Genomic DNA, 57,671 nt, shown 5'->3' with positions numbered 1-57,671 from the left:
AGAAGCAGTCAAAAGAGCAAAGGAAATCGCTCAAAATAAAAATACACATCTTGTAATATATAAAAAAGATGGGACCATTGACGAGAAACATTCTTATGATATAGAAGAGTAACAATATATTACTGCCTATTCAAGCACAAATACAAACAAGCCGAATAAGGTTTCGGCTTGTTTGCATGCTCTTTTACTTTATTTTCTATCCTTAAGAACTTAGGAAAAATGTTATCCTTTTTTTTATCTTGTTTAACACATTGTTAAACCACCGTTAACAGAAAGTGTTTGCCCGGTAATATAATCCGCTTCCTTCGAAGCAAAAAAAGCGACTGCACCAGCAATATCCTCTGGTTGGGCTAATTTTCGGAATGGAATGGCTTTCTCTAGTGCAGCAGCAATCCCTTTATTATAAGATCCTATCTCCTGGAAAAGTGGCGTATCGGCTGGACCTGGCGCAATGCAGTTCACATTAATCTGATATCTAGCCATTTCTCTTGCAATCGTCTTTGTAAATGCAATTACACCACCTTTTGCAGCAGAGTAAACTCCTTCTCCACTTGAACCTACTCTCCCAGAATCTGAAGCAATGTTGACTACCTTTCCTTTCCCATTTTCTATCATTAATGGCAGGATCGTTTTACATGTGTGTACTTGACCCATTAAATTAATGTCTATTACCTTTCTCCAAGTATCGGGTTCACTTTGTAAAAATGGTTCAATTTTATCCCATCCCGCATTATTTACAAGTAAATCAATACGCCCATACTTCTGCTGCACTTCCTTTACTGATCGTTCTACACTTTCTAAACTCGTAACATCACAATGTACAGCAAACCCCTCTCCACCTATTTCTTTCACAAGTTCAATAGTTTCTTTCGCATTATTTATATTGATATCACTGGCAACCACTTGATAATTATTTGCAACGGCTAAACAAATTGCTCTTCCCATCCCCCTACCGCCACCGGTAATATAGGCAATTTTACTCATTATTCAAACACTCCTTTTTACTTAAGTTACATTCAATTCTTTAGTAACGATTCTCTTAATTTAAACTTCTGGATTTTCCCACTTGCTGTTCGTGGAAATTCCTCTAGAAGGACAAAATGTTCGGGCCAATATTGTTTCGCTACCCCTTTTTCCAGTAAAAACTGTTGTAACATCGCTAAAGTAAGCGTAGTAGCCCCTTGTTTCAATTGAATAAATGCGCATGCTTTTTCTTGCAATCGTTCATCTGGCATTGCTACAACCTGCACATCATTGATCAACTCATACTCATATAGGACATTTTCAATATAAGATACGGGGATATTTTCCCCACCTCGAATAATAATATCTTTGTTTCTACCAGTAATTCTTAAATAACCATCCTCATCCAACACGCCTCTATCACCAGTAATAAACCAATCTCGATCGAATTCAGACTGCGTTTTCTCTATTTGTTTATAATAACCGCGAAATAAAGCCGGTCCACGGCAATAAATATTACCTTCTTCTCCTGCCTGGCAAGTCTCCCCTTCTTGATTGACAACCTTTACTTCCATGCCAGTGAAAGCAACACCATCTGTTTCCGTCAATTTTTGAATGGAATCAGTTCTCTTTGTTAAGGTAACTAACCCATTTTCTGTTTGCCCCCAACCGGCCAATATTTTGAATGATACAACCTTTTCTGCTTGTTTGACTAAGTTTCTCGGAATAGGGGCGCCTAAAGCAATAAAATACTTCAAACTACTAATATCTGCTGTGCTTTTTTTAGCCGCTGCGATTGTGTCTTTTAGAAAAGGTGTAGCTCCAGCCGTAAAAGTCACTTTCTCTGTTTCTATAAGCTTTAAGAATGAATCTGGATTCCAAGTATCTTGGTAGACGGCTGTACCACCATATTGTGTTGGTAACCTTACACCGTATGCAAACCCAGTTTGATGGGCAAAGGTTGAAGCCATAAATAACACATCTTCATTGGTTAATTGCAAATGATCAATCCAATAATGGGAAGTAATACATAAAGTATTATGAGTATGCATGACACCTTTAGGAAGACCTGTTGTGCCTGATGTAAAGATGATCTCAGTCACTTCATTAGGATCTATTTCTATGTTTAGCTCATCTCTACGTTTTTGAAGTATGTCTATAGAAGTGACTATTGATGCAAACGATTTCATTTTTTTCGGTATTGGTAACAAATTTCCTACAACAACAACATTCTCAAGTTCCGGCCATTCGTTTAGACATTTTCCTACCATGTCAATATAATCATGGCCTCTAAAACAATCCGGAATAATTAATAATTTAGCCCCTGCCTCTTTAACCATATAAGTAAGTTCTCTTTCTCGGTAAATAGGTACAAGAGGGTTCGTAATCGCCCCAATTTTTGAAGCAGCATAATGCAGAATAACAAACTCATTCCAATTCGGAAGCTGAATAGAAATGACATCGCCTTTTTTTATGCCTAAGTCCAATAAACCTAGTGCGACGCGATCGACCACTGAACCTAACATTTTGTATGTGTATCGACTTTTACTATCGATAATCGCTGTTTTATTTGGTGTACGTGTGATTGCTTCATCTAAGTAATCAATCATCGTTTTATTGAGCCATTGTGAAGAATATGATGTTAATCCATCTAATTGTTCCACAATAAACACTCCTTCATCTTTCATTTAACTTCTAAACGTAGAAAAATCTACTGGCCGTTTTTCTAGGAAAGCATTTTTCCCTTCCGCTGATTCATTAGATTGATAGAATAATGCTAAATTGGCCATTGACAACTGCGTAATCCCTTGGATATTTGCACTATCTGCATTGAAGGACAGTTTCAACATTTTAATTGCTGTTGGACTTTTTTGCAGTATTTTTTGTGCCCAGTCTTCAGCCGCCTGCTGTAATTCTTGTAATGGTACTACTTTATTCACTAGTCCCATTTCCTTACATTCATCAGCGCTATATTGTTCACATAAGTACCAAATTTCTCTCGCTTTCTTCTCACCAACGATTCTTGCTAAATAGGCAGATCCATATCCTGCATCAAAGCTCCCAACCTTTGGCCCTGATTGCCCAAACTTTGCGGTATCAGCGGCAATTGTTAAATCACACACTACATGTAATACGTGGCCCCCACCGATTGCATAGCCATTAACCGCAGCAATAACTGGCTTAGGGATGTTTCTTATCGTTTGATGGAGATTCTCTATTTCAAGGCCAATTCCATTTCCTAGACCACCTTTACCATCATAGCCACTTTCTCCATCTTTTTGTTTTTGATCGCCACCTGTGCAAAATGCTTTTTCTCCTGTACCTGTTAAAATCACCACACCAATTGTGTTATCATCCCAAGCTTCACGAAAACACCAAATTAATTCTTTAATTGTTTGTGCTCGAAAGGCATTATAAACTTCTGGTCGGTTAATAGTTATTTTCGCTACGCCATTTTTCTTTTCTAGTATCGTATCTATTAATTCCATTAGTGATTCTCCTTTTCTTCTGATTTGTATTTATATTTTTTGATAAGATCGGAATTCTTTCCCTATAAGATGTTTGGCGATTACCATTTGGTTTGCTTGGGCTGTTCCATCACCAATCTCTAATCCAATGACATCTCTTAATCTTTGTTCAAATGGCATTTCTTTTGTATAAGCATAGTGCCCATTTAATAGGAGGCATTCATGAATCGCTTCACTACTATATTTAGGTGCAAGCCACTTAACAGATGCTGCTTCCTTCGTATGTTGTAAACCTTCATCACGCAGCCACAGTCCTCGATAAGCTTGCCATTTAACAAGCTCCAGTTGAGTATAATGGTGTACTATCGGAAAAGAGACTGCTTGATTCACAGCTAGTGGTTTGCCGAAAGAATGTCTTGTTTTCACATGTTCTATTGTTTCATCCAAACTTTGTGTGGCTGTCCCTATACATTGAAGTCCTATTAAAAGTCGACTTAAATCAAAGCCATTCATCACTTGAGAGAAGCCTTCATTTAGATTACCAATCAAGTATTGCTCAGGAATCCTCACATCAGTTAAATAAACGGAGCCTCTACCTATTGGGATATTTCCCATATCTTCATAACCTCTGCAATCTACTCCTGGTAGATCACTAGGTACAAGAAAAGCGGATATTCCTCTATTTCCGGCAGTTGGGTCAGTTTTAGCAAAAAGAATAAATGCATCCGCCACTGTTGCCACACTAATCCCGGATTTCTCACCATTTAGAATGAAATGATTCCCTTTTCTAATAGCTGTTGATTGTATTCCACCTGCATCGGTACCTGCTTGTGGCTCAGTAATTGCAATCCCAACAATTGATTTTCCCTGTGCAATTTTCGGTAGCCACTCTGATTTCATAGCATTATTTGCATGAATAGAGAGAATTTCTCCTATTAATGCATTTAACATTACTGAATAAGTTAAATTAAAATCACCTTTGCCTATTTCTTCAGCAGCAATACCTGTCGTGATACAATCTGCAGCACTTCCACCATATTTTTCTGGAATACGCAGACCTGTTACACCTAACTCCCCTAGCTCCTCCCATAAATGTCTCGGCGTCTTTTTTTCTCTGTCCCATTTTGTATATTGAGGTAATAATACCTCTTTAGAATATTGTCTTAAAATTTTTCGAAAGTCCACTTGCTCTTCAGTAAATGAAAATTGTAACATCATCCATCCTCCTCTCAGTTACTAATAAGCAAGAACCATGCCAAATTAATTTATTTGTTTGAAGCTGTTTGTTCGGTTTCATTCTTCTTACCATTGCGAATTTATCTCACTTTTGCGAATTATATTTGCAAAAATGTGTCATCATACAGTAAATGAAGGAGTGTTATCAACAAAAAAACGTAAACAAATTGGCTCCCTGCCAAAATCTGCTTACGTTTTCTACTTACTTAGGTTTTGATTTGATATTTAGCCATTTTTCTATATAAACTGGCCAAATGAATATTTAATTTGACAGCAGCCATCGTTTTATCTCCATCCGATTTTTCTAAAGCCTCAACAATAGCTTTTTTCTCTGTTTCTTTCACGATCTCTTCTAAGGTTTTTGAATTATTATTGCTTGGTAAACACTGGGTTTGACTAGTTTGAGTCGCTATTCTTTTCACCATTGCATTGTCACCTAACTCTTCTCCTAAAGAAAGTGTTACCCCTCTTTCTACCACAGCTTTTAATTCTCTTATATTACCAGGCCATTCATGATCCATTAAGCATTTTAGCAAATGGGGATGAATCTGATTTATGTTTTTATTTAGTTGTTGATTATATTTATCTAAAAAATAGTGAACAAGCGGTAATATATCTTCTTTTCTGTCTCTTAAAGGGGGGATAGGTAGATCAAATACGAATAAACGATAATATAGATCTTGTCTGAATTCCCCTGCCGAGACGAGCTCAAATAAATCTCTATTCGTGGCGGCTATAATCCGAATATCCACCCGCTTTTTTCCTATGGATCCAAGCCTCTCAACTTCTCTCTCTTGCAATACCCTTAATAGCTTTCCTTGAGCCGCTTTAGGCAATTCAGAAATTTCGTCAAGGAACAATGTGCCATTTTGTGCTAGCTCAATTTTTCCTGGTTTGCCTGTTTTTTTCGCTCCACTAAATGCGCCTTCTTCATAACCAAATACTTCAGATTCAAATAATTCTGATGGAATGGCTGCACAATTAACTGCAATAAAAGGACCTCTTCTCCTTGGACTGGCATGATGAATCGCTTGAGCGAATAATTCTTTACCAGTACCACTTTCACCGGTAATTAAAACCGTGGATGAACTAACAGCTATACGAGCAGCTAGTTCTTTCACTTCTAATAACTTTTGACTTTCACCGATAATATGCGCAAATTCATAATTAGCTGTATGATTCTTAGGTGTATATTGCTCTTTTTCTTGTAATAAAGAAAGAAACTGTTTTAAAACAGGGAGAGAAATTTCATCTGCTTTTAAAAAAATAGTTAAACGATAATGCCCATTTTCCTTATTAACTTTGACGATACAGAGAACCGATAAAATCGTTAGACAATGAAGCTTGCCAATCAAATAAGGAAAATTACTAACCTCAATCAACTGATCTTTCAATTCTTGTATTGTAATCGCAAACCGTTGGGTAAATATAGGGTTAGCAGTAACCATTCTTCCGTGCTCAGTTACGATTAATATAGGATTTTGATGAGATTGTTCCATCAATGTTATATCCTTCATCTTATTCAACCTTTAGGCTCGAGTAATTGTACCACGAGCTGACCTCTAATGACTTCATGATGATCTTCGTTTGTACATGATACTTTTATCGTCAACCAATGACGTTCGTTATGACAGTCTAGCAAATCTAACTTAGCTGTGATGGTTTCGTTACGGTAAACAGGGTCATAAAATAACAGTTCTTTTTGAAGGAGCACACATGGACAACCTGGTAATTTCTCACTAACTACTTGATGAATCAGTCCTTCAATTAACAATGCGGGTACGATTGGTTTGTGAAAAGGTTCATCCCATTTCTTTTTGTGTAATTGGTAAACAGGGCTATAATCATTTGTTAGTTGCTGACAGCTCAAAATTTCTTCTTCCGTAAATTTTCTTGCAATGGCTGCACTGTCTCCGATTTTAAAACGAATGGTATCCATATCACTCTTCTCCTTTTTTACACGATGATAGGAAAAAGGGGTCTGCATGAAAGCAGCCCCCCTCCTTATTTCACAGATAAAACCATTTCATATTGTGTGTGTACATCTTTTAAAGCAGCTAATATTGCTTGACCCGCTTTGCCCTTATAATGATCTTTTACTCTCTGTATCAAAGGTTCCAAACCATCATTTAAACTATATCCTCTTAATAACTGGCGAATAAATTCTCTTCCATGCTCTGTTGCTAACGTGCATGATGCATCAATGATTACACCATACTTTTGATCCAATTCTAATGTAATTGTAATAGAATCATATAGGTTCCTTGCCGCCATTCCTTGAGGAAGCTTAGCGTGTCCTGCTAGAAAAAATGTATTCATGATAGTTGCTCTCCTTATCTTTGTTGAATTGCCACCTCTTCTTCTTCAAAGGGCCAAGATGGCAGTGGGTTACGCAATGGCTTATCTTCACGATAGCCTAGTGCATATTCACCTTGCATAACGGTATGAATTTCTCTCGTTCCTTCGTAAATAACCGGAGCTTTTGAATTTCTCAAGTACCTTTCTACGGGGTATTCATCTGAATAACCATAAGCACCATGGACTTGTACCGCATCATTTGCCGCCTCAAACGCAGCATCACACGCAATCCATTTGGCTAATGATGTTTCTTTTGTATTTCTCTTACCAGCATTTTTCAGCGATCCAGCTTTGAAAACAAGTAGGCGTGAAATTTCTAGGTTAGCAGTCATCTTAGCAATCATTTGTTGAACTAGTTGATGCTTTCCTATCTCTTTACCAAATGTTTTCCTTTCATGACAATATTTCACACTCGCTTCTAAACTAGCAGCGATTAAGCCTACTGCACCAGCAGCTACTGTGAATCGACCATTATCTAAAGCTGACATGGCAATTTTGAAGCCTTCCCCTTCCTCACCTAAACGGTTGGCTACTGGTACTTTTACATCAGATAAGAACACTTCACCAGTATTACCCGCTCGTATACCTAACTTTCCTTTAATAGCCTTTGTTTCTACACCTGCAAATGTTCTCTCTACGATAAAAGCTGTGATACCTTTATGAGCTGCATCATGATCTGTTTTAGCAAATACAAGAAAGTGATCAGCAACATCACAAAGTGAAATCCAAGTCTTTGATCCGTTTAAAATATAATAGTCACCATCTTTTTTCGCTGTCGAATTCATTGCTGCTACATCTGATCCAGCATTTGGTTCAGTAAGACCAAAAGCACCTATTTTTACACCTTTTGCTTGAGGAACTAAATATTTTTGCTTTTGTTCTTCAGTTCCCCATTGCAATAAGGTCATACTATTTAACCCTGTATGAACAGATACTGCTGTTCTATATGCTGTGTCTCCTCTTTCTAATTCTTCACATACAATTGCTAGGGTGTTATAATCCATCCCCGCCCCGCCGTATTGCTCAGGAATACATACACCCATTAATTGAAGTTCTGACAGCCTTTCTAAAATACGAGGTTCAAAATGTTGTTTACGATCCCACTCTTGAATATTTGGCATAATTTCATTGTCAACGAACCGTCTCACTAATTTTTTTACACTTTCTCGTTCTTCTGTTAATTCGAAATTCATCATTATAATTCCTCCTATATCACTTGATTTTTTTTCATTTCTTTTATTTCTGCTCTGGTATATCCCACTCTCTGTAATATTTCGGCTGTCTGCTCCCCATAAAGCGGCGGATGATGTCTTACTTTGACCGGAGATTTTGACAGCTTTAATGGAGAACCAGTTAATTTCAAAGACGGTATATGAGGATGATTGCCCTCTATCACCATCTCTCTTGCAAGAACTTGTGGATCATTAAACATTTCGCTAATTGTATGAATTGGACCGTTTGGAATCGCATGTTCATCAAATAAACGCTTCCAATTTTGTTTTGAATTTTTTAATAACTCTCGTTGAAGAATTGGTATTAGCGAACTACGATTTTCAACGCGATTACGATTGGTGGCATACCGATTATCGTCTATCAACTCAGCTAATTCTAAAATATTACAGAAACGGGCAAATTGTTGATCGTTGCCAACCGCAATGACCATTTCTCCATCAGCCACCGTAAATACTTGATAAGGGGCTATATTTGGATGGCGATTACCTAACCGCTTAGGTTCTGTTTGACCGACCAAATAATTACTCGCTACATTAACTAAGGCCGATATTTGACAATCTAATAATGCTATATCAATTTCTTGACCTTCTCCAGTGTGTTGACGGTGTTGTAATGCACTTAATATTCCAATACAAGTATATAAACCTGTGATCACATCAGAAATGGCAACACCAACTTTCATTGGTGAGCCAGCTTCCTCTCCGGTAATATTCATTAAACCACTCATTGCTTGAATGATGTAATCATACCCAGGTAGATCTTTATATGGCCCACTTTGACCAAACCCTGTAATAGAAGCCAAAATAATTTTACTGTTCCATTCATTTAACTGCTCGTATCCAAGTCCCCATTTATCTAATGTACCTGTTTTGAAATTCTGTACTACGATATCAGCATCTTTTACTAATTGACGAAAAATCTCCTTTCCTTCTTCAGCTTTTAAGTTCAATGTCATACTCTCTTTATTTCTGTTTGCACATAAATAATAAGCGCTTTCACCTTCAACAAAAGGAGGTCCCCAGAATCTTGTTTCATCTCCATTCTGATGATGTTCAATTTTGATGACTTCTGCACCTAAATCACCCAGTATCATCGTACAGAATGGTCCTGCTAACACCCGTGATAGGTCGATAATCTTAACCCCTTCTAATGCAAGCCCCATCTTTTATACACTCCATTTCTACAACAATAAAATAGAGTCAGCAAAATAAACTTTCCTCCGAAAAGTTTACTCTACTGACTCCTATTCACGGCTTGTTTTTCGGCAAGAAAAATCAAGTGAATCATTGTCAATGATTTTCATATTCACATTTCAAAAAGGGAAACCATTTTTGCAGTAAGGTAATTACTGTCATTGGTTTATACATTATATAATAATTAAAATTTTTAAAAAATTCAATAGTTTTTGAAAAAATAACGTAAAATAATAAAAAGAGGAGCGCTTATGGCTCCTCTTTTTATTCTCTAATCATATCGTTTGAGTTTGTACTTGATTCAGTGTCAGTAAACAACTTTTTAAAGTCGGCATAATCATAATCTGATCGATTTACAGGAGTGAAATTCTCTGGTTCATAGAATCGAAGTAAATCAGCATTGACGACTTTATCTGAATATGCGAGCTTTTGCTCAACATTTTCATTCATCTCATCGCCTTTAGCAATCACTTCTTCATCTTCTATAAGTTCACCTGTATTTGAATCGTAATATTTTCCACCGATAGCTGTAATTGTTGGACTAACAAAATCTCCATTTCTGAACGGTATTAAATCATCATGTTCTTTTGAGAAAATATCAGTTCCAAAGTGGATATACTCTTTCGAATCGATACCAAGTAAATGTAATAACGTTGGTTTTAAATCAATTTGGCCGGAATATTCATGGTTCGTTCCACCTTCCATACCTGGGACACGAATAAATAACGGCACACGTTGTAAACTTGTATCAAGAAAATCACTATACTCTGTATCTAATACTTGTTCCATTGCTTTCTTATGGCTACTTGAAATGCCATAATGGTCACCATACATAACGATAATTGAATTATCATAGAGTCCTGATTCTTTAAGATAATTAAAGAACTCTTCAAGTGCTTCATCCGCATATCTTGCCGTTTGGAAATAATTATCCACAGATGGATCGCCAGTTGTATGTTTATCAATTGTCGCTTCTTCTTCATCTAATGGATACGGATAGTGATGTGTTACGGTAATAAACTTCGTATAGAAAGGTTGTGGTAATTCATCCAAATAAGCTTCTGATTGCTCAAAGAATGGTTTATCCATTAATCCATAGTCAGTTAAGTTATCTGAATTCATATCAAAATAACTTGAATCATAAAAACGGTCATAACCAAATCCTTTATATATCTCATTCCTATTCCAGAATGTCCCATTATTTCCATGGAATACTGCAGACGTATAGCCTTCTTCTTTTAAAATGGCTGGTGCTGCATGGAATGTATTCATTCCTTTTGTAGTAAAAGCAGAACCTTGCGGTAACCCATATAAGGAGTTTTCAAGCATAAATTCTGCATCAGCTGTTTTTCCTTGAGCTGTTTGATGGAAGAAGTTATCAAAATAAGTTGTGTTTTCTTCTTCAATTAATGAATTGAGAAATGGTGTAACTTCTTCTCCATGCAATTCATAGTTCATTAAGAAGGTTTGAATGGATTCCAAGTGAAGATATATCACATTCATATCCTTCCCAATACCGAATGTTTCTGGATTTGGTTCAGCATAATTTGATTGCGTAAAGTTCACGACTTCGGTTGTATCATTGCTATCTGCCATAACCCTTTGAGCTGATGCTTTCGTACTTTGTACTGCATCATAAATAGTATAATTGTACATACCGAGATATTTAACAATATAGTTTCTATCAAACCCACGTGTTAATAATTGTGGTCGATCTGCTTCAGCCAGTCCTAGGTTTGCACATGAGATTGCTAATCCTAAAGATAATACGGCAACCATGCGTCTCTTACCATAATCTTTCTTCTCGATCTTAACAAATTTAAATGCTAATAGACCAATTAAGAATAGGATGTCTATGAAGAATAAGAAATCATATGGGCGTAGTAGAGTGGTTACACTCTTACTAACATCTGCAAAGTTCTGTGTCATTGTTAATGTTGGTAATGTAATAAAATCCGTAAATGAACGATAATATACCACATTCGCATATAACAAGAATGACATTATGCTGTATATCACTAATGTTGCAATATACTTTCGTCTTCCTTTAAAGAATAAAGCTAAACTAAGAAAAATCAACGATGATCCTAAAGGATTTAAAAATAAGAGAAATTGCTGTATTGGGCTGTCAACCCCGAGATTAAATTGAGTTAATTGTGTTATATACGTTTTCATCCAAAGGAAGAATACAGCTAACATAAAGAAGCCAATATATTTATCGAAGAATAAACTTTGACCTTTTTTAGATAAATTATCCATGATTGCACCTACCTTCTAGCACATTATTATAACATGCTTTTAAAAAAATTCTATAAGCAATTGGTAATAAAAACCCTTTTCTTACCAACTACTTTCCCTGTTTGTATTGAACAGAAGCATATTATGATTATAGTCGATAATTATGAACGTTCTATGACAATGTAAATTTTTCTTTAAAATTAACGCTATCACGAGTTATAAATATACTCTTTTTTGAGCAAATGTCAAGAAATAACCTTAAAAACCTCCATAATCAAGAGCTGCTTAAAATTAAGCAGCCCTTAGATGTATTAGCTAACATTTCAGTATTACTCACATACACATTTTGAATTAGCATATGTCACTCTAATTAGAACTGTTCATAGAAAAATGGACTAGCTCCATTAGTATATGATGGCTAACATGAATTATGCTCGTTTCAACTGTTCCTTCAAAAACGTTGCTAGTTGTAACATACCATATTTACCTGCAATTGCTTCAGCGTCTGCATTATAATTCGTATTTGTATTGATGTCATACGTATAAACGTTACCATCACCATCTTTTATAAATTCGATCCCTGCTACATCAATTCCTGCATATTCAAGAAATTTCTCATATTTATCCATTTGTTCGGTATCCACTTCATCAGTGATTTCGAATTTAGGACGTATCTGTGGCTCTTCTCCCACCGGACAAAAAGCATCGCCAATTTGACAAGCATCTGCCGGACATAATTCAAACCCTTCCGACGTATCAACATTTACAGCATAATAAAACTTCCCGCCAATGAACTCTGCCCTTGTAATTATCTGATCCTCCGATTTTATATATTGCTGAATAAGAGTAATCCCATCAACAGGTTCTTCGAAGGAATTGCTATTAACATATGTTCTTAAAGAATCGATTGTTTGGAATAACTGCACACCTAAACCTTTTCCTGCACGGTTGTGTTTCGTTATAAAAGGAGTGGTTCCTAATCTTTCAGCTGCAGTTATAATATTTTCTTTCCCAACTGCTCCAATTGTTTTTGGTGTTTTAATCCCGCTTTTTTCTAGTAGAGCATATTGTTTCACTTTACTCACTTCTAACGAAAGTGCGTTACTCCCATTTAACACTTGTCTACCGTGACTTTCTAGCCATGCAATCACACTTGCTGCTAATTCTGGAGCGAAACGATGCCCTCTCGTGTGAGATGAAGCACTCATGCGATTATAAAACACACCTTCTGGTGGTGTAGAAGTTAAATCGATTAATCCCTCATGCAAGTGCCATGTTTCATAAGGTACTTGTAATTCATCTAATCTACTTGTCAAATGGTCTGTCCATTCATCATTCTCGTGAATAATATATATTTTCTCCAAAGAAAACACTTCCTTTTAATAAAAACTATTATGTATGGTACCTATTATTTCACGGGTATCAGAAATTCGCAATTATTTCGTATAAAGATACAACTAATCTTCCTTTTAAAAAATCATAAAAAAATGACTGTGAGATGAGGATCTCCAGTCACTTTATTCTATCATCTTGACGATTCTGTTTCATTTAAAGGTTCTGTTTCTAATGCTTCCGTCTGTTCTTCAGGATCTTTTGCAGGTACTGAGCGTTTCATAAAGAAGACGAGAATCAACGCAATAGCCGAGATAAAGGTTGAAACGAAAAAGGCAAAATTAATCCCGTCTAATGTAGATTGCAACCCAATTTGTATCATCGCTTCTTGAGATAATTCTCCTCCACCATTTTCACGTAGAGTAGTTTTTGCTAAATCTTCTCCGACAGCGTTTGCTTTATTAGACATAATTGTAATAAGTAATGCTGTACCAATGGCACCAGATACTTGGTTAAGTGTATTATTCATCGCCGTACCATGGGGATAAAACCGTGGTGGTAATTGATTCAAACCGTTTGTCGATACAGGCATCATGACCATTGACATACCGAACATTCTAATCGTATGTAATACCATAATATGAATTACCCCTGTATCCATACCAAGACGACTAAAAAAGTAAGTCGAGATAGTCATAATGCTTAAGCCGGTTAAAGCTAATATTTTCCCACCGAATTTATCAAATAACTTTCCAGTTAGGGGTGACATTGCTGCCATTATTAATGCACCTGGCAGCATCATTAAACCGGCATCAAAAGGGGAAATACCTCGGATATTCTGTACATAGATAGGAATGAGTAGCATCCCTGAGAACATCGCCATATTCACAACCATTGTAATAATCGTTGAGAGAGTAAACATTGGAAATTGAAAAACACCAAAGTTTAACATTGGTTCTTTTTGCTTGTTTTGTCTAAAAATAAAAATGAATAGAGAAATAGCACCAACAATGATAGTTAAATAAACGTTCGCAGCACTCCATCCATCATTACCTGCTGAGCTGAATCCATATAAAATTCCACCAAACCCAATACTAGACAATAATAATGAAAGAAAATCTAATTTAATTGATTGCTTTTCTTTTTTATCTCTTAACCATATAAAGCCTAATAGTAAAACGATAATTGCAATTGGAGAAATAAAATGAAACAGCATTCGCCAATCATAATTTTCGACTATCCAACCTGACAATGTTGGACCTATCGCTGGGGCTGCCATTAATATTAAACCAAATATCCCCATCGCAGAACCACGCTTTTCAACAGGAAAAGAAACGAGCATCACATTCATTAGAACAGGCATTAATATAGCCGAACCGGATGCCTGCATCATTCTTCCTATAAGTAACATGCTAAAAATATCGGCAAATCCAGCTACAAATGTTCCTAATGTGAACATAAGCATCGCAAATAAAAACAAAATGCGAACACTATATTTACGGATTAAGAACGCCGTTGCAGGGATTAAGACCCCATTTACTAACATATAGCCAGTTGTTAGCCACTGGACAGTAGCTGTATCTACATTCAAATCCTCCATGATTGATGGTAAGGCGATATTTAATAAAGTATTGTTTAAAAACGCAATAAACGCACCCACCATTAGGATTGCTAATAATCCATAGGGTGGTGTACTTGAATTTTGGTGATTTGCGGTCATTGGTTCCCCTCCCTATACACATTGTTCAATTGTTTATACCACTATTTCACGTAGGACTTATCATAACTGATATGATTAGTGAATGCAATCATTATATTTCGCTTTGCGAATTTTTTCTTAGTAGAATTTTATGTTATGATACTAATTATTTAAAACTTAAAAATAAGGTGATATTTTTTGAAGGACAGAAAATTACATGTCATTCATTTAGCTCATGAATTATTTATTGAAAAAGGATTTCAAGCTACTTCTATCCAAGATATATTATCTTATACAGGTATATCTAAAGGTACATTCTACAATTACTTTTCATCAAAATCAGAATTACTGATGGCCATCTTTAAAGATAGTTACAAACTGATGGAAAAGGAGAGAGATGCTTTACTTATCGGAAAAAGCCCACAAAGTATTGATGTTTTCAAGCAGCAAGTTGAACAGCAAGTCATGTTTAATCATAAACACCAGCTTGTCTCCTTATTTGATGAAATGTTCATATCAGATGACTTAGAACTTAAAGCATTTATAAGAAAAGGTCAGCTCCAGACAGTTAAGTGGATTTATTACCGTTTTATTGATCTGTTTGGAGAGAATCGGCGAGCATACCTTCTTGATATGTCTATTATCTTCCTTGGTATTCTTCATCAGTTGAGCAAATATTATACTGAATTATTTCAATCATCGGTCAGTATTACTAAGGTTGTTCAATATAGTGTTGAGAGAATTGTAGAAATGACAAATCAAGTTGCGACAAAAGAAGTTCAACTATTCTCACCTTCTTTAATCGATACAGAGATCAATGATTTATTAGGTACTGAAACACAGGATGAAATTAAGTATTTATGTGAACTTATCTTGGAAACGGAAGTAATAACTAAGGACGAAGAATTATTGATACAGTTTATTCAAGACGAACTCCTTTTAAGAAAAAAACCAAGGAAGTTTCTTATTGATAGTGCCTTAGAGACATTAAAACGGACAGATTCAATTTATAATAAAGGTAGTATTATACGGCTTCAGTCTATTGTTCACAAAACTTCTTCCCAATCATAAAAAAAAGATAGATATTCTAACCATTAGGGTAGAGTATCTATCTTTTTTTAATAAGGTTTATGCTGATAATAATAATTGGGTGACTTACTTACATTTTTATAAGGTTTATGAAAAATGTGAGTAGTAGCTGGTGATAAAGGAGGGATAAGCCAAGTCCAATCTCCAGTGACTTCTCTCTTATGTTTTCTTTCCTTCGTTTCAAATTGTTTGAATTGTTCCGCAGCCGTATGGTGATCTACAATACTAACTCCTGCCCGTCGGAAAGAATGCATGACAGCTAAATTTAATTCGACTAATGCACGATCTTTCCAAAGTGAAGCATTCGAGCGAATATTTAACTCTAACATTTCTGCTATAATAGGTAGCTGATTGTACCTCTCTTCATCTGCTAAATTTCTAGCACCTATTTCTGTCCCCATATACCAACCGTTAAAAGGTGCAGCTTCATAAATAAGACCGCCTATTTCCATTTTCATATCAGCAATGATGGGGATTCCATACCATTTTAACTGTAATTCTTTAAACCAAGTATATTCGGGATGTTCGATTTCTACCTCAACAATTAATTCTGTTGGGATCGTAAACCATTTGGGTTCTTCATTGTTCTTTTGAATAACAAGCGGTAATATATCGAAACGACTATAGGTCGGCTCCCAACCTAGCTCGATGCACTTTTTTGTAAATTCAATAGAAGATGAATCACCTAATATACCATCTTTGGTGTCGTATCCAGCATACCTAATTAATTGGTGATTCCATAGACGAAAGGTTGTATCACTCTCGTTACTTGGAAATACAGTAATAAAAGGTTTAATTTTCCCACTATTCGTCGCTAGTTTTATGTGCTCAAAAAGCGCCTTTGCTACTTCCTCTTCTGTGTTACATAATCTCTTATCGATGACTTGAAGTGTTTCCCAAAAGAAACGCCCTATACAACGATTACTATTACGCCATGCAAGTTTGCTACCATAAGCCAATTCTTCCTGTAATTGCGTATATGTTCCAGTTGATTCTATTTCATCAAATATCATACTTAATCTTCTATCCGCTTGTTCTTTTGATTGCCTTGTTTCTTCGTAAAACTGATAAATAAATTCCTGAGCTTTTTGAAATAGTTCTTTAGACAAGATAGACTGAATCCTCCTGAATGTAGATTCGATAATACTATCTTACCATATCCCTATTGTATATTAGAAAAATCATGGCTTTTCTGTCATTGTTTCTTTCCCGTACATGTTGCCCTTTTCAATATTTAACAACTTCGCCAAATACGGATTGACAAATAAATGGTTTGGATCAAGTTTTGCTCTCCATGTGAGGAATTCTCTTAGGTGGCTGTATTTACTAGTCAACTCTGAAAGCTTTGCTTGATGAATCTTCCCCCAATGAGGACGCCCATTATACTTATTCATAATTGCTTCCATATCGTTAAAATAGGTTTCATATGGCATACCTTTAAACATATGAAAAGCAATATAAGCTGAATCTCTCCCAAAAGATGGACTTAACCAAATATTGTCTCTTTTCACGACGCGACATTCGATAGGAAAATGGACCTTATATTGCTGCTCTTCTATCTTTTTCCTTATTTCATCGAGACAAGCAACCATATGCTCTAATGGAATCGCATACTCCATTTCAACGAACTTTACTTTTCGTGGAGTAGCAAATAAATCATAACTTGGCGCATATTGCTCACTATTACTAATGGCTTTTGCGCTTATACGACTAACTGATTTCGATAGATTTGGCCACTTGCGACATAAGACAGATAGAAAACCAAATATATAATTTTCCATTATCATACTTTCCATCTTACGCCATTTTCTTGTCCTCGGCTTCTTGTCTGTTATATTCATTGTTTTTATTTGCACATGGTTAGAAAAGGGAAATAAGAAGCATTCAAAATGGCGATTGTTATGGATATATAAACTAATATGAGGCTTTAAATCACTATAAAGTATTTTCCTACTTTTATAAACATAGGTCGGCGCTTGAATGACTTTTAATTTCACCTTTACAACGATGCCCAACAACCCTAACGAAACGAGCGAGGCATCGTACAATTGTGAGTTTACTTGACGAGAGATTAGCAGTTCCTCTCCTCCTGCTGTAATCAGGACTAATTCTTCAACTTGTGTAGAAATATTGCCGAATTTCATACCTGTCCCGTGTGTACCAGTTGATATTGCGCCGGCAATACTTTGCGTGTTTATATCACCGAGGTTTTCTTGCGCCCAACCTTTCTCACCTAAGTATTTGCCGATTTCATATAATTTGGTACCACCATATACCTCTACTAAACCTTGGTCCTCATCAAAAGAAATCATACCTGATAAACGGTTTAATGAAACGAACCACTCTTCGGTTTGAATTAGATTTGTGAAAGAATGTCCAGATCCTATCACTCTAATCTTCTTCTCTTCCTTTCTTGCATTATTTACAACTTTTATGACATCCTCTATGCTTTGTGGAAAAAATAGTTGCTCAGCATTAAATTGTACATTTTCTGCCCAGTTACGGATAGATGCGAGCGAAGTTTTTCTCATAGGAAACACATCCCTTCTCCTCTATACGTTTTTACAGTTGATGTGGATTGATTTTCCGAGTAGCAATGAATCTCTGTGAACCTTTCACATACCTCCCCAGCTTTCGCAGCTCTAAAAACAACGGCACTTCCTATGGATAAACGTTCTTTTGAATAAGACAATGGTGTTTGCACCTCGCCAGCACCTTCCATAGATAAAAGTCTCATGCCATGTGGATATACGGGATGTGGCATCTTCGTTTGATCAGTAACACCGGAAGCAATGTAACCTCCTCCGAGACATGTATATATATTCGCTTTCGCTTGACGAACAATAGGTATGGCAAAGAAGAGAGCAGGTTCGTATTTTATCTCTTGATAATAATCAAAAAGAAGTGGTGAATAAAAGCCTGACCCGACAGTAATTTCCGACACTTGTTCGTCTGTCGCCGTATAATGGATACTACCAGTCCCGCCACCATTCACTAAAGCAGGTGTATAACCTTTTTGTTGTAAAGCTGTAATGATTTCTTCCCTCTTCCGTTTTACTTCTCGCTTTGCTTTTTGTTTCATTAAACGAATAATGGTATTTTTCCCATATGAATGCGGGACGTTATCACCAACGCCAGCAATTTGTGCTTCATATCCCATGAGTCCCTTCCAGTGAAGCACATCACTAGCATGAATAGCTTCTACTATAGCTAGGACCTCAGAGGAGCTTCTTAAAGAAGATCGGCGAACACCAAAATGAAATCCAAAAATATTTGTACTCATATCTATATCTATACAAACTGAAAACTGGCCATTTACAGACTTTGCTAGTTTTATTAAATAATCAACATGCGCTAAAGAATCGACCATGACAGTTATTTCTCTCGGGTGCTCTCGAGCAATTAGCATTAGAGAATTTTCATCCATACTTGGGTATCCAAGCAAAATGTCATTAAAACCATATTTCACTAATACTAAGCTCTCATCAGCAGAATAAGTCATAATACCTTGATAGCATTCATTTGAAGCCAAAATACGCTTGATTACTTCAATGGAACGAATAGACTTTGTTGCTACTCTTATTTTTTTGCCTTTTGCATGCATTGCGATGACCTGGCAGTTTCGATCAAGAGCATCTAAATCTAATAAAAGTGCAGGCTTCAATACATTTTCTATTTTTTCCATATCCATTAAATTCTCACCACCACCATTATTTCGCAAAATATAAGAAGAGCGACTTTCTAGTGGAAAGCCGCTCCTGCTCGTTGTATTAAAAATATTATTTAACACCTGTATTCGCTTTAACAGTTACTTCATTATATTTCTTCTCATCTCGTTTATTTGACACAACTGCACCAATATAAGCTGCTAGAAATCCTGCTGGAACTGATATGATTGCTGGGTTGGTTAATGGGAATATTGGATCACCAACAAGGATTGCTGTTCCTTCAGGGCTCAATACACTTGGACTAATAGCTACTAGAACAAGTGCAGTAACGAGACCGGTAACCATTCCTGAAATGGCACCCGCTGTGTTGAACTTCTTCCAGTAAATTGTATAAATGATAACTGGAAGGTTCGCACTTGCTGCCACACAGAAAGCTAAAGAAACTAAGAAGGCAACATTTAACGTTTGCGCAAATAGGGCAAGAATAATCGAAAGTACAGAAACACCAATGGAGGCATATCTTGCAGCCAGCATTTGCTCTCTCTCAGTTGCTTTACCTTTTTTAATAATTTGCCCATAAATATCATGTGCAAAGGCTGAAGCTCCTGAAAGCACAAGCCCAGCAACGACGGCTAGAATGGTTGCAAAAGCAACGGCAGAAACGAATGACATTAGGAAGTCTCCACCAAGTGCTTCAGCTAATAGAGGTGCTGCCATATTACCAGCTGCATTGGCTGCAACGATATCTTGTGAGCCTACAAACGCTGCAGCTCCAAATCCTAGGAAGATCGTTAAGATATAGAATATTCCTACAATCCAAGTAGCTGTGACAACAGAACTTCTTGCTGTTTTAGCATCTTTTACTGTGAAAAATCTCATCAAAATATGAGGCAGTCCAGCAGTACCTAATACAAGAGCGACCATCATTGACAATGTGTCAACACCGTTCGTATATTTCACACCTGGGTTTAAATACGATTCACCGTGGGATGTTACCGTTTTCATTTGCTCAAACATACCAATAATATTAAAGTTAAACTCTTTTAATACAAGGAATGAAATAATAACTGTTCCTATCATTAATAGTGCTGCTTTAATAATTTGAACCCAACTAGTTGCCGTCATTCCGCCAAATAAAACATAAGTTGTCATCATTACACCTACGATTACAACAGCAATCCAGTAATCAATACCCAACAATAATTGTATAAGTGCACCAGCTCCAACTAATTGAGCAATCATATAGAAAATTACAATCGTTATCGTACTAATTGCCGCTACTCCTCGAACTTTCTTTTCACTAAACCTGGCACTAATCATATCAGCAATTGTATATTTACCCAAATTTCTTAGTGGTTCAGCAACAATATATAATACGACTAAATAGGCTACTAAGTATCCAATAGAATAGAAGAAACCATCAAACCCGAATAATGCAATCGCGCCCGCAATACCTAAAAAGGAAGCGGCTGATAAATAATCACCAGCAATCGCTAAGCCATTCTGCCAACCGGTTAATCCCCCTCCAGCTGTATAAAACTCACTTGCTGTATTCGTGCGTTTTGCTGCCCAATAAGTGACCACCAATGTCATCGCTACGATTAATACGAATAAAGTTAAGCCAATCCCACTCATAATTAACGTTCTCCTTGTGTTTTATGACTTTCAATGATTTGTTCTGCATCTTTATCAAATTTTGCAGCTTTTTTAACGTAAATCATGCATAAAACCCAAGTCATCACAAATTGTGCAAACGCATACATCCAAGTCCAAGTAATAGAACCAATTGCCGGTTGATTAAGCACATTCGTAAATGAAGTCAGTATCGGTAGCATAAAATAAAAGAGCATGAAAAAAATAATCATTGGTACTAAAAAGGCTTTCTTAGCACTTAATAATCTTTTAAAAGCTGAACTACTTGCCACAACCTCATAATCTACATTCTCTTCCATTTGGTCATGCGCTTTCGCTAAGTTATCCAATGGATCCCCTCCCATTTTCTGAAATATATGTATATTCTAAAAAATATAATAAATATATGCAATAGTATTTGTACTAAAAGAAAAGATTTATTTTTAGACAAGTTTCGACAATAACAAGAAATTTTAATATAATAGAAAGTAAATTATTTACTATAGTTTGCGAGGGAAATCATGAAGAAAGTACGTCTATTAAAAGACTATCAAAATTTTCAAAAAGGTACTCCTTTTCTCGTCATTACTGAATCTGAATTTATTGGTGTAAAAGAATATGTATTGAGAACATATGATTTACATCATCGATTACTCATCACCGACAAGGAATACGCCACACTGTTTTCACAAATTGGGAAAAACGAACCTCTTCTGTGACGCTTGCTTGTCTGATTGATTAAGAAGCCTTATAATAATGAGAGAATAAGAACGGTAAGGGTGAAAAGAACATGCTCGATGGTTGGTTTATGTGGTTTATACTTTTTTGGGTTGTCATATTAGTAATCCTTATGTCCATTGGTGGTTTCTTTATGTTCCGAAAGTTTTTAAAACGGCTGCCTAAAGCTGACGGTAAATCTGATATGGATTGGGAAGAATATTATGTAAGACAAACACAGCATTTATGGGGACAACAAGAAAAAGAGTTATTGAATGATCTCGTTAGTCCAGTACCAGAACTCTTTCGTGATGTCGCCCGACAAAAGATAGCTGGAAAAATTGGAGAATTAGCTGTAAAGGAAAAAGCAACAAAGATAACAGAAGAAATTCTCATCCGCGGCTACATAATTGCTACTCCAAAAAAAGATCATAAATTTCTAAGAAAAAAATTGGTACAAAAAGAAATCAACATGACACCATATGAACATCTTTTTTAAAACGAAGCAAAAAATTGCACAATAATAAAGAAGCACCTTTAAAAGTTGGACACTCTTAAAGGTGCTTCTTTTCATTATTAAGTAGTTGGCCTCGATCTTACTTGTTTAACATTTACCGCCTTGTCCATTTTGCGAAATTGAACGAACATCGCCATACGCCATGGAACAATCATCGCAAATGCTAATAAGTAAAACATTCCTGCAAGTGCACCTACATCTATAGTCGAACTTAGCATCAGTTTGGCAACGAGGCGAATAATGAGTAAACCTATTAAGATAAATATAAACGCTTTCGATTTCTTTAAATAGATTTCGTCTTCCTTCTTCTCAAATTTAGTCGTTTTGATTAATATTAAGGAAAACAACGCCCCTACTATAGCAGCTTCCAATAATTCAATTGGCGTAACGCGAAAATAGGGAAAAATAAACATTAATGCCCCCGTACTCATAAACACGGGAGGTAAAATTATCTTCTTGATCGTGACTGGATGATTAGCTGCCTTCATTCGGATGAACATAGCTAATACTGCCATAGAAACAGCTCCAATTGATGTCAACAACACCATGTCCATAAAAAACATCCTTTTACAATAAAATCAATGACACTTATTATTATAGCTAATTCCTATTCAATAGTAAATTATATGTATGATATTAAGATAACACTCGTGATACTGCATCTATTACTCTAACTTCATCAAATGGTTTGATGATAAAATCTTTTGCCCCAGCTTCGATCGCTTCTACTACCATTTTTTGTTGACCCATGGCCGAACACATAACAATTCTAGCTGTTGGGTATTCAGCTCTAATTTTTCTCATTGCTTCTAATCCACTCATCTCTGGCATTGTAATATCCATTGTCACAAGATCTGGTGTTAACTCCTCATATAAAGCAATGGCTTGTTTACCATTCTCCGCTTCGCCCACAATATCATGATTGGCTTTTTTTAATATATTTGTTAAAGTCAGCCTCATAAATTTCGCATCATCTACTACTAGTATCTTTGCCACCTATTATTCCTCCTCCAAACACATCCGCTACAACATCTCATATTACCGAACTACTTTGATTTCAAAGTAATATCCTCATTACAATATATCTAATTTTTCTAATAATTTCAATTTAAACCCAACGACAATTTTCGCAAGGATCAAAAAGCGAGTTATCCTCACTTTTTAATCCAATTATCACTGTTAAAAACCAGTAAAACCACCTGTCAACATAGTGAGGAGGGAGATTATATCAGTCATCCAATCAAAAAACAAGACGACACCCATTACTATCATTAAAATCCCACCAATTCTCATAATCTTTACATTATGTTTTTTAATCCATTTCATTTTACCGATAAAGAAAGACAATATTAAAAATGGCACAGCAAAGCCAATAATATAGGCAATCATATAAAATAAACCAGATCCGGGATTTGTCGCTGAAAGTAAAATAACTGAAGCTAAAATAGGTCCAGAGCAAGGTGTCCAACCAGCAGCAAAGGCTAAACCTATTAAAACTGAACCGAAGTAACCAGTCGGTCGATTTTTAAAATCAAATCTCCTTTCTTTCATTAAGAATGCTGGTTTAAGTAAACCTAAGATCACTAGACCAAATATAACGATAAAAATGGCTCCAATCTGACGGATGAGATCAGCATATTCATAAAAAAAGTTACCTATATAAGAAGAACCAAAGCCGATGGCAATAAACACTATTGAAAATCCTAATAAAAAGCAGAGCGTATGTATCAAACTACGTTTTTGTAGCAGTGCATTCTCCGTTTTTAATTCACCTACGCTCATTCCAGTGATATACGATAAAAATGCCGGATATAATGGTAAGCAGCATGGCGAGATGAAACTCAAAAAACCTGCACCAAGAGCAATAATAAAATTCACATCAGTCATACCAACACCTCCATACCTTCCCCTTTTTCCTTCCCCATTCTATCAAAACATTATGAGAAAAGAAATTAATCTTTTTGAATAATTTGTGTCTAACATTTAACACACATGGTAAACACGAGTTTTATTTCGACATTGTGTCAATTTCGTTGAATCATTTAGTGATATGTATAATGAATGTAAAAAGTTTTACATAAGTTTCTTTTGAATTAATTACCATAATTCGCTATAATTAATAAAAGTATATTTGGGACAAAATAGAAACTACTTCATGGTTAGACAAAATCGCAGAGGAGTTTTAGGTGCGTGAACAAACAAGACTTACTATTATTAATTGAACAAAAAAGACGAGAACTGATTCAAACTGCTATGAGAAACGGCCTCAACTCTACTTCTGCCATAAAATATAGTCAGGAGTTAGATTCTCTATTAAATGAATATAATCGTCTTTACGAGAGCAGACTCACATTAAATAGACAAGCATAAAAGGCTAACACTTGGATTTATCAAGTAACTTGATATCAAAGAATTCAACAATATGATACCGACTAAAGAAATAGACCAAAGCTAAAGTTTAGCTTTGGTCTATTTCTTAGTTGCAATGAAGAACCGAAAAATAAAGTTTGCTCTGTTTCTATCTATATGCAATTGAACCTAGTAACTTTATCTAACTATAGTTCGTAAGTTATTTTCCAGGTTGTTGCTTATTCATCGCATTCATCATTTGGTTAATTTTCTTCTGAGACGGCTTCATTCCCATTTGCATCATCATCATTTTAAGCATTTGTTCATTAATTGGTGGATTTTTCTTTAGGTAGCTCATCATATATTTACGAGCGATGAAAAATCCTAGTGCTACACCAGCAAGTAATGCTAATATACCAACTAGAATATATGTCCACATACTACTTCCTCCTTCATGTTGTCTATCATACAGTGTACTAGACCAAAGGTTATTATACAATATTTGCTGATGATTTTCTCTAATTTAGACAAACTTTCTTTCTTTTATTGGCTTTAACCAGCCAAATCGATTATGAAAAAGGTCGATTGCTAAATAAGAACTTTCTTCTTTTCGTAGGACTTCAAAGAACACCGTCTCTGCATCATAGTTTCCTTGAGCCTCTAAACTAAGAAAACGATCATAGATCATCAACTTAGCTTGACTATTTTTCTCTTTAATATAAAACGCATTGCTCTTATAAGAAACTTTTTTCTCTGCATATAATTCTCTATATAGATCATTATTTACTTTATCTTTTGGAATATTCTTGGTGATAAAGGCAATTTGTTTTCCCAAAATAAATTGGATCGTTCCAGTCGCTTGTTCATATTCCTTGAACAGCTGATAAAACATTTGCTCTCTACCAAAATAATGAGACGCAAAAGGTTCATCTATTAAATATAGCTGATACGTTCTCATAGAATTACTCCTTTTTTAGACAAGTCTTTTTCTTATTATAAAATTTTATTTCAGTATTTTCTGTCTCTTTTTGTTATAAATTTCTACTTTTTTTGTCGAAAAAAAACGAAGAGGGAAATTCCCTCTTCGCTCATGCTTATAAACTTTTTAATTTGCTTACGATATTCTCTACAGTAAACCCATACTCTTTTATTAGAATATCTCCTGGTGCAGAAGCACCGAATTGATCAATTCCTAAAACGTCGCCTTCTAGACCGACGTATTTATGCCAGCCAAATGATGCTGCCATTTCTATGGCTAAACGTTTGGTTACATTTTTAGGTAATACAGATTCTTTATATTCATTTGATTGAGCATCAAATCGTTTCCAATCCGGCATACTGATTACTGCCACATCAAAGCCCTCTTCTTTTAAAGCAGCTTTAGCCTTTACCGCTAATTCTACCTCTGACCCTGTCGCTAAAAGAAGCGCATCTGGTTGCTCTTTTTCTGCTTTTGCAATCACATAAGCACCTTTTTGAACTCCTTCAGGGGCTAACTCTGCTGAGTTTGGTAGGGTAGCAATATTTTGCCTAGTTAACACAAGTGCTGTTGGTTGATCTTTTGACTCAATCGCTAGCTTCCAAGCAGCTGAAGTCTCATTTCCATCAGCTGGGCGAATTACTGCTAAATTTGGCATGGCACGAAGTGCTGCCAATTGTTCAACTGGTTCATGTGTAGGCCCATCTTCACCTACAGCAATACTATCATGTGTAAGAACATAAGTAACAGGTAGCTTCATTAATGCGGCAAGTCGAATAGCTGGTCTTAAGTAGTCAGAGAATACAAAGAATGTCCCTCCAAAAACATTTAGGCCACCGTGTAAAGCCATACCATTTAAAGCGGCACCCATAGCAAATTCTCGTACGCCAAACCAAATATTTTTACCAGCATAATTAGTTGCTGAGAAGTCTTCTGCATCTTTAATCATCGTCTTATTCGAACCTGCTAAGTCAGCTGAACCACCAAAGAAAGATGGTAAGTTCTTCGCAATACTATTCAGAGCTTCCCCTGAAGACGCTCTAGTGGCTAAGCTTTTGCCTTCTTCATATACGGGAATATCTTTATCCCAACCATTTGGTAATTCACCTTTGATTGCACCTTCTAGCTGTTCTGCTAATTCCGGATGATTTTTTTTGTAAGCAGCAAAAAGATCTTTCCATTCACTATCTGCTTTTTCACCGTTAATAGCTACATTTTGTTTGAAGTGTGCATATACTTCTTCAGGTACATGAAAATCTTCTTCAAATGTCCACTCATAAGCATCTTTTGTTAATTTTAATTCAGCTGATCCTAGTGGCGATCCATGAGAAGCAGATGAGCCTGCCTTATTCGGGGATCCGTAACCAATTACTGTTTTAACTTCTATTAACGTCGGTTGTATAGTATTTTGACGAGCGCTGTCAATTGCCTGGGCAATTTCATCGAGATTATTTCCATCTTCTACTCGAAGATAATGCCAGCCATAACTTTTAAAACGATCGGCTACACTTTCAGAAAATGATTGATCTAAATCTCCGTCTAATGAGATGTCATTAGAATCATACATTACGATCAGCTTTCCTAATTGAAGGTGACCAGCAAGAGAAGCTGCTTCTGCAGACACTCCCTCCATTAAGTCTCCATCTCCGCATATACTATATGTATAGTGGTCTACTACATTGTAGCCATCTTTATTATATTCAGCTGATAGGTGGCTTTCTGCCATTGCCATCCCTACTGCCATGGCAATTCCTTGTCCTAATGGACCTGTTGTCGCATCTACACCTGGTGTATGGCCATATTCAGGATGTCCTGGTGTTTTACTACCCCACTGACGAAATTCTTTAATATCATCTAAAGAAAGACCATATCCCGATAAATGAAGGAGACTATACAAAAGCATAGACCCATGACCTGCAGATAACACAAAGCGATCACGATTAAACCAATCAGGATTTTTGGGATTATGATTCATAAACTTTGTCCATAAGGTATACGCCATTGGCGCAGCTCCCATTGGCATTCCTGGATGACCAGAGTTTGCCTTCTCGACTGCATCGATAGACAATGTTCTTATGGCACTAATTGATAAAGCATCTGTTTTGTTGAACATGAACGACATCCTTTCAATATATATCCTACAAATTAAATATAATAGACTTTCACCTTCAGTTACAACCAGAAAGGTAAAAAATTATATAATTATCATATAAACAATAACAAAGGAAACTGTTCGTGACAGTTTCCTTTTAAAAATTTATAAACACAATCTTAGTGAAGTGGTTTATTTTGTTCACGTTTTAACTTATCTGGTGTAACATCATTACCTTCAGGGTCAATAACAGTAACACCTTTTAATGTATTTAACATAGAAGCTCTAAACTTCTCTAAATATTCTTTTCTTAATTTAGATTGTTCCTTTGCCTCTGATTCTGATAAACCTTCTGTTTTCGCTTTCTTAGCAAGCGAATTAATTCTCGCCAATTTTTCTTTTGAAATCATTGTGTTACACTCCTTCCCATCCAAAAAGTCTTCATTCCATATGGAGAAGATACTTAATAGCCATATTACTAAATATGAATGGATTTTACAAGAAAGCAGTTTTACACTCATGCTTTTCACTATCATTTCAGAGGACAATAAGTTGGTATCGTATTGCTTTATTATTAGGTATGGCAATGTAGCAGTGTTCTCAACTTAAAAATGTGAGAATTATTTAATGTAGGGTGCGTATGTAAATAAGGGGAATAAGGGAATAATACTTTCACTAACGTTAAATGAAAAAACATGGATGAATCCTCGGCAAACAAATAACCATTCACAATTCACATGTCTGAACTCATGGACGATTGAAGGATCTTTCAGTATGCTTTTATCTTGGAATCAGTACCAGAATTTCTTAGTCTTTAAGTTAAATTACAACTAATCAACTTAACTTATTAGGCCTATATCAAGATGATTCATTATCCACCTGCTCTATATCAGCTATATATTCATTATATCTACGGTTTACTGTCGCTTTAGATATTTTATAACCAAAGCCTCTTAACGTTGCAGCAATTTCTGCAAAAGTAAGGTTATTTTGTCTCAATTTTACTATTTCTTCTATTGGTACCTCTATTCGTTCTCTTCCGTTTATATTTCCTTGGTTTTTTAAATTCTTTTCAGGTCGAAAGCCTTTTTGAACAGCTTTTTGCATCCCTCTTTTTATTTTTACATTATGTATTTTTCTTTGATACTCTTCAACCATGCTAACAATTTGTAATACCATAGAATCAGAATCTGAAAGTTGCAATTCTCCATTATGGGCAATAGTATAAATTTTCCCATTTTCCTTCAGTATACAATGTAAGATGGCAATTTTAGCATTTCCTCTTCCAATCCTGGTTTCATCTTGAATAAGAACAGCCTCTGCTTGATTTTGTTTAAGTAACTCCAATAATTGCAACAAACCAATTCTTTCTAAATCATAACCACTTGCTTTCTCACGTATGACTTCAACCACATTCATATCTTTCATTCTTGCTAAATGTAAAAGTTCTTCCTCTTGTCTAGCAAGAGACGTTTCCTGGGTATCTTTCGTCGTACTCACTCTGCAATATATAATTACATTCATTCTCTTTCATTCCTTTAGTCTTCTAATATCACACTAGCTAAATTTGTTTCAGATATTATTTCACCATCTGTAATGGGAAGATACACCTTATCACCAGGATGTATTTTACCTAAATGTATATGATTAAATTCTTCTACCCAAGCAACAAAGTCTTTAGAAGACATATTATGGGCATCTTTAAATTCCTCCGCCATTTTCCATAAAGAATCTCCTTGTTTTACTTCAACTTTTACATATTCCACCTGATTTGCATTACCAGTGTTCAAAAATAATAAGAAAGCCATACCGAAACTAAAAGCGATAAGAATAATAGCATAACTATAAGAATTCCACAATTGTTTTATCATTAATTGCCACCCCTGAATAGAATATATGTTCGATTTGATAATTTTAGTATAATGCGAACGTTTGTTTCTGTCAATAAGAAAATTCGAACTTATGTTTGTATCTATTTACTACTGATGGTATAATAATCTTAATGAAATTGACGAAGGTGCGTGATAGCGTGAAATTATCTAAGAGGCAGCAAGATATATTGAATTTTATAAAAGATGAAGTAAAACAAAAAGGTTATCCACCTTCCGTTAGGGAAATAGGTGAAGCTGTTGGACTTGCTTCAAGTTCAACCGTACATGGCCATCTAGCCAGACTAGAGAGTAAAGGACTTATTCGTCGAGATCCGACAAAACCCCGTGCCATTGAAGTATTAAATTTAGAAGAAAGCAACCCAATTCCTAAAATGCAAACGGTGAACGTTCCTATTATCGGTAAGGTTACTGCTGGTCACCCCATTACTGCGATTGAGAATGTTGAGGAATATTTTCCTTTACCTGAAAGAATGGCTCCGAGTGATGAAAATATCTTCATGCTTGAAATTATGGGAGAAAGTATGATTGAAGCTGGCATATTAGATGGTGATTATGTCATAGTCAAGCAGCAACAAACAGCAAATAATGGAGAAATCGTGGTTGCTATGACAGAAGATGATGAGGCCACCGTTAAGCGATTCTTTAAAGAGAAGAACTTTATCCGCTTGCAACCAGAAAACCCTACCATGGAGCCGATTATCCTGCACAATGTATCTATTTTAGGCAAAGTAATTGGTGTTTATCGCCAAATACATTAAAAAAGAGTGTCATTATTGACACTCCTTTTTAATAGTTGCAATTATCTTTATATGTTACTCATACAATTATAAAATTTGAAAAATTCAGTAAAATAGAATCATTACATGGAGACAAAAATATATTATAATGAAATTTACACCAAGAATCAACCTAAGGTCGCAAAAAAATCTCGGCTTTAGGAGTGTGAAGGAAAAATGTTAATGAACATTCTCTTCGCTGCGTTGATTGGTGGAATTGTCGGTGTTGCAGGACATTTGCAGAGATTAGGCAAACTAGTCAAGCCACGGATGACAAAAAAATTCATTTATTTAGGGTTCTTAGAAGACATCTTACTAGGAGGACTGGCGGCCGTATTTGTCATTGTGACAACAACACCGGATTCCCCCACTGCTGTTTTCATCATCTCTCTCGTATCTGGTATGGGAGGTGAGGGTATCTTAAAATTATTAGATACCCTAAAAGTAAAAGATCAAGAATAAAATTTTATTCCGTTCTTATGAACGGTTTTTTGTTGTTTATAACAAGAACAAATTATATCTAGCCAACTTCTACTTTTTACCTTTTATTCAAGCGCTAGAAATACCCGCTTAAACAGTCTGTTTCACCTTAATGAAAGGGATATAACACATTACCGTTTCGTTTAACTTTGAGTAGCTTCTTAAATTGTCATATGTATGTCTTACACAGCACATAGAACCACTCTTCTGAAGTACGGTTCATCAATTCAATACGAAATAATGTTTTTAAACATGATGTTTTATGGGTAAATAAAAAATAAAGCATTTTTCATGAAAAACAGATGGCTAAATGGATTAAATGCTAATTATTCAATTGATTGGTAACTATAACCACTTACTTCTTAATACTTACACCTTAAATTCGGTTCATAAATGAATCATTTGCACCCTTGATTTTACATACCCCATAATCCACAAGTATAGAATCGCTTAAAATACTATTTCTTATTGATTTCGATTATCCGCATCAATACTTATAAATTTTCTTCCTAATATTAATAAATCTGTAGACAAACTCATATAAGGAGTTTGTCTACAGTCTGAAGCTGCCGCTAAAACTGCATTTGAAGATGCCTTTTAGTATCAGCAATAGTTATTTTCCCATATATTAGCTTCCATTAAAACAAAGTAAAAGCACTTTCAACTTACGGGTTTCCTAAGTTCCTTATACTTCAACTGCAACGATATCATCACAACAGATCGTAGTAATTCGTACACGAGCTTTCTTGTCACAACAACAATGATCGTGACGATCATCGTGACGATCACAGTCTGCTTTAGCTAGGAAGACTAAATTACCGCGAATATCGATAAACTCCCCGAACACATGGCCGCCACCTTTAAGAAATACTCTCACATCCTCACCACGGGAAATGTTCTTAAAGAACTCATCACAGCCACAATCCTTATTGTCATCTTTGCTGTAATTACCACAACCATGATTGTTGTTGTCATATCCATATGAGTCTGAATATCTTGGTCTTCTTCCAAAAAAACAATTATTATATCCCATATCTCTTCCTCCTTTCTATCATTATGTTAATACTATATGTCGAGGGTCTTGGAGGTGTACGGGCTATATCCCCCTGTTAAAAGACCATTTTATTTTCTCTGTGAACCTTCTTTTTGTTTGTCAAACCTAACTATAAAATAAAGAAGCAGCCGTTATGGCTGCTTTGGACTCGATTTTTGGTATCTATTAAATAGATACCAAGTTGAATGTTAATACTAAACAGTTATAGCCCTTGCATCCGCTAAGACACAATAAAGAAACTCCTAACTATCGTGTTTCAACTGCAACGATATTATCGCAACAGATCGTAGTGATTCTTACACGATTTTTCTTGTCGCAACAATCGTCGTGACGATCATCGTGACGATCACAGTTAGCTTTTGCTAAGAAAACTAAATTACCGCGAACATCAACGAATTCTCCTGTCACATGGTCGCCGCCTTTAAGAAATACTCTCACATCCTCACCACGGGAGATATTCTTAAAGAACTCATCACAGCCACAATCCTTGTTGTCGTTTTTACTGTAATTACCACAACCGTGATTGTTGTTGTCATATGAGTCTGAATATCTTGAGCCTCTTCCATAGAAATTATTATTACATCCCATTTTACTTCCTCCTTTCTATGATTATGTTAATACTATATGTGGATGGTCTTAAGGTTGTACGGGCTATATCCCCCTGTTGAAAGACCATTTTATTTTCTCTGTGGACCATCTTTTTGTTTTTCAAACCTATAAAAAAGCAGCCATTATGGCTGCTTTTAACTGAGACCCTTTTTAGTTTCTATTAATTAGTTGAATGATGATACAAAGCAGTTATAACCCTTGCATTAACTTCTTTTAGACTCATAAAAAGGACTCTTACTATCGAGTTTCAACTGCAATGATATCATCACAACAGATCGTAGTAATTCTTACACGATCTTTTTTGTCGCAACAATCTTTGTGACGATCATCATGACGATCATCGTGACGATTACAGTTAGCTTTTGCTAGGAAAACTAAATTTCCACGAACATCGATAAACTCTCCGAACACATGGCCGCCACCTTTAAGGAATACTTTCACATCCTCACCACGGGAAATGTTCCTAAAGAATTCATCACATCCACAATCGTTATGATCATATCCGTATGAGTCTGAATAGTTTTGATTATTATATCCCATATTCTCATCCTCCTTTCTCTGATTATGTTAATACTATATGTGGAAGATGAAGAGTTGTACGGGCTATATTACCTTGTTAAAAGACCATTTTATATTTTATATGACATCTTCTTAAGTTTTATAAAAAATCAGATGTTAAGGCTACTTCTATAAATTAAATGTAAAGAGGTTCATAATAAACGCCTCAAGGATGATCCTCACCGCTTTACTTTCTTCTATTTTTAAATACAAAAAGACTGTAGGTACCTCGATTACACCGAGTTTACCTACAGTCTGAAAAAACCACTTTGGTATTATCTATTAATACATTTGTAAATATTGCTCGCGTTCCCAAGGGTGAACTTGCGTTCTAAACATATCCCACTCAATTTCTTTTGCTTCGATAAAGTGTTCAAGAATATGTTCACCAAGTGCAGCTACCATTACTTCATCTTGTTTAAGAAGTTCTAGCGCGCTATAAAGTGTAGCTGGAAGATCTTTAATACCTTCAGCTTCACGTTCCTCTTTGCTCATAACATAGATATTACGATCTACTGGAGCTGGTGGTGTTAGGTTGTTTTTCACACCATCTAATCCAGCTTTAAGAAGAACAGCCATTGCAAGGTATGGATTGGCAGCTGGGTCAACACTACGTACTTCTACACGTGTACTGACACCACGTGATGCTGGGATACGAATAAGTGGTGAACGGTTTCTTGCAGACCAAGCAACATAACAAGGAGCTTCATATCCAGGCACTAAACGTTTGAAAGAGTTTACTGTTGGATTTGTTACAGCTGTGAAACTTGGTGCATGGTTAATGATACCTGCAATAAAATTACGTGCTGTATCACTAAGTTCTAAATCACCTTTTGTATCATAGAATGCATTTACACCATTTTTAAATAATGAAACGTTACAGTGCATACCTGATCCGTTCACACCGAATAATGGTTTTGGCATAAATGTTGCGTGTAAACCGTGTTTACGTGCAATTGTTTTAACCACTAATTTAAATGTTTGGATATTATCACATGCTGTAAGTGCATCAGCATATTTAAAATCGATTTCATGTTGCCCTGGAGCCACTTCATGGTGAGAAGCTTCAATTTCAAAGCCCATTTCTTCAAGCTCAAGAACGATATCACGACGGCAATTTTCACCTAAGTCAGTCGGAGCTAAATCAAAATAACCACCATTATCATTAAGTTCTAAAGTTGGTTCACCTTGTTGATCTAACTTAAATAAGAAGAATTCCGGTTCAGGTCCAAGATTGAAGTCTGTAAAACCGAGGTCTTCCATTTCTTTAAGGATTCTTTTTAAGTTATTACGAGGGTCTCCCGCGAATGGCGTACCATCTGCATTATAAATATCGCAGATTAAACGAGCTACTTTTCCTTTTTCCGCCGTCCAAGGGAATACAACCCATGTGTCTAGGTCTGGGAATAAATACATATCTGATTCTTCAATGCGAACGAAACCTTCAATTGAGGAACCATCAAACATCATTTTATTGTCCAAAGCTTTTTCAAGCTGACTAATTGGAATTTCTACGTTTTTAATTGTTCCTAGAATGTCAGTAAATTGCAATCTAATAAATTTAACATTTTCTTCTTCAGCAATACGTCTGATATCTTCTTTAGTGAATTTTGCCACCTTGTGTTTCCTCCTTTAAAGTCAAGAAAAGATTTTTTATTTTAATGGAAAAAGCGTGATAAATCACCTTGCCTTAAAGACGATCGAGTAAACCTACCTGCTTGCATAAATTCTTTACGCAAAAGCTTTCTCAATTCGTCATCTGACAAATCGTGTCTCACTTTTTCTTCTTGCTTCTTAAATGCTTGTTCATCCATCTCTTGTTGTTGTTTCACTGTGAATAGTTGCTTTATTCCCGCCATATTGACACCTTGATCAATTAAATCTTTGATCTCTAGCAATTTATCAATATCATTCAATGAATATAGCCTTCTATTCGTATCCGTTCTAGCTGGAGTAATCAATTGGTGTTCTTCATAATAGCGAATCTGTCTTGCTGTTAGCTCAGTCAGCTGCATCACAATGCCAATTGGAAAGAGCGGCATGGAACGACGTATTTCACTTCCAGTCAACCATCTCTCCTCCTTCATTCTTTTACTTTTAATTTCTTTGTATCTTATATCCTATTATATGTCGTGTTAGATAATCTGTCAACAAAATGTTATGTTTTATCACATGGAAATCATGAAATTTTCAAACTTTTTTCCTAATACTGAAAGGAGGCAGCGTATATCCGTCTCCTTTCTCTATATTTATTGATACTTTTGAATGAGGTCTTTCTCTAATAATTGGTCTAAGGCCGTACAAATGGCGATTTTTACATGTGAATAGGTTAATCCACCTTGAACATATGCTTCATACGGGGGCCGAATAGGACCGTCTGCTGTAAGCTCAATACTTGCTCCTTGTATAAAAGTACCCGCAGCCATAATGACATCATCCTCATATCCTGGCATATATGCTGGATAAGCAGTAACGTGAGAGTTGATTGGGGATGCATATTGAATCGCTTGACAAAAGGCAACCATCATTTTAGCTTCACCAAATTGTACTGATTGTATTAGGTCTGTTCTCTCTGCATCCCATCTTGGATTAGTTTTCATCCCAAAGTATTCGAGGATTGCTGCTGTAAAAACCGCTCCCTTCAAAGCCTGTCCCACTACATGAGGGGCTAAGAAAAAGCCCTGATACATCTCCTGTAAACTATATAGTGATGCTCCAGCTTCCGCTCCAATGCCAGGGGAAGTTAATCGATAAGCGCAGGCTTCTACAAGGGCTTTTTTTCCAACAATGTAACCACCCGTTTTCGCCAATCCACCGCCAGGGTTCTTAATAAGGGAACCGGCCATTAAATCGGCACCAACATGACAAGGTTCCATCTCTTCAACAAATTCACCGTAACAATTATCTACGAAGATAACGACTTCAGGGTTGATGGACTTAACAAAATGAATCATTTCTTTTATTTCATTTATTGTAAATGATGGTCTTTCCGCATAACCTTTTGAACGTTGTATACCAACCATCTTTGTTGAAGATGTCATTCTTTCTTTGATTACCTCAAAATCAACAGTACCATTCGCTTGCAATTCAACCGCATCATACCCAATACGAAATTCTTTTAGAGACCCTACCCCTTTACCTCTTATACCGACGATTTCTTCTAACGTATCGTAAGGTTTACCCGTAATATATAAAAGGTCATCCCCCGGTCGTAAAATACCAAATAGCGCAGTGGATATAGCATGAGTACCAGAAATGATTTGTGGTCTAACCAATGCGGCTTCGCCACCAAAGACATCTGCATAGATTAATTCTAAAGTATCTCTACCCGCATCGTCATAACCATATCCCGTCGAGGGTATAAAGTGGCTATCACTTACACGGTGTTTTTGAAAACTCTGCAGAACCCGAAATTGATTCTCATCTATTCTTTCCTCTATTTTATGTGTCACACAAGAAATTTTTTTTTCTACTTCTTGAACAATCTCAGAAAGAGATTCTCCATTTATTAAGCTTTGGAACATGATCTACACCTTTACTTTCTATACTCTATAATGATTTAGCATTTGTGTGATTGGATGATCTTTGAAGTAAAAACCTTTAGCCAAATACATTTGTTTTTCTTCTATAAACTCACTACTCCGCACAATAGTCACCGTATTTAGGAGCGATAATAACTTTCCTTCTGAAGCAGGGATTGCAGCAGTATACGAGTCCATTAATTGGGTGATCGCTCGTTCAATTGCTTCTTTTAGCAAATAGAGATCACGATCATTTAATGCACTCATTTGTAACGTGTCCCTACCTTTTGTTGGAATGAACCTTTCATGTGCTTCATCTTTTTTATTATAAACAATCAATTGTGGAATCTCTTCCTGCTCTAAGTCATCAATTAATTGTTGTACGGTTTGTTCATGTTGGGTGTAGTCCGGATTAGACATATCAACTACATGTAAAATGAGATCCGCTTCGTTTACTTCTTCTAAAGTAGATCTAAAAGCTGCAATTAACGTAGTCGGTAAGTCTTGTATAAATCCAACTGTATCGGTTAAAAGGGCTGTATATCCACTTGGTAAAGACATTTTTCTTGTCATTGGATCAAGTGTGGCAAATAATTGATTTTCTTCATAGGAATCAGCTTCGGTTAGACGGTTAAACAGTGTCGATTTACCCGCATTCGTATAACCTACTAAGGCTATTTGCAGTACTTGATTCTTCTTTCTTCTTTCGCGATAACGCTTCCTATGATGAACAACTGCCCTTAATTGCTTATCAATATCATCAATTTTCCTTCGGATGTGACGGCGATCTGATTCAAGCTTTGTCTCACCTGGACCTCTTGTCCCAATTCCCCCGCCTAGTCGTGAAAGTGCTGTTCCTTGTCCCAATAATCTCGGTAGTAAATATTTTAATTGAGCTAGTTCAACTTGCAGTTTCCCTTCTTTTGAACGAGCTCTGCCCGCAAAAATATCAAGAATCAACTGGGTTCGATCAATAATTCTTGCCGAAATGACTTCGGATAAGTTACGAACTTGACTAGGAGATAGTTCATCATTAAAAATAATCACATCTGCTTCGGTCTCTTCTTGTAGGCGTGATATTTCTTCAACTTTCCCTCTTCCTATATATGTAGATGGATGAATTCTCTCTCTTTTTTGTACAACACTTGTAATCACTTCACCTTTAGCTGTTTTTGTTAGTGACACAAGCTCATCCATTGAATAACTATATTGCAAATCGTCTTCAGTCGTTTGACAGCCGACAAGTATCGCTTTTTCTTTAAAAGACTGTTGTTCCATTAAAGCCCTACTTTCTTTTTAACATATCATTATCATATCAAATTCTTTTGTAATTCACTAATTATTCTTTACGTTAAAGGGAGAAAATTTCCGGTTATCCAAAATGTCCCTGCTAAGTTATCAATAAATATTGTTTACCACAAAAATTTATTTATTGAAAATCATTGATTTCATGCTTTTTCATGTTAAAATCTATATGTTTGTGTTTTTGCAGGATTTTAAGAACGTGTGGTGATATGTGATGTTAACTTGGGATTTTTTAAGTATGATTGGTACAATTGCTTTTGCCATTAGCGGTGCTATCGTAGCAATGGAAGAAGATTATGATATATTAGGCATTTATATTTTAGGTATTGTCACTGCCTTTGGTGGGGGAGCCATCCGTAATTTATTAATTGGGGTACCCGTTTCAACATTGTGGGAACAGGGAACTTTTTTTCAAATCGCCCTCTTGTCTATTACATTGATTATTATTTTTCCCCATCACTTATTGAAGCATTGGCATAAATGGGGGAACTTCACTGATGCCATCGGATTATCAGCATTTGCTATACAAGGTGCACTTTATGCTGCTGATATGAATCATCCATTAAGCGCAATTATCGTTGCCGCAGTATTAACCGGTAGTGGTGGTGGAATGATTCGTGATTTATTAGCACAAAGAAAACCTTTGGTATTACGATCAGAAATCTATGCGGTTTGGGCGATTATTACTGGGCTATTAATCGGATTAAATATTTTCACATCAGCAGTAGAACTCATTATATTATTCATAACAATTACCGCCCTTAGAGTATTATCTTACACTTATAAATGGAAACTTCCTACAAAACAATTCAAGTTAAATTAAAGATAAAATAGTAAAAAAACAGAGCCACGTTTCAGCCCACGATAAGAGGTAGGAGACCGGCTCTGCTTTTTTCAATTTGCATCTCTATTAATAACAAAAAACAAACTCCTAAATTAATCGGAGCTAAAACAAAGTCAATCATCTTCTTCAAAAACTAAGTCGTTGCTTCTAATAGTCATTAATTCATGGCGGTCATAATGACTTTGCATTAAAAGCCTCATGGATTGTGCACGTATTGCCTTTTCGATAATATTTCTTATATATCTTCCATTAGAAAATGTTTGTGGATTTAAGACTGTTTTAACCCAAAGTAAGTGATCTTTTAATTTCCTTTCACTTTCTCTACTAAGTACGTACTCTTTTTGTTTCAGCATTCTTTGCCCGATTTCCATTAGTTGTTCAATTGAATAATCTGGAAAATCAATAACAAGCGGAAATCTAGAATGTAAACCCGGATTCAAAGATAAAAAATAGTCCATTTCTTTTGAATATCCGGCTAAAATCAGTATAAAATCATGCTGTTTATCTTCCATATGTTTCACTAATGTATCGATTGCCTCTTTACCAAAATCCTTTTCCCCTCCTCTACCGAGGGAATAAGCTTCATCGATAAAAAGTATGCCTCCGATTGCTTTCTTAATTAAATCTCTCGTTTTTTGAGCTGTATGGCCAATATATTCTCCTACTAAGTCAGCCCTTTCAGCTTCGATCAAATGTCCCTTTGTCAAAACATCCATTTTTTGAAATAGCTTACTTATTAACCTTGCTACCGTTGTTTTCCCTGTACCAGGGTTTCCCTTGAACATCATATGAAGGGACTGCTTTCCCGCTTTCAGTCCTGCTTCTTCTCGCTTTTTGTTCACATAGATCCAGGCATAAATTTCTTTAATCATTCTCTTCATTTCTTCCATGCCAACTAAGGCAGCTAATTCTTCTTCAATTTCTCTAAGAGCAAGATGCTCTGATTGTAAGGTTTTTTGTACAACATTCGGTTCGGGTATTTCCTTTGTTAAGGCTTTTCTTTTTTGAGAATTTAGTACAATACTGATTTGTCCATTATTTTTCAAACGAATCGGCTGATCCAATAGCTTTCACCTCACATTCTCTTGCACCAGTATACGCTAAGATTGCCTTAATTGTGACAAAAGCCTAGTCGTTATCTCAAGTCGTTATTTAGCCTATTCTATTATTAGAAGTTAGAGTCTTCTTGTTCATATATATTCAATTTGGAGGAAAATCATTAAAGTTTTTTTAGTGAAAACAAAATTGTTAATGATTTACAAATTATAGAAATAACTGAATATTCTTCCAACAAGATTCCCAAAGCATAAGAAAAAGCCCGCATTATTTGCGGACTCGACAAGGCAACTTTATTATTTTTGTTCCATATCTAGCGATACATTTCGTTGAGGAGCAAATGTTGAAATCGCGTGCTTATAAACAAGTTGTTGTTTTCCTTCTGATTCAAATAGGACAGTAAAATTATCAAATCCCTTTACTTGCCCCCTAATTTGGAAACCGTTTAATAAGAAAACTGTCACATTGGCATTATCTTTTCGCAATTGATTTAGAAATTGATCTTGGATATTGATTGATGTTTTCATTACAAATCCTCCTCTTTTATCTCTATTATTATGTATTCGATTTAATTTTCAGCTTTCCTTCAATCGTTACATAAATTTCATTTATTTTTTTATGAAAACCCTTTGAATCGAGAGCTTCACTCATATCTATCCAACTAACATCCAGTTTATTACGAAACCAGGTTAGCTGTCTTTTGGCATATCTTCGTGAGTTTTGCTTTAGCTGATCAACAGCCTCGTCTAAAGTAATCAAACCATCAAAATAAGGGTAGAATTCCTTATATCCTATCGCTTGCATGGACTGACAGTTTTGCAATTCTTTATCACAAAACCCTCTCACCTCTTCCAATAGGCCATTATCCATCATCATATCTATTCTCTGATTAATCCGTTTATACAAAAGATCTCTATCCATTGTTAAACCGATTACAGCGGCATTATATATCGATTCAAGTTCCTGTTTACTTTGCCACTCTGTCATCGTTTTTCCTGTACAATGGTATACTTCGAGAGCCCGAATCACTCTTCGAATATTATTCGGATGTATTTTTCCCGCAGATACCGGATCGACCACCTGTAATTCCTTATGAATACAAACATTCCCTTCAACCTTCGCCCTTTTCTCTAAGCGATATCGAAAATCATCATCTGAAGGGGCATTTGAAAATTGATAGTCAAATAGAACGGATTGTATATATAGTCCTGTGCCCCCTACAATAATGGGTAACTTCCCTTTACTACTAATTTCACTTATCTTTTCTCTGACAATTGTTTGAAATTCAGCTGTCGAAAAACTTTCATCTGGCTCTTTAATATCAATTAAATGATGGCTGATACCTTCTGTCTCTTCTTTCGTTATTTTAGCTGTACCAATGTCCATACCTTTGTAAACTTGCATGGAATCACCACTAATAATTTCACCATTATATTTTTTTGCCAGTTCAATACTTGTTTTTGTTTTCCCTACAGCAGTAGGTCCTATAAGAATAATAATTTTTTCTTTTTGATTTGTCATTCACTCACACTGCCTTTTAGTCTTTCAATTTCTACCTTATCGTACCATAAGCATAGGAAGGAAAAAAGACAATCAATACTCAAACATTATTCACCCTTTTTCTACAAATTAAACCTTTTTTATTGCGGATTCGATTCTTTTTTACAGTGGAGATTACATTTTTATAACGTTTTATTTACATTCAGGCTTCTATAGTCGTTTCATGTTACCTTATAAAAAGCGGAGTTTAAGATAAGATGTCTTATGAATATGGTCTTATGAAAAAGGATTGAGACGAAGCAGAATTATAGGAAATTAGGTGATTGATAATGATAGGAAATGCTGAAATTGGAATCGATTTAGGAACAGCTAATATACTTGTTTATAGTAAGGCAAAAGGAATCGCTCTCAATGAGCCTTCTGTTGTTGCGATTGATACAGAAACAAAAAAAGTGCTTGCAGTTGGCTCTGAAGCAAAAGAAATGATTGGAAAAACACCGGGACGAATTGTCGCCATACGACCATTAAAAGATGGGGTAATTGCCGATTTCGATACAACGACGGAAATGTTACGTCATATTATGAAAAAGGCTGCAAAAGCTGGTGGCTTCTCAATTAGAAAGCCGAGTGTCGTTGTTTGTACACCTTCCGGGTCGACAAGTGTTGAAAGAAGAGCGATTCAAGACGCCGTACGAAACGCCGGTGCAAAAAAAGTTTTCGTTATTGAGGAACCTGTTGCAGCAGCAATTGGCGCGGGTATGCCAGTCGATGAGCCAGTCGCAAATGTAGTAGTTGACATAGGTGGCGGTTCAACTGAAGTGGCGATTATTTCCTTCGGTGGTGTAGTTGCTTGCCACTCCGTCCGTATTGGCGGAGACCGTTTAGACGATGATATTATTCAGTATGTGCGTAAAGAATATAACGTACTTATTGGTGAAAGAACAGCAGAGAATATTAAAATTGAAATTGGCCATGCGCTGATTAACCATGATGAATTAAAAATGGAGATACGTGGGAGAGATTTAGTTACTGGTTTACCAAAAACCATTGAGCTTTCTTCATTTGAAATTAGAGATGCGATGAAAGAAGCGTTACTCAGTATTTTAGAAGCACTAAGAGCAACTTTAGAAGATAGCCCTGCTGAATTAAGCGGTGATATCGTTGACCGTGGAGTCATTTTAACTGGCGGTGGAGCTTTACTTAACGGTATGCAAGAATGGATCAGCCAAGAGATTGATGTGCCTGTTCATCTTGCTCCAAATCCGTTAGAATCCGTTGCTATTGGAACAGGAAAATCATTAAAATACATGGATAAATTACAAACAGCCAATGCGAAATAATTAAAAAAGAGAGAACCGCGTATCACTATTTTTGCGGTTCTCTCTTTTTATGTGAACATAAGCGTTTTAGCGCGGTTTTCCTGTATCTTTCTTAAAACAAAGGCCTCTTTAAAGCTGGTCTTATATAATACGCTTAAACATTTTTTCCATTTCATATATAGAATAATGAATGATAATTGGGCGACCATGAGGACAAGTAAAAGGATCATTTGTTTGTCTTAACTCATCAAGTAATGCTTGAATCTCATCGTTACGTAAATGGCGATTTGCTTTAATGGAACCTTTACAACTCATCATGATAGCCGCTTCTTCTCTCAGTTTTTTTATATCCACTCGCTTCATATTCAGCAATTGTTCTATCATATCCACGATCGTTTCTTGTTCCTCTCCTTTAGGAAACCATTGTGGATGCGCACGAACGATATAACTGTTGTGGCCAAACTCCTCTAAGAAAACCCCCACTTTTTCAAGTTCGTCTTTATATTCTTCAATCTTTATCACATCGTCATTCGCATATTCAAAGGTCATTGGTATCAAAAGCTCCTGTAATTCACTTTCTACTTTCCCAACCTTTTCCTTAAAAAACTCATATTTGATTCTTTCCTGAGCCGCATGCTGATCAATGATATACAAACCATTATCATTTTGTGCAAAAATATACGTACCATGCATTTGACCTATCGGATACATCGCTGGGACTCTAGAAGGAAGCACGAATTCCTCTTCTTCTGCAAGCGTTATATTTTCTTCTTCTTGTAAGTCCACTTCTTTAGATGGAGCATAGACTTCTATTGCAGGAGCCGTTTCAAAGATCGTATTTTTTACCTGTTCGTTTGGTGTTACTGAATCTTCTTGGATGAATTGTACTTCTGTTGCTTTCCTTTCTTGCTCGATCTCTTTAAATGGTTTTCTTTCAGGTAAATGATCGAGGTGAAGGAATGTTTGTTCTTCTTTTGGCTTAATTATTTTCTTTTCGGTAAAGCCACTTGGAATTAATTCTTCTTTTTTAAAGACTTGTTTAATGGTGGCCGTTACTAATTCGTTTAATTCATGCTCTTTACTTAACCGAACTTCCATTTTAGAAGGATGAACGTTTACATCTACTAATAATGGGTCCATTTCAATGTTTAATAAAACAATGGGATACCGTCCTATCGGCAATAATGTATGATAACCTTCCTGAATCGCTTTCACTAGAGGGTAGTTTTTAATAAACCGACCATTGATCATCGTTGAAATATAATTTCTCGATGCTCTCGTTATTTCTGGTAACGCTACATAACCAGAAACCTTGAAGTCAAGGGACTGAGCTTGAATTGGTATCATTTTTTTGACAATATTTAAACCATAGATCGCCGCTAAAACTTGACGAACATCACCATTGCCTGTTGTTTTTAACAATTGTTTATCATTATGGAGTAACCTAAATGAGATCTCCGGGTGTGATAAAGATAAGCGATTCATGACATCTGTAATATTACCTAATTCAGTATGAATCGTTTTCATATATTTAAGTCTAGCCGGCGTATTGTAAAACAAATCTGACACGGTAATATCTGTACCTTTACGACTAGCTGCCTTTTCCATCGTTATAACTTTGCCGCCTTCAAGCACCACTCTCGTACCTATATCACTATGGCAAGTCTTTAATTCGACTTTGGAAACGGAAGCAATAGAGGGCAGCGCTTCCCCTCTAAATCCTAATGTGCGAATCCTAAATAGGTCGCTCTCGTCTTGGATTTTACTTGTCGCATGTCGATGGAACGCATGGAGAACGTCATCTTCTGCTATTCCTTCTCCATTATCGATGATACGGATACTTGAAAGGCCAGCTTCTTCTACTTCCACTTCAATGACAGAACTGCCAGCATCAATTGCATTTTCTACTAATTCTTTTACAACAGATGCTGGACGCTCAACGACTTCTCCTGCTGCGATTTTATTTGATAGATAATCATCTAAGAGCTTGATTTTACCCATTAGGATTCACCCTTTCAATCTTTATTTTAATTTTTTTTGTATCTCATATAAGGTATTTAATGCTGTCATCGGTGTCATTTCTAGAATGTCTAGTTTCTTTAGCTGATCAAGCAACTTTCTTTCCTTTGTTGCAATATTTGCTCCTCTTTTCGCTTGCGTTTCTTCTTCAAAGAATGACAATTGGCCAACCGCTTCTTCATGTACGTCTATTTTTGTGGCTGTTGCATTTATTTTTGATGAATCCTTTGCTTCTAGTCGCGTAAGGATTTCGTTTGCTCTTTGAATCAATGTCTCCGGTAGCTCTGCAAGTTGGGCAACATGTATACCATAACTTTTATCTGCTGAGCCTTCTTTAATCTTATGGAGAAACACGACCTTCCCGTTCTGTTCAACTGCACTTACATGCACATTTTCTAGACGGGGCAATTCCTCTGCCAAAACAGTAAGCTCATGATAATGCGTTGAGAACAATGTTTTCGCCCCAATATGGTGGTGAATATATTCAATAATCGCCTGAGCAAGGGCCATTCCATCATAGGTCGACGTTCCCCTACCAATTTCGTCAAATAGGATAAGACTATTTTCTGTTGCATGAACAATGGCATTCCTTGCTTCTAACATCTCGACCATAAATGTGCTTTGTCCCGATATTAAATCATCTGCCGCACCTATTCTAGTAAACACTTGGTCAAAAACAGGTAACACCGCTTGTTTGGCAGGAACAAAACAACCAACTTGTGCCAAAATCGAGGTTAAAGCAATTTGTCGCATATATGTACTTTTACCTGACATATTAGGTCCAGTAATAAGTAACAACTCTCTTTCCTCATCCATATAACAGTCATTTGCTACATATTCTTGCGCGTTCATCACTTTTTCAACTACCGGATGTCTCCCGTCCTCAATGACGATTTTCCGTTCACTAGAAAAGCTCGGTTTATGGTATTGCCGCTGTTCGCTAACTACAGAGAAACATTGCAATACATCCAATTCACTTATAAGCTTGGCAAGATTCTGGATGCGTGGAATATGCTCTTTCACCTGTTCCCTTACCGCTAAGAATAATGTGTATTCTAGGTCAACTGATTTTTCTTCCGCTTGTAGAATTAATGCCTCTTTTTCTTTTAGCTCTGGAGTAATAAACCTTTCAGCATTTGTTAAGGTTTGCTTTCGTTCATATAAACCTTCTTCTAACAGATGAAGATTAGACTTTGTCACTTCAATATAATATCCGAAGACACGATTGTATCCAATTTTTAATGACTTAATCCCTGTCTTCTCTCTCTCTCTCTTCTCAAGCTGAGCGATCCAATTTTTACCGTTTTTCGTTGCGTCACGATATTGATCGAGTTCTTCATTAAAACCATCAGCAATAATATTCCCTTCCTTGATGGTTAACGGGGGATTATCGGTAATGGCTCTTTCTAACAAGTCGGTTACATCCTCACAAGGATCAAGTTCATTTGCCAACTGTTTGGCTACGTTATTCGTTAACTGATTCACTACATGACCTATTTTGGGTACTTGCTGTAATGATTTTTGCAATTGATATAAGTCACGAGCATTGACATTACCGAATGCGACTCTACCTGCAAGTCGCTCTAAGTCATATACCTCTTTTAAAGTATCTCTTAGCTCTTCTCGTTCGAAATAATGATTCATGAAAGTTTCCACCATTGATTGTCGTTCTATAATGGCATCCTTATTAATTAACGGACGATCTATCCATTGTTTTAACATTCTCGAACCCATCGCTGTTTTCGTTTCATCCAGCAGCCAAAGAAGTGAACCTTTCTTTCCATTTGAACGCATCGTTTCAGTTAGTTCTAGGTTTTTCTTCGAGAAATAATCAATTTTCATAAATTGGTTCACTTCATACACTTCAGCAAGTTGCAAATGGTCAAGGCTACGTTTTTGTGTTTTGTATAAATAATTATATAATCTCATTACTGTTTCACGCAGACGATCATTTGCTAACTTTGCTACACTTTCCTGAAACACTTCCCGAGTTTGGATATCGTCTTCAATAGAAATGGTCAGTACCATTCTCTCTTTCATCTTTTTGAGCCATTTATCTGAGAACTGCGAAGAGACGACAATTTCTTTCGCATTAGAAACTGAAAGCTCATTCAAAATGGAAGTAAAACCATCAGTTATAATGGTCGCTTTTGTTTCTCCTGTTGATAAATCACTATATGCAAAACCATAAGTATCATCTTCAAATGCGCTTACTGTAGCAATATAGTTATTTTCCTTTTCATTTAACCCCTTACCTTCCATCCGAGTCCCAGGTGTAATTAATTGAACAACTTCCCTTTTGACCACACCTTTAGCCTGTTTCGGATCTTCGGTTTGTTCACATATGGCTACTTTGTAGCCTTTTTCAATTAAGCGTTCGATATAATTCGGGGCTGAATGATAAGGTACCCCGCACATCGGTATGCGGTCTTCAGCTCCTCCGTCTCTACTTGTTAATGTAATTTCTAACTCTCTTGATGCTGAAATCGCATCTTCAAAAAACATCTCATAAAAATCGCCTAAACGAAAAAATAAAAAGGCATCTTGATAATCTGCCTTTACCCTTAAATATTGTTGTATCATCGGCGTATATGTTGCTGCCATAATTTCCTCCACATAATTCATAATCTATTATTTTCTTATCTCATTATATCATACTTGAAAGTCAACAAACGATTAGAAATGCTTCATACTCTTACCCGCCTTAACTCTTCAACACTTTGAAAAAAGAAAAAAACTAGGAAGTAAAACCTCCTAGTTAGTTTTTATTCCTCTTCAGTTCCAATGATGAAGTCTGGGTTTAAGTCTTCAAATTCCTCATCTTCTGCTTCTAATCCCCAATCTTCATCTTCGCAGTCACCAGCATCAGCAACTGCTACACAAATCTTTGTTTCTCCAATGACTTCAACAATAAACTCTCTCTCTACATGTACAATAATTTTATTGCCATTTTTAGAGATTGTTGCTTCAATACAGTTTGGTTGTTGAACGACCCGTGCAACAACTTCAATATCGTCAAGGATTTCTTCATCACGATACTTCACTTTGATTACATCTTTGTATTCCACGCACTCTGTAACTACTTCAGTTTGCGTGTTATCTTTATAAGAATACCAGATATTGATATCAAAGCTTCCGCTAACCTCTACAGTATTTCCCACCTTTTTCGCTTTGTACTTATGGTTAATGATCCAAGCACCAAGAATACTAGATGGGTGGTGTTGAGGACAAACCGTGTGATTGGACTGGATAAACTTACGTCCTTTCGCAACGACTGCCTTCGTTATTATCTCTCTATAGTCTCCCATTGCGAGCGAACCCTCCTCATTCATTTTCAATTCATCCTATGCGGGATATTAGACTAGTGTGCGACATATTTTCTTGTGGGCAATTAGCCAAATCCATTAGCATGCTTTATCATATGCCACATACGGGCGAGTGTTACGGACTGAGGTGGGCAAGGGCCCAATCTAGGAAAGATTTTTCATCAACTTCTTATAACATTTTCTCTCACTTTTGGTGCAACTGCCTGTATTGATTGTCACGTAGCTATTAAATTAATTATAAGAGGATGGAAGTGGTGTTATTGGGAGAGTTGTCTAACAAAGGATTTATTGGTCAGTTAAATAGAACGTTGAAAACACATCTTTACTTGTTGAAAATTTGAATTCTCAAATTTCACCTTACTTATGGTTTGTTCTCAATTATATTGTTTTCTTATAGTCCACTTTTTCATTTCTCACAAAACGGCGTATAATTAGTGATATAAATTTACTCCAAATAAGATTCATATATAAGTGAGAATAGCCGTTTAAATAAGCGCAGATCGGCAGCGCTGGGTATTATTACTGGTCTTTAGGCCATTTTTTAACTATATCTTTATCACTTTTCAGTTTTTCATCAACAAAGGTACTGCAGCTACAATCGATTCAATCATTGCCCAAAACAACAACGATGCAGATGTATAATCAAATTAATAGTAAAAGTATTGTTTTTAGAAAGGACGATTATGGATTGGAGGAAATTGGTGTAAATTGGTGTAAATACAGTTGCATTGAATGTGATGGATTTATTTTAACAAGCAAAAAAAGACCATATTTTCATCTCACACAACGAAGGAAAAGATGGTAAAACCATATTTTTACCCTATTTTGATAATCATTCCACACTACAATTTGTCTATCCATATCTATTCAATAATAAGAAGTTTGAAATCTAAGTAATCAATAAGAAACATTTCCTTCCTTAAAAGAACATTAAACTTATAAAAACGAGTTTCTAAAAGCTGCTGATATCAATAGTAAAAAATCAAAAGGGTGATCACATCGACTTGTGATCACCCTTCCATTTCATTCTTAATGTTGACAGCCTGAATTTTTCAATTGTGAACCGGTTTGACCAGATAGTAAATCGCCACCAGTTGACGAAATAATCTCATCCGTTACTCTGTTAGAAATGGCTGAAGAGACAATTTGTAATAAATCATTTACATCCACTTGAGATTGTTTAAACTCTTGAACAACAGGAATTGCATCTAGCTCTTCTTCAAGAGAATCAATTTTTGCTTCTGTTTTTCTTAAAGCTTCCTCTTTCCCATAATGTTGTAAATTAACCGCTTGTTTTTGTAGACCTTTAATTTGCGTAATAATCTTTGAAACTTTTTCATTCTCATTAATTTGTGCTTCCGCACGTTTAAAGAAATCTACTTCTTCCGTTTCAGCAATCATTACAGCTAGTTCCCTTGCACGTTTTACAATATCATCTTTAGAATACTTCGCCATCTTAGCTCACCTCAAGATTTTCTTTTTCTTCAATCATCTCACCATTAAGTGACCAAGTTTTAGCATCCGTCACTTTCACCTTGACGATTTTTCCTATTGCTGTCTTCGGTCCTTTAAAGTTTACCAACTTGTTCTTTCTTGTATAGCCTGCCAATGTATCAGGGTTATTTTTGCTTTCCCCTTCTACTAACACTTCAACTATTTCATCTTTGTATTTCTTCATAGATTCAGCAGATATTTCATTTACTAGCGCGTTTAATCTTTGTAAGCGTTCCTTCTTCACTTCCATTGGTACATTATCCTTCATTTTCGCAGCAGGTGTACCTTCACGAGGAGAATAGATAAAAGTATACGCCGCTTCAAAACCTACTTCACGATAGAGCGACATCGTTTCCTCGAACTGTTCTTCAGTTTCATTCGGATAACCAACAATAATATCCGTAGTAAAAGTTGCTCCTGGTATGTTTTCTTTTATTTTGCGTACTAACTCTAGGAACTGTTCTCTCGTGTACTTTCTAGCCATAATTTTCAATACATCATTAGAACCTGATTGCACAGGTAAATGAATATGTTCTACAAGATTGCCGCCTTTTGCCAGCACTTCAATGAGATGGTCATCAAAGTCACGTGGATGACTAGTGGTAAAACGGACCCTAGGAATATCAATTTTATGAATTTCATCCATTAAATCCCCAAGACCATACTTCATGTCTTTAAAGTCTTTACCGTAAGCATTCACATTTTGTCCTAATAAAGTAATTTCTTGATAGCCTTTTGCCGCTAGTTGACGAACTTCTTGAATGATATCTTCTGGTCTGCGACTTCTCTCTTTTCCTCTTGTATAAGGAACGATGCAATACGTACAGAATTTATCACAGCCATACATAATATTTACCCAAGCCTTGATATTACCTCTTCTCACTTTAGGTAAATTTTCAATCACATCGCCTTCTTTAGACCAAACTTCAAGTACCATTTCCTTAGACATATAAGCTTCTTGTAAAATATTTGGCAAGCGGTGAATATTATGTGTTCCAAACACCATATCTACTTGGTTATATGTTTTAAGAATTTTATTAACAACAGATTCTTCTTGAGACATACACCCACAAACACCGATAAGTAAATCAGGATTTTGTTGTTTTAAATGTTTCAAATGTCCGAGTTCCCCAAACACCTTATTTTCCGCATTTTCACGGATTGCACAAGTGTTTAGAAGAATCACATTGGCATCATCTACGGATTCAGTTGGTTCATAGCCTAAATTCATAAAAATCCCTGCCATTACTTCCGTGTCATGCTCATTCATTTGACATCCATATGTACGGATATAGAACTTACGACCTTCCCCTAAGCCGGCAAATTCACTTGGTATTTCAAAATCCTTATGGTATTCGACATCTTCTTTTCCACGTTTCTTCGCATCCTTTAAAGATGGAGCTGTATACACATGTTCAAAATACTTACTGTAATCCTTTTCGGATTTTTTGTCCGCAGGATTTGCGACCTTTACTTGTTGACTTTCTAATCTTTGTTTTTCATTCATTTACGACATGCCCCTTTCTATGATACTGTAGGCGATTTCTATCCATTATTTCTATACACATTACTATAGTATAAAGCGTATTTCTATTGAACACAATAGCAATGCACCTGATCTATTCTTTTTCGTAGGCAAGTATTAAAAATAGGCTTACATTCTATGAAGAATAAAAAAGACCTAAGAAAATCAACAATGGATTCTCTTAAGTCTTTTATTTAATTTACATAAATTCTTCTACTAATTTATCAAAGTAGGCTTGATCTAAGTTTAAATCAGCCTTTGCTAACGGTGTCTCTGAATAACCATGTAGCATTTCCTGATAAGACTTACGCTCAGTGTCTTGATAAATAAGTCCAGTTACTAATCCTTCGTGTTTCATTAAGGTTTGCATTGCTTGTTCTCTATTAGAAGAATCGTATCCTTCAATATCTTTTAATTTAGTTAAATTCGCTTTAAACCAATCATACGTATTGATTTTGTTATAAGTGACACATGGACTAAACACATTAATAAGTGAAAATCCATCATGTTGAATTCCTTGTTCAATGAGAGCAGTTAAATCTTTCAAGTCGGTTGAAAAACTTTGTGCAACAAAAGTAGCTCCTGCCGTTAAAGCCATTTCCATTGGTGAAATCGCTTGTTCAATGGAACCTTCAGGTGTTGATTTTGTTTTAAAGCCGGTAGATGAACGCGGAGATGTTTGCCCCTTTGTTAAGCCATAAATTTGGTTATCCATTACGATATACGTAACATTTATATTACGGCGAATAGCATGAATCGTATGCCCCATACCGATAGCAAAGCCATCCCCGTCACCACCAGAAGCAATAACAGTTAAGTCCTTATTCGCCATTTTAACACCTTGAGCAATCGGTAATGAACGTCCATGGATTCCGTGAAATCCATATGAATTAATATAGCCAGAAATTCGTCCAGAACAGCCAATTCCAGATACTACAGCTAACTCTTCAGGTTCTAAACCAACATTAGCTGATGCGCGTTGAATAGCAGCTTGAACAGAGAAGTCACCACAGCCTGGGCACCAATTCGGTTTTACATTATTTCGAAAGTCTTTAAACGTAGCCATTTAGAACAACTCCTTGCACTTTGTATGGATTTCGTGCGGCAAGAAAGGATTCCCGTCGTACTTATTATATTTAATGATTTTATTCGCATGTCCAACATTCATTTTGATAATATTTGCTAACTGTCCAGTGGCATTATTCTCAACTACCACAACCTTTTTAGCAGATGCGACTAACGGCATTAACTCATCAGTTGGGAATGGATGAATCAAACGAATATGTGCGTGATTGACCTTCAAACCGTCTGCTTCTAATCTAGTAATCGCTTCTTCAATTGCACCTCTTGTTGAAATGAAACCAACTAATAACAAGTCTGCTTCTTCATGAGGGGCATTTTTATATACTGGTGTATTAAATTTCACATTTTCAATTTTACGGAACCGTTTATCCATTTGTTGAATACGATTTGCTGCTGATTCCGATGGTTTTCCAGATTGATCATGCTCTACACCTGTAACATGGTGGATCCCATATTTCATTCCTGGGATTACCCTTGGCGAAACGCCATCCTCTGTCACTTCATAACGTTTAAAATATTCTTTGCTATCTATTTCAGGTAGATCGCCTTGTAGCTTCCCACGGCGAATTTCTACTTCATTAAAATTCAATGGTTCCACTGTTTGTTTACCTAATGATAATTGTAGATCTGATAAAACAATAACAGGACATTGATATTCTTCAGCTAGATTAAATGCTTCAGCAGTATCATAAAACGCTTCCTGTACTGTACTTGGTGCAAGAACAATTTTTGGAATTTCTCCATGTGTTCCATAAATCATAGCCATTAAATCTGACTGTTCTTGTTTTGTTGGTAGACCTGTTGACGGACCACCACGCTGAGTATCAACAATAACTAATGGTGTCTCTGTAATACCCGCTAGACCAATCGATTCCATTTTCAAAGATAATCCTGGACCGGCTGAGGCTGTGAAAGCACGTACTCCTGCATAGTTGGCACCAATCGCCATAGTTGCAGCAGCAATTTCATCCTCCGTCTGAATAACAGTACCACCAAGTTCAGGTAATTTTTTTATTAAATACTCCATAATTTCCGAGGCTGGTGTAATTGGATAAGCAGCCATAAATCGACTTCCTGCAGCTAATGCGCCCAGAGCAATGGCATCATTTCCGATCATGAACATTCTTTTCTTACCATCCGCTTCATCCAACTGCATCAAGCCATCTGTTTTACCTAATTGTTCAACTGTTGTATCATAGCCAGCTTTTATCGCTTCCATATTTTTATCTACAACGGCTTGTCCTTTGCGAGCAAAAATCTCTTCTACTACTTCTTTGAAAACTTCCACATCCAAATTTAAAACGGCGCAAGTTGAGCCTACAGCGACCATATTTTTCATCAGCGATGTACCCAAATCAGTCGCCATTTGTGTAAATGGAACAGATAGAAGTATCGCGTTTGTATCTTCTGGTTTCACTGGATTAAATTTTGCATCTGCTAAGATGATCCCACCATCATGTAACTCTTTATAATTGACATCTATCGTTTCTTGGTCAAACGCCACAAGAACGTCTAAATCATCCGCAACAGACCGAGTTTGAGAGGTACTCACACGAATTTTATTATTCGTATGCCCCCCTTTGATACGAGAAGAAAAATGACGGTATCCGTATAAATAATAGCCAAGGCGATTCAATGCAATAGAAAATATTTCACCAGTACTTTCAATTCCTTCGCCTTGTTGTCCGCCAACCTTCCACGAAAGTTGTTTCACCATGTCCTACACCCCTTTTATTACATGAGAAATATGTAAATAACTTGTATAATCTCTTTTTATACATCCATTTCACCATTTAACGTACTAAACGCTTTCAATTCTAGACCTAACAATGTAAAAATGCAAGCCTTTAAGATTAAATAATTGATAGATTTGTTTATTTTTTTAGATAGTTTAGAAAAATTCATCTATTTATCTACTACATAACACATTTTTAAAATTATAATAGGTAATCTTTTCTACGACATCGTGTGGAAAATGCTGTAATAATGCGTCAATCAAATATTGATATTCTCCCGCATGCTCAAGTCCTCTTAGTGGTGGTTCAGTGCCATCAAAGTCTGAACCAAGGCCAATATGGTTTTCTCCACCAAGGGAGCAGATATGATCAATATGTTTTAATACATCATTGATTGACGCTTTATGTGGCTCATTTAAGAATTCTCTAACAAAAGTCAATCCAATCAAACCATCTTTCTTAATAAGAGCTCGAATTTGATCATCGGTTAAATTCCTTGGATGTGAACAATAATGAAGACAATTAGAATGTGAAGCAAACGGTCTCTTTGCTATATCCATTACATCCCAGAACCCTTTTTCTGCTATATGAGACACGTCACATAATATATTGCGTTCATTTAATATATCTATAACCTTTTTGCCAAATCGTGATAGTCCTCCTGCATTCTCCTCTAATACACCATCAGCAACAAAGTTTCCGTAATTCCAAGTTAAGCCGACCGATTTTACACCTAACCTTAACAGCGTTTTTAATTTCACTTCATCATTGTAGATTGCATCACAGCCTTCTAGAGTTAAAACCGCCCCTATTTCATTTTCCTGTAATCCTTGAAGATCTTCACTCGAATGGATTACCTTCACTTGAGGATGAGGTTTAACTATTTTCTCATAAAAAATATCAACCATTTGTAGTGCTGCGTTAAACTTTAATTCTGGATGAATTTTCTCTGGTACATAAATAGCAAACAATTGGACTTTCACATCGCCGGCTAATAATCGATTAAGATTAGCCTGAAGCTGCTGCGAATACTGAAACTCAATGGAAGGGTCCAAAAACATTTTTGCTAATACATCACAATGACCATCAACTATCTTCACTTTCTCACTCCCTTATTCTTTAAATATACAAAATATTTCATTCATTCTCTATTGTTTTTTCGTCCTACAAAGAGAAAAAACCCATTTGATAATCAAATGAGCTTTTACTTTTTCTGATGGGACAATGACAGCCATTATCTAGGTTCTACGATCAGCTTTATAGCTGTTCTCTCTTCCCCATCTATCAAAATATCTGTAAACGCAGGAATACATACTAAGTCTACACCGCTAGGCGCTACAAATCCTCTTGCGATTGCTACTGCTTTAACCGCTTGATTCAATGCACCCGCACCAATTGCCTGGATTTCTGCTGCTCCTCTTTCACGTAGAACACCAGCAAGCGCACCAGCTACAGAATTAGGATTAGATTTTGCTGAAACTTTTAATATTTCCATTCCTAGCTCCTCCTCATTTTTCCCCCTCCTGAATGCTCTTTTTTTAAAGAGTTCATCAGGTTTCAATAAATGTTTCCACTGCTACTATATTCATAATGAAAAAGACATATTCCAGCTTGACCAGAAAAATTAGAAAATGAGGAGGTTTTTTTTAGCTATAAAATGGGTGATCATCATTAATTAAAACGCTTTCTATCTTCTTCGCTTTTCCTGTTTTCATATCAATGTCAATGGTTACGGCACTCAATATTCCTCTGCCACTTTTCGGTACTTCAAAACGAACCGGCATATTCGTAATAAACCGCTTTAATACAGCTTCTCTTTCCATCCCAAGAATACCATCGTATGGTCCAGTCATACCTACGTCACTCATGAATGCTGTCCCATTTGGCAGAATGCGTTGATCTGCTGTTTGCACATGTGTATGAGTGCCAATGACTGCTGACACTTTACCATCTAAATACCAGCCCATCGCTTGTTTCTCACTTGTTGTTTCACCATGAAAATCGACGAAAATAACCGGAGTTCTTTGCTTTGCCTCTTCAATAAGTTGCTCTGCCTTCTCAAAAGGGCAATCACTTGGTTGCATAAATGTTCGACCTTGTAGATTGATAACAGCTATTTCTTCACTATTATATTTTAAATAAACTAAACCCTTCCCTGGATTATTATCAGGGAAATTAGCAGGCCTAACTAAATACTTTGCTTCCTCAATAAAATCAAATATTTCCTTATTATCCCATGTGTGATTACCTAATGTCACCGCTTGTGCCCCAGCAGATAAAAATTCCCTGTATATTTTTTCGGTAATTCCTCTACCACCAGCAGCGTTCTCCCCATTAATAATGGTTATTTGCGGTCGATACTTTTCCTTTAACTTCGGTAAATACTCTTCTACCATTTCACGGCCTAATGATCCAACAACGTCCCCTACAAATAAAATTCTCATAAAATTCCCCTTCTAAAAATACTTGTATTCATACATACGCCAATCAAGCTCTAAGCTAGATTGTTAGCTCTTTAAGATTTTTTACCCTTCAAAAAAGGAAGCGATGCCTAAAAGGCATCGCTCTTATTTCGCATATTCTACGGCTCTTGTTTCCCTAATAACCGTTACTTTTATATGACCTGGATAATCGAGTTCTTCTTCGATTTTCTTCCTTATATCTCTTGCAAGACGGTGTGCTTCCAAATCATCAATTTGCTCCGGTTTAACCATAATGCGAATTTCACGACCCGCTTGAATAGCAAATGATTTTTCAACACCATCATATGACTCTGAGATTTCTTCGAGCTTTTCTAAACGTCGAATATAATTCTCAAGCGTTTCTCTTCTTGCCCCCGGTCTTGCAGCAGAAAGTGCATCAGCTGCAGCTACTAAAACAGCGATAATGGATGTTGGTTCCGTGTCACCATGATGGGAAGCGATACTATTAATGACAACTGGGTGTTCTTTATATTTCGTCGCTAGTTCAACCCCAATTTCAACATGGCTTCCTTCTACTTCATGGTCAATCGCTTTCCCAACATCATGTAATAATCCTGCTCGGCGAGCTAATGTCTCATCTTGACCTAATTCCGCAGCAAGCATACCGGACAACTGCGCTACTTCCATCGAGTGTTTCAATACATTTTGACCGTAGCTTGTACGGAATTTTAGGCGACCTAATATTTTGATCAAGTCAGGATGTAAACCATGGACACCAACTTCGAATGTCGTTTGCTCTCCAATCTCTCGAATATGCTCATCCACTTCTCGTCGGGCCTTGTCCACCATTTCCTCGATTCGAGCTGGATGAATTCTTCCATCCTGTACAAGTTTATCAAGTGCAAGACGAGCAGTTTCTCGTCGGATAGGATCAAATCCTGAAAGAATAACGGCTTCTGGTGTATCATCGATAATCAAATCAATACCTGTCAACGTTTCAAGTGTACGGATATTACGCCCTTCACGACCGATAATACGACCTTTCATTTCGTCGTTTGGCAAGTTAACAACTGAGACCGTTGTTTCAGCTACATGGTCCGCAGCACATCTTTGAATCGCTAATGATAAGATTTCTTTCGCACGCTTATCCGCTTCTTCCTTCGCCCTTGATTCACTCTCTTTTACCATGATGGCAATATCATGTGCAACCTCTTGTTCAGTACGATCTAAAATGATGGATTTAGCTTCCTCACGAGTTAACCCGGAGATTCTTTCCAGTTCAGTTTGCTGAGACTGTACCATTTTGTCCACTTTGCTTTCCATCTCTTCAATATGCTGTTGTCTTTTGCCAAGAGAGTCGTCTCTTTTTTCCAAAACCGCTTCACGCT

The 57,671-nt window shown here is 36.2% G+C and carries 56 protein-coding genes (2 of these 56 running past the window's edge); 9 read left to right on the top strand and 47 right to left on the bottom strand.

Features of this window, described 5'->3' with window-relative positions:
• Positions 1-112: the final stretch of a DUF2188 domain-containing protein gene (locus LG276_RS10865; RefSeq protein WP_224936276.1), read on the top strand. 347 nt of this gene lie to the left of the window's left edge; the window shows 112 of its 459 coding nt (coding positions 348-459); its start codon lies beyond the left edge, outside the window; it ends in the stop codon at positions 110-112.
• A 131-nt stretch (positions 113-243) separates the two neighbouring features.
• Here LG276_RS10865 and LG276_RS10860 read toward each other — a convergent pair whose 3' ends face one another.
• The 12 genes from LG276_RS10860 to LG276_RS10805 all read right to left on the bottom strand — a co-directional run bounded on the left by LG276_RS10860 (position 244) and on the right by LG276_RS10805 (position 14,741).
• The gene (locus tag LG276_RS10860; protein WP_224936275.1) at positions 244-984 is read right to left on the bottom strand and encodes an SDR family NAD(P)-dependent oxidoreductase; all 741 of its coding nucleotides are present in this window, start codon (positions 982-984) and stop codon (positions 244-246) included.
• Positions 985-1,016: 32 nt separating this feature from the next.
• Positions 1,017-2,627 carry an AMP-binding protein gene (locus tag LG276_RS10855; protein ID WP_251161498.1) on the bottom strand — a complete coding sequence of 537 codons (1,611 nt, stop codon included), beginning with the start codon at positions 2,625-2,627 and terminating at the stop codon, positions 1,017-1,019.
• 24 nt (positions 2,628-2,651) lie between these two features.
• A complete protein-coding gene (menB, locus tag LG276_RS10850) occupies positions 2,652-3,452 on the bottom strand; it encodes a 1,4-dihydroxy-2-naphthoyl-CoA synthase (RefSeq protein WP_224936273.1) in 801 nt (266 codons plus the stop codon).
• 30 nt (positions 3,453-3,482) lie between these two features.
• Positions 3,483-4,646 carry an acyl-CoA dehydrogenase family protein gene (locus LG276_RS10845; protein WP_251161497.1) on the bottom strand — a complete coding sequence of 388 codons (1,164 nt, stop codon included), beginning with the start codon at positions 4,644-4,646 and terminating at the stop codon, positions 3,483-3,485.
• A 227-nt stretch (positions 4,647-4,873) separates the two neighbouring features.
• Positions 4,874-6,184: a sigma-54-dependent Fis family transcriptional regulator gene (locus LG276_RS10840; protein ID WP_224936271.1), complete on the bottom strand. Its 1,311-nt coding sequence runs from the start codon at positions 6,182-6,184 to the stop codon at positions 4,874-4,876.
• Positions 6,185-6,189: 5 nt separating this feature from the next.
• On the bottom strand, positions 6,190-6,654 hold the full coding sequence (locus LG276_RS10835) for a hypothetical protein (RefSeq protein ID WP_224936270.1): 465 nt from the start codon (positions 6,652-6,654) through the stop codon (positions 6,190-6,192).
• Between the two features lie 17 nt (positions 6,655-6,671).
• Entirely contained in the window at positions 6,672-6,986 is a 315-nt protein-coding gene (locus LG276_RS10830; protein WP_224936269.1) for a DUF3870 domain-containing protein, read from the bottom strand.
• A 14-nt stretch (positions 6,987-7,000) separates the two neighbouring features.
• Positions 7,001-8,218 carry an acyl-CoA dehydrogenase family protein gene (locus tag LG276_RS10825; protein ID WP_251162006.1) on the bottom strand — a complete coding sequence of 406 codons (1,218 nt, stop codon included), beginning with the start codon at positions 8,216-8,218 and terminating at the stop codon, positions 7,001-7,003.
• 14 nt (positions 8,219-8,232) lie between these two features.
• Positions 8,233-9,420 (bottom strand): CaiB/BaiF CoA-transferase family protein, encoded by a 1,188-nt coding sequence (locus tag LG276_RS10820; RefSeq protein ID WP_251161496.1) that lies wholly within the window; start codon positions 9,418-9,420, stop codon positions 8,233-8,235.
• A 295-nt stretch (positions 9,421-9,715) separates the two neighbouring features.
• Positions 9,716-11,710 (bottom strand): LTA synthase family protein, encoded by a 1,995-nt coding sequence (locus tag LG276_RS10815; protein WP_224936267.1) that lies wholly within the window; start codon positions 11,708-11,710, stop codon positions 9,716-9,718.
• A gap of 407 nt (positions 11,711-12,117) precedes the next feature.
• Positions 12,118-13,053: a RimK family alpha-L-glutamate ligase gene (locus LG276_RS10810; RefSeq protein WP_251161495.1), complete on the bottom strand. Its 936-nt coding sequence runs from the start codon at positions 13,051-13,053 to the stop codon at positions 12,118-12,120.
• Positions 13,054-13,214: 161 nt separating this feature from the next.
• Positions 13,215-14,741 (bottom strand): MDR family MFS transporter, encoded by a 1,527-nt coding sequence (locus LG276_RS10805; protein ID WP_251161494.1) that lies wholly within the window; start codon positions 14,739-14,741, stop codon positions 13,215-13,217.
• Between the two features lie 177 nt (positions 14,742-14,918).
• On the opposite strand from LG276_RS10805, the gene LG276_RS10800 reads away from it, so the two are divergent.
• The gene (locus LG276_RS10800) at positions 14,919-15,791 is read left to right on the top strand and encodes a TetR/AcrR family transcriptional regulator (protein WP_251161493.1); all 873 of its coding nucleotides are present in this window, start codon (positions 14,919-14,921) and stop codon (positions 15,789-15,791) included.
• 47 nt (positions 15,792-15,838) lie between these two features.
• On the opposite strand, the gene LG276_RS10795 is transcribed toward LG276_RS10800, so the two are convergent.
• The 5 genes from LG276_RS10795 to LG276_RS10775 all read right to left on the bottom strand — a co-directional run bounded on the left by LG276_RS10795 (position 15,839) and on the right by LG276_RS10775 (position 21,459).
• A complete protein-coding gene (locus LG276_RS10795; RefSeq protein WP_281202429.1) occupies positions 15,839-16,918 on the bottom strand; it encodes a nitric oxide synthase oxygenase in 1,080 nt (359 codons plus the stop codon).
• 72 nt (positions 16,919-16,990) lie between these two features.
• A complete protein-coding gene (locus tag LG276_RS10790) occupies positions 16,991-18,340 on the bottom strand; it encodes a D-arabinono-1,4-lactone oxidase (RefSeq protein WP_251161492.1) in 1,350 nt (449 codons plus the stop codon).
• Complete coding sequence (locus tag LG276_RS10785) at positions 18,337-19,599, bottom strand: alanine racemase (protein WP_251161491.1); 1,263 nt, start codon at positions 19,597-19,599, stop codon at positions 18,337-18,339. The genes LG276_RS10790 and LG276_RS10785 overlap by 4 nt, the downstream gene beginning before the upstream one ends.
• The gene (locus LG276_RS10780) at positions 19,589-21,112 is read right to left on the bottom strand and encodes a cation acetate symporter (protein ID WP_224936261.1); all 1,524 of its coding nucleotides are present in this window, start codon (positions 21,110-21,112) and stop codon (positions 19,589-19,591) included. The genes LG276_RS10785 and LG276_RS10780 overlap by 11 nt, the downstream gene beginning before the upstream one ends.
• Positions 21,113-21,114: 2 nt before the next feature.
• Positions 21,115-21,459: a DUF485 domain-containing protein gene (locus tag LG276_RS10775; protein ID WP_306469979.1), complete on the bottom strand. Its 345-nt coding sequence runs from the start codon at positions 21,457-21,459 to the stop codon at positions 21,115-21,117.
• 171 nt (positions 21,460-21,630) lie between these two features.
• Here LG276_RS10775 and LG276_RS10770 point away from each other — a divergent pair, with 171 nt between their 5' ends.
• Both LG276_RS10770 and LG276_RS10765 read left to right on the top strand, forming a co-directional pair.
• Positions 21,631-21,828 (top strand): hypothetical protein, encoded by a 198-nt coding sequence (locus LG276_RS10770; protein ID WP_224936259.1) that lies wholly within the window; start codon positions 21,631-21,633, stop codon positions 21,826-21,828.
• Positions 21,829-21,899: 71 nt separating this feature from the next.
• Positions 21,900-22,325: a DUF2621 domain-containing protein gene (locus LG276_RS10765; RefSeq protein ID WP_224936258.1), complete on the top strand. Its 426-nt coding sequence runs from the start codon at positions 21,900-21,902 to the stop codon at positions 22,323-22,325.
• A 77-nt stretch (positions 22,326-22,402) separates the two neighbouring features.
• Here the strand turns inward: LG276_RS10765 and LG276_RS10760 are convergent, their stop codons facing one another.
• From LG276_RS10760 to LG276_RS10750, 3 genes are all read right to left on the bottom strand, one after another.
• On the bottom strand, positions 22,403-22,897 hold the full coding sequence (locus LG276_RS10760; protein WP_224936257.1) for a CcdC family protein: 495 nt from the start codon (positions 22,895-22,897) through the stop codon (positions 22,403-22,405).
• 82 nt (positions 22,898-22,979) lie between these two features.
• On the bottom strand, positions 22,980-23,339 hold the full coding sequence (locus LG276_RS10755) for a response regulator (protein ID WP_095369427.1): 360 nt from the start codon (positions 23,337-23,339) through the stop codon (positions 22,980-22,982).
• A 183-nt stretch (positions 23,340-23,522) separates the two neighbouring features.
• Positions 23,523-24,230 (bottom strand): cytochrome c biogenesis CcdA family protein, encoded by a 708-nt coding sequence (locus tag LG276_RS10750; protein WP_095369428.1) that lies wholly within the window; start codon positions 24,228-24,230, stop codon positions 23,523-23,525.
• A 303-nt stretch (positions 24,231-24,533) separates the two neighbouring features.
• Here LG276_RS10750 and LG276_RS10745 point away from each other — a divergent pair, with 303 nt between their 5' ends.
• Positions 24,534-24,713: an aspartyl-phosphate phosphatase Spo0E family protein gene (locus LG276_RS10745; protein ID WP_224936256.1), complete on the top strand. Its 180-nt coding sequence runs from the start codon at positions 24,534-24,536 to the stop codon at positions 24,711-24,713.
• A 199-nt stretch (positions 24,714-24,912) separates the two neighbouring features.
• On the opposite strand, the gene LG276_RS10740 is transcribed toward LG276_RS10745, so the two are convergent.
• The 6 genes from LG276_RS10740 to LG276_RS10715 form a co-directional block, all read right to left on the bottom strand.
• Positions 24,913-25,131, bottom strand: coding sequence for a YneF family protein (locus tag LG276_RS10740; RefSeq protein WP_095369430.1), 219 nt, complete (start codon positions 25,129-25,131; stop codon positions 24,913-24,915).
• Between the two features lie 84 nt (positions 25,132-25,215).
• Positions 25,216-25,650: a sporulation inhibitor of replication protein SirA gene (gene sirA / locus LG276_RS10735; protein ID WP_095369431.1), complete on the bottom strand. Its 435-nt coding sequence runs from the start codon at positions 25,648-25,650 to the stop codon at positions 25,216-25,218.
• A gap of 136 nt (positions 25,651-25,786) precedes the next feature.
• Positions 25,787-27,784, bottom strand: coding sequence for a transketolase (tkt, locus tag LG276_RS10730; RefSeq protein ID WP_251161490.1), 1,998 nt, complete (start codon positions 27,782-27,784; stop codon positions 25,787-25,789).
• 158 nt (positions 27,785-27,942) lie between these two features.
• Positions 27,943-28,173, bottom strand: a complete 231-nt coding sequence (locus tag LG276_RS10725) for a DUF896 domain-containing protein (protein WP_224936230.1) — start codon at positions 28,171-28,173, stop codon at positions 27,943-27,945.
• 448 nt (positions 28,174-28,621) lie between these two features.
• The gene (locus tag LG276_RS10720; RefSeq protein ID WP_251161489.1) at positions 28,622-29,287 is read right to left on the bottom strand and encodes a recombinase family protein; all 666 of its coding nucleotides are present in this window, start codon (positions 29,285-29,287) and stop codon (positions 28,622-28,624) included.
• A gap of 14 nt (positions 29,288-29,301) precedes the next feature.
• Positions 29,302-29,634, bottom strand: coding sequence for a LysM peptidoglycan-binding domain-containing protein (locus tag LG276_RS10715; RefSeq protein WP_224936228.1), 333 nt, complete (start codon positions 29,632-29,634; stop codon positions 29,302-29,304).
• A gap of 131 nt (positions 29,635-29,765) precedes the next feature.
• Between LG276_RS10715 and lexA the strand changes: the two genes are divergently transcribed.
• Together lexA and LG276_RS10705 are read left to right on the top strand one after the other, a co-directional pair.
• Positions 29,766-30,413, top strand: coding sequence for a transcriptional repressor LexA (gene lexA / locus LG276_RS10710; RefSeq protein ID WP_251166477.1), 648 nt, complete (start codon positions 29,766-29,768; stop codon positions 30,411-30,413).
• A gap of 195 nt (positions 30,414-30,608) precedes the next feature.
• Entirely contained in the window at positions 30,609-30,893 is a 285-nt protein-coding gene (locus LG276_RS10705; protein ID WP_224936226.1) for a DUF4257 domain-containing protein, read from the top strand.
• A gap of 703 nt (positions 30,894-31,596) precedes the next feature.
• Here the strand turns inward: LG276_RS10705 and LG276_RS10700 are convergent.
• From LG276_RS10700 to hflX, 7 genes are all read right to left on the bottom strand, one after another.
• Positions 31,597-31,944 (bottom strand): hypothetical protein, encoded by a 348-nt coding sequence (locus tag LG276_RS10700; protein WP_224936225.1) that lies wholly within the window; start codon positions 31,942-31,944, stop codon positions 31,597-31,599.
• Between the two features lie 267 nt (positions 31,945-32,211).
• Positions 32,212-32,553, bottom strand: a complete 342-nt coding sequence (locus LG276_RS10695; protein ID WP_095369439.1) for a hypothetical protein — start codon at positions 32,551-32,553, stop codon at positions 32,212-32,214.
• A gap of 258 nt (positions 32,554-32,811) precedes the next feature.
• The gene (locus LG276_RS10690) at positions 32,812-33,114 is read right to left on the bottom strand and encodes a hypothetical protein (RefSeq protein ID WP_224936224.1); all 303 of its coding nucleotides are present in this window, start codon (positions 33,112-33,114) and stop codon (positions 32,812-32,814) included.
• 300 nt (positions 33,115-33,414) lie between these two features.
• A complete protein-coding gene (gene glnA, locus LG276_RS10685) occupies positions 33,415-34,749 on the bottom strand; it encodes a type I glutamate--ammonia ligase (RefSeq protein ID WP_224936223.1) in 1,335 nt (444 codons plus the stop codon).
• Between the two features lie 41 nt (positions 34,750-34,790).
• Entirely contained in the window at positions 34,791-35,201 is a 411-nt protein-coding gene (locus LG276_RS10680) for a MerR family transcriptional regulator (RefSeq protein WP_095369443.1), read from the bottom strand.
• 180 nt (positions 35,202-35,381) lie between these two features.
• Positions 35,382-36,656 carry a methionine gamma-lyase family protein gene (locus LG276_RS10675; RefSeq protein ID WP_251161488.1) on the bottom strand — a complete coding sequence of 425 codons (1,275 nt, stop codon included), beginning with the start codon at positions 36,654-36,656 and terminating at the stop codon, positions 35,382-35,384.
• Between the two features lie 18 nt (positions 36,657-36,674).
• Complete coding sequence (gene hflX, locus LG276_RS10670) at positions 36,675-37,931, bottom strand: GTPase HflX (protein ID WP_251161487.1); 1,257 nt, start codon at positions 37,929-37,931, stop codon at positions 36,675-36,677.
• Between the two features lie 241 nt (positions 37,932-38,172).
• On the opposite strand from hflX, the gene LG276_RS10665 reads away from it, so the two are divergent.
• Positions 38,173-38,781, top strand: a complete 609-nt coding sequence (locus LG276_RS10665; protein WP_095369445.1) for a trimeric intracellular cation channel family protein — start codon at positions 38,173-38,175, stop codon at positions 38,779-38,781.
• Positions 38,782-38,915: 134 nt separating this feature from the next.
• Here the strand turns inward: LG276_RS10665 and spoVK are convergent, their stop codons facing one another.
• The 3 genes from spoVK to miaA form a co-directional block, all read right to left on the bottom strand.
• Positions 38,916-39,866, bottom strand: coding sequence for a stage V sporulation protein K (spoVK, locus tag LG276_RS10660; RefSeq protein WP_095369446.1), 951 nt, complete (start codon positions 39,864-39,866; stop codon positions 38,916-38,918).
• 288 nt (positions 39,867-40,154) lie between these two features.
• Positions 40,155-40,385 carry an RNA chaperone Hfq gene (hfq, locus tag LG276_RS10655; RefSeq protein WP_095369447.1) on the bottom strand — a complete coding sequence of 77 codons (231 nt, stop codon included), beginning with the start codon at positions 40,383-40,385 and terminating at the stop codon, positions 40,155-40,157.
• Positions 40,386-40,413: 28 nt separating this feature from the next.
• Positions 40,414-41,379, bottom strand: coding sequence for a tRNA (adenosine(37)-N6)-dimethylallyltransferase MiaA (gene miaA / locus LG276_RS10650; RefSeq protein WP_251161486.1), 966 nt, complete (start codon positions 41,377-41,379; stop codon positions 40,414-40,416).
• A gap of 308 nt (positions 41,380-41,687) precedes the next feature.
• On the opposite strand from miaA, the gene mreBH reads away from it, so the two are divergent.
• Positions 41,688-42,698: a rod-share determining protein MreBH gene (gene mreBH, locus LG276_RS10645; protein ID WP_095369449.1), complete on the top strand. Its 1,011-nt coding sequence runs from the start codon at positions 41,688-41,690 to the stop codon at positions 42,696-42,698.
• Between the two features lie 120 nt (positions 42,699-42,818).
• Here mreBH and mutL read toward each other — a convergent pair whose 3' ends face one another.
• The 11 genes from mutL to rny form a co-directional block, all read right to left on the bottom strand.
• Positions 42,819-44,678 carry a DNA mismatch repair endonuclease MutL gene (gene mutL, locus LG276_RS10640; protein WP_251161485.1) on the bottom strand — a complete coding sequence of 620 codons (1,860 nt, stop codon included), beginning with the start codon at positions 44,676-44,678 and terminating at the stop codon, positions 42,819-42,821.
• Positions 44,679-44,699: 21 nt separating this feature from the next.
• Positions 44,700-47,300 (bottom strand): DNA mismatch repair protein MutS, encoded by a 2,601-nt coding sequence (gene mutS / locus LG276_RS10635; protein WP_251161484.1) that lies wholly within the window; start codon positions 47,298-47,300, stop codon positions 44,700-44,702.
• 161 nt (positions 47,301-47,461) lie between these two features.
• On the bottom strand, positions 47,462-48,004 hold the full coding sequence (locus tag LG276_RS10630) for an outer spore coat protein CotE (protein ID WP_095369452.1): 543 nt from the start codon (positions 48,002-48,004) through the stop codon (positions 47,462-47,464).
• 1,047 nt (positions 48,005-49,051) lie between these two features.
• On the bottom strand, positions 49,052-49,477 hold the full coding sequence (locus LG276_RS10625) for a RicAFT regulatory complex protein RicA family protein (protein WP_095369453.1): 426 nt from the start codon (positions 49,475-49,477) through the stop codon (positions 49,052-49,054).
• Position 49,478: 1 nt separating this feature from the next.
• On the bottom strand, positions 49,479-51,023 hold the full coding sequence (gene miaB, locus LG276_RS10620; RefSeq protein WP_224936216.1) for a tRNA (N6-isopentenyl adenosine(37)-C2)-methylthiotransferase MiaB: 1,545 nt from the start codon (positions 51,021-51,023) through the stop codon (positions 49,479-49,481).
• Between the two features lie 217 nt (positions 51,024-51,240).
• Complete coding sequence (locus tag LG276_RS10615) at positions 51,241-52,107, bottom strand: 2-oxoacid:ferredoxin oxidoreductase subunit beta (protein ID WP_095369455.1); 867 nt, start codon at positions 52,105-52,107, stop codon at positions 51,241-51,243.
• Complete coding sequence (locus LG276_RS10610) at positions 52,108-53,841, bottom strand: 2-oxoacid:acceptor oxidoreductase subunit alpha (protein ID WP_251161483.1); 1,734 nt, start codon at positions 53,839-53,841, stop codon at positions 52,108-52,110. It lies immediately after the preceding gene.
• A 192-nt stretch (positions 53,842-54,033) separates the two neighbouring features.
• Positions 54,034-54,960: a dipeptidase gene (locus tag LG276_RS10605; protein WP_251161482.1), complete on the bottom strand. Its 927-nt coding sequence runs from the start codon at positions 54,958-54,960 to the stop codon at positions 54,034-54,036.
• Positions 54,961-55,094: 134 nt separating this feature from the next.
• On the bottom strand, positions 55,095-55,355 hold the full coding sequence (gene spoVS, locus LG276_RS10600) for a stage V sporulation protein SpoVS (protein ID WP_095369458.1): 261 nt from the start codon (positions 55,353-55,355) through the stop codon (positions 55,095-55,097).
• Between the two features lie 151 nt (positions 55,356-55,506).
• Complete coding sequence (locus LG276_RS10595; RefSeq protein ID WP_095369459.1) at positions 55,507-56,304, bottom strand: TIGR00282 family metallophosphoesterase; 798 nt, start codon at positions 56,302-56,304, stop codon at positions 55,507-55,509.
• A 123-nt stretch (positions 56,305-56,427) separates the two neighbouring features.
• Positions 56,428-57,671, bottom strand: the 3' portion of a protein-coding gene (gene rny, locus LG276_RS10590) for a ribonuclease Y (RefSeq protein WP_095369460.1). It continues 316 nt past the right edge of the window; only the last 1,244 of its 1,560 coding nucleotides appear in the window; its start codon lies off the right edge, out of view — the gene reads right to left on this strand; it ends in the stop codon at positions 56,428-56,430.

Source organism: Cytobacillus kochii (genome assembly GCF_044790165.1).
GTDB lineage: Bacteria > Bacillota > Bacilli > Bacillales > Cytobacillaceae > Cytobacillus > Cytobacillus kochii.
This window is presented reverse-complemented; position numbering and strand designations above follow the sequence as displayed.

Excerpts from the sequence above, each read along its gene's own strand:
- hflX (WP_251161487.1), bottom strand. The coding sequence starts at position 37,931 with ATGGAACAACAGTCTTTTAAAGAAAAAGCGATACTTGTCGGCTGTCAA.
- miaB (WP_224936216.1), bottom strand. The coding sequence starts at position 51,023 with ATGAATGAAAAACAAAGATTAGAAAGTCAACAAGTAAAGGTCGCAAAT.
- LG276_RS10860 (WP_224936275.1), bottom strand. The coding sequence starts at position 984 with ATGAGTAAAATTGCCTATATTACCGGTGGCGGTAGGGGGATGGGAAGA.
- LG276_RS10740 (WP_095369430.1), bottom strand. The coding sequence starts at position 25,131 with ATGTGGACATATATTCTAGTTGGTATATTAGCATTACTTGCTGGTGTA.
- LG276_RS10700 (WP_224936225.1), bottom strand. The coding sequence starts at position 31,944 with ATGGGATATAATAATTGTTTTTTTGGAAGAAGACCAAGATATTCAGAC.
- LG276_RS10805 (WP_251161494.1), bottom strand. The coding sequence starts at position 14,741 with ATGACCGCAAATCACCAAAATTCAAGTACACCACCCTATGGATTATTA.
- LG276_RS10675 (WP_251161488.1), bottom strand. The coding sequence starts at position 36,656 with ATGTTCCAAAGCTTAATAAATGGAGAATCTCTTTCTGAGATTGTTCAA.
- LG276_RS10840 (WP_224936271.1), bottom strand. The coding sequence starts at position 6,184 with ATGAAGGATATAACATTGATGGAACAATCTCATCAAAATCCTATATTA.
- sirA (WP_095369431.1), bottom strand. The coding sequence starts at position 25,650 with ATGAGAACGTATCAGCTATATTTAATAGATGAACCTTTTGCGTCTCAT.
- LG276_RS10815 (WP_224936267.1), bottom strand. The coding sequence starts at position 11,710 with ATGGATAATTTATCTAAAAAAGGTCAAAGTTTATTCTTCGATAAATAT.
- LG276_RS10790 (WP_251161492.1), bottom strand. The coding sequence starts at position 18,340 with ATGAGAAAAACTTCGCTCGCATCTATCCGTAACTGGGCAGAAAATGTA.
- LG276_RS10625 (WP_095369453.1), bottom strand. The coding sequence starts at position 49,477 with ATGGCGAAGTATTCTAAAGATGATATTGTAAAACGTGCAAGGGAACTA.
- LG276_RS10705 (WP_224936226.1), top strand. The coding sequence starts at position 30,609 with ATGTTAATGAACATTCTCTTCGCTGCGTTGATTGGTGGAATTGTCGGT.
- LG276_RS10835 (WP_224936270.1), bottom strand. The coding sequence starts at position 6,654 with ATGCAGACCCCTTTTTCCTATCATCGTGTAAAAAAGGAGAAGAGTGAT.
- hfq (WP_095369447.1), bottom strand. The coding sequence starts at position 40,385 with ATGAAAACATCAATCAATATCCAAGATCAATTTCTAAATCAATTGCGA.
- LG276_RS10615 (WP_095369455.1), bottom strand. The coding sequence starts at position 52,107 with ATGGCTACGTTTAAAGACTTTCGAAATAATGTAAAACCGAATTGGTGC.
- LG276_RS10595 (WP_095369459.1), bottom strand. The coding sequence starts at position 56,304 with ATGAGAATTTTATTTGTAGGGGACGTTGTTGGATCATTAGGCCGTGAA.
- LG276_RS10820 (WP_251161496.1), bottom strand. The coding sequence starts at position 9,420 with ATGGGGCTTGCATTAGAAGGGGTTAAGATTATCGACCTATCACGGGTG.
- LG276_RS10830 (WP_224936269.1), bottom strand. The coding sequence starts at position 6,986 with ATGAATACATTTTTTCTAGCAGGACACGCTAAGCTTCCTCAAGGAATG.
- spoVS (WP_095369458.1), bottom strand. The coding sequence starts at position 55,355 with ATGGAAATATTAAAAGTTTCAGCAAAATCTAATCCTAATTCTGTAGCT.
- LG276_RS10720 (WP_251161489.1), bottom strand. The coding sequence starts at position 29,287 with ATGAATGTAATTATATATTGCAGAGTGAGTACGACGAAAGATACCCAG.
- LG276_RS10825 (WP_251162006.1), bottom strand. The coding sequence starts at position 8,218 with ATGAATTTCGAATTAACAGAAGAACGAGAAAGTGTAAAAAAATTAGTG.
- LG276_RS10780 (WP_224936261.1), bottom strand. The coding sequence starts at position 21,112 with ATGAGTGGGATTGGCTTAACTTTATTCGTATTAATCGTAGCGATGACA.
- LG276_RS10630 (WP_095369452.1), bottom strand. The coding sequence starts at position 48,004 with ATGGGAGACTATAGAGAGATAATAACGAAGGCAGTCGTTGCGAAAGGA.
- tkt (WP_251161490.1), bottom strand. The coding sequence starts at position 27,784 with ATGTTCAACAAAACAGATGCTTTATCAATTAGTGCCATAAGAACATTG.
- LG276_RS10770 (WP_224936259.1), top strand. The coding sequence starts at position 21,631 with ATGAAGAAAGTACGTCTATTAAAAGACTATCAAAATTTTCAAAAAGGT.
- LG276_RS10845 (WP_251161497.1), bottom strand. The coding sequence starts at position 4,646 with ATGTTACAATTTTCATTTACTGAAGAGCAAGTGGACTTTCGAAAAATT.
- LG276_RS10750 (WP_095369428.1), bottom strand. The coding sequence starts at position 24,230 with ATGACTGATGTGAATTTTATTATTGCTCTTGGTGCAGGTTTTTTGAGT.
- LG276_RS10610 (WP_251161483.1), bottom strand. The coding sequence starts at position 53,841 with ATGGTGAAACAACTTTCGTGGAAGGTTGGCGGACAACAAGGCGAAGGA.
- mutL (WP_251161485.1), bottom strand. The coding sequence starts at position 44,678 with ATGGGTAAAATCAAGCTCTTAGATGATTATCTATCAAATAAAATCGCA.
- LG276_RS10715 (WP_224936228.1), bottom strand. The coding sequence starts at position 29,634 with ATGATAAAACAATTGTGGAATTCTTATAGTTATGCTATTATTCTTATC.
- LG276_RS10725 (WP_224936230.1), bottom strand. The coding sequence starts at position 28,173 with ATGATTTCAAAAGAAAAATTGGCGAGAATTAATTCGCTTGCTAAGAAA.
- mutS (WP_251161484.1), bottom strand. The coding sequence starts at position 47,300 with ATGGCAGCAACATATACGCCGATGATACAACAATATTTAAGGGTAAAG.
- lexA (WP_251166477.1), top strand. The coding sequence starts at position 29,766 with ATGAAATTGACGAAGGTGCGTGATAGCGTGAAATTATCTAAGAGGCAG.
- miaA (WP_251161486.1), bottom strand. The coding sequence starts at position 41,379 with ATGACAAATCAAAAAGAAAAAATTATTATTCTTATAGGACCTACTGCT.
- menB (WP_224936273.1), bottom strand. The coding sequence starts at position 3,452 with ATGGAATTAATAGATACGATACTAGAAAAGAAAAATGGCGTAGCGAAA.
- LG276_RS10760 (WP_224936257.1), bottom strand. The coding sequence starts at position 22,897 with ATGGACATGGTGTTGTTGACATCAATTGGAGCTGTTTCTATGGCAGTA.
- mreBH (WP_095369449.1), top strand. The coding sequence starts at position 41,688 with ATGATAGGAAATGCTGAAATTGGAATCGATTTAGGAACAGCTAATATA.
- LG276_RS10765 (WP_224936258.1), top strand. The coding sequence starts at position 21,900 with ATGCTCGATGGTTGGTTTATGTGGTTTATACTTTTTTGGGTTGTCATA.
- LG276_RS10695 (WP_095369439.1), bottom strand. The coding sequence starts at position 32,553 with ATGGGATGTAATAATAATTTCTATGGAAGAGGCTCAAGATATTCAGAC.
- LG276_RS10665 (WP_095369445.1), top strand. The coding sequence starts at position 38,173 with ATGTTAACTTGGGATTTTTTAAGTATGATTGGTACAATTGCTTTTGCC.
- LG276_RS10690 (WP_224936224.1), bottom strand. The coding sequence starts at position 33,114 with ATGGGATATAATAATCAAAACTATTCAGACTCATACGGATATGATCAT.